The organism is Paraburkholderia sp. Cpub6, assembly GCF_014201065.1.
Lineage (GTDB): Bacteria > Pseudomonadota > Gammaproteobacteria > Burkholderiales > Burkholderiaceae > Paraburkholderia > Paraburkholderia tuberum.
This window is the reverse complement of record NZ_JACHDM010000019.1, coordinates 1-54,325: the sequence shown is the minus strand read 5'-3', so window position 1 is coordinate 54,325 and position 54,325 is coordinate 1. Positions and strand designations below refer to the sequence as shown.

General features: G+C 62.9%; 62 protein-coding genes and 1 pseudogene (1 of these 63 cut by a window edge). 12 read left to right on the top strand and 51 right to left on the bottom strand.

Annotation, left to right across the window (positions count from 1 at the left end):
* Positions 1-247, bottom strand: partial view of a hypothetical protein gene (locus HDG33_RS26220; protein WP_184035703.1) — the 5' portion only. The gene continues 467 nt to the left of window position 1, outside the view; only the first 247 of its 714 coding nucleotides appear in the window; the start codon lies at positions 245-247; its stop codon lies beyond the left edge, outside the window.
* Between the two features lie 3 nt (positions 248-250).
* Positions 251-409 (bottom strand): DUF6726 family protein, encoded by a 159-nt coding sequence (locus HDG33_RS26215; RefSeq protein WP_221311550.1) that lies wholly within the window; start codon positions 407-409, stop codon positions 251-253.
* 82 nt (positions 410-491) lie between these two features.
* Here HDG33_RS26215 and HDG33_RS26210 point away from each other — a divergent pair, with 82 nt between their 5' ends.
* From HDG33_RS26210 to HDG33_RS26200, 3 genes are all read left to right on the top strand, one after another.
* Positions 492-929, top strand: coding sequence for a hypothetical protein (locus HDG33_RS26210; RefSeq protein ID WP_184035687.1), 438 nt, complete (start codon positions 492-494; stop codon positions 927-929).
* Between the two features lie 118 nt (positions 930-1,047).
* Positions 1,048-1,788: a response regulator gene (locus tag HDG33_RS26205; RefSeq protein ID WP_184035675.1), complete on the top strand. Its 741-nt coding sequence runs from the start codon at positions 1,048-1,050 to the stop codon at positions 1,786-1,788.
* Positions 1,785-3,092, top strand: a complete 1,308-nt coding sequence (locus HDG33_RS26200; RefSeq protein WP_184035673.1) for an ATP-binding protein — start codon at positions 1,785-1,787, stop codon at positions 3,090-3,092. Before HDG33_RS26205 ends, HDG33_RS26200 begins: the two co-directional genes overlap by 4 nt.
* A 190-nt stretch (positions 3,093-3,282) precedes the next feature.
* Here HDG33_RS26200 and HDG33_RS26195 read toward each other — a convergent pair whose 3' ends face one another.
* Positions 3,283-4,158, bottom strand: coding sequence for a tyrosine-protein phosphatase (locus tag HDG33_RS26195; protein ID WP_184035671.1), 876 nt, complete (start codon positions 4,156-4,158; stop codon positions 3,283-3,285).
* Between the two features lie 353 nt (positions 4,159-4,511).
* On the opposite strand from HDG33_RS26195, the gene HDG33_RS26190 reads away from it, so the two are divergent.
* Together HDG33_RS26190 and HDG33_RS26185 are read left to right on the top strand one after the other, a co-directional pair.
* Positions 4,512-5,771 (top strand): MFS transporter, encoded by a 1,260-nt coding sequence (locus HDG33_RS26190; RefSeq protein WP_184035669.1) that lies wholly within the window; start codon positions 4,512-4,514, stop codon positions 5,769-5,771.
* A 27-nt stretch (positions 5,772-5,798) separates the two neighbouring features.
* Positions 5,799-7,064, top strand: a complete 1,266-nt coding sequence (locus HDG33_RS26185) for a D-amino acid dehydrogenase (protein WP_184035667.1) — start codon at positions 5,799-5,801, stop codon at positions 7,062-7,064.
* A gap of 197 nt (positions 7,065-7,261) precedes the next feature.
* Here the strand turns inward: HDG33_RS26185 and HDG33_RS26180 are convergent, their stop codons facing one another.
* From HDG33_RS26180 to HDG33_RS26170, 3 genes are all read right to left on the bottom strand, one after another.
* Positions 7,262-8,731: a glutamate synthase subunit beta gene (locus tag HDG33_RS26180; RefSeq protein ID WP_184035664.1), complete on the bottom strand. Its 1,470-nt coding sequence runs from the start codon at positions 8,729-8,731 to the stop codon at positions 7,262-7,264.
* A gap of 104 nt (positions 8,732-8,835) precedes the next feature.
* Positions 8,836-13,539 carry a glutamate synthase-related protein gene (locus tag HDG33_RS26175; RefSeq protein WP_184035662.1) on the bottom strand — a complete coding sequence of 1,568 codons (4,704 nt, stop codon included), beginning with the start codon at positions 13,537-13,539 and terminating at the stop codon, positions 8,836-8,838.
* A 352-nt stretch (positions 13,540-13,891) separates the two neighbouring features.
* Entirely contained in the window at positions 13,892-14,599 is a 708-nt protein-coding gene (locus HDG33_RS26170) for a transposase (RefSeq protein ID WP_013090727.1), read from the bottom strand.
* A gap of 187 nt (positions 14,600-14,786) precedes the next feature.
* Between HDG33_RS26170 and HDG33_RS26165 the strand changes: the two genes are divergently transcribed.
* Positions 14,787-15,512, top strand: coding sequence for an OmpW family protein (locus HDG33_RS26165; RefSeq protein WP_184035660.1), 726 nt, complete (start codon positions 14,787-14,789; stop codon positions 15,510-15,512).
* A gap of 367 nt (positions 15,513-15,879) precedes the next feature.
* Positions 15,880-16,260 carry a YqjD family protein gene (locus HDG33_RS26160; RefSeq protein ID WP_013090729.1) on the top strand — a complete coding sequence of 127 codons (381 nt, stop codon included), beginning with the start codon at positions 15,880-15,882 and terminating at the stop codon, positions 16,258-16,260.
* Between the two features lie 99 nt (positions 16,261-16,359).
* Here HDG33_RS26160 and HDG33_RS26155 read toward each other — a convergent pair whose 3' ends face one another.
* The 7 genes from HDG33_RS26155 to pilM all read right to left on the bottom strand — a co-directional run bounded on the left by HDG33_RS26155 (position 16,360) and on the right by pilM (position 23,774).
* Complete coding sequence (locus HDG33_RS26155) at positions 16,360-17,562, bottom strand: deoxyguanosinetriphosphate triphosphohydrolase (protein WP_311541596.1); 1,203 nt, start codon at positions 17,560-17,562, stop codon at positions 16,360-16,362.
* Between the two features lie 144 nt (positions 17,563-17,706).
* Complete coding sequence (gene aroB, locus HDG33_RS26150; RefSeq protein WP_184035656.1) at positions 17,707-18,792, bottom strand: 3-dehydroquinate synthase; 1,086 nt, start codon at positions 18,790-18,792, stop codon at positions 17,707-17,709.
* Positions 18,792-19,343: a shikimate kinase gene (locus HDG33_RS26145; RefSeq protein ID WP_090802131.1), complete on the bottom strand. Its 552-nt coding sequence runs from the start codon at positions 19,341-19,343 to the stop codon at positions 18,792-18,794. The genes aroB and HDG33_RS26145 overlap by 1 nt, the downstream gene beginning before the upstream one ends.
* 114 nt (positions 19,344-19,457) lie before the next feature.
* On the bottom strand, positions 19,458-21,176 hold the full coding sequence (gene pilQ / locus HDG33_RS26140) for a type IV pilus secretin PilQ (protein ID WP_184035654.1): 1,719 nt from the start codon (positions 21,174-21,176) through the stop codon (positions 19,458-19,460).
* Complete coding sequence (locus HDG33_RS26135; protein ID WP_184035652.1) at positions 21,173-22,105, bottom strand: hypothetical protein; 933 nt, start codon at positions 22,103-22,105, stop codon at positions 21,173-21,175. The genes pilQ and HDG33_RS26135 overlap by 4 nt, the downstream gene beginning before the upstream one ends.
* On the bottom strand, positions 22,102-22,788 hold the full coding sequence (locus HDG33_RS26130; RefSeq protein WP_184035650.1) for a fimbrial assembly protein: 687 nt from the start codon (positions 22,786-22,788) through the stop codon (positions 22,102-22,104). The genes HDG33_RS26135 and HDG33_RS26130 overlap by 4 nt, the downstream gene beginning before the upstream one ends.
* Entirely contained in the window at positions 22,785-23,774 is a 990-nt protein-coding gene (pilM, locus tag HDG33_RS26125) for a pilus assembly protein PilM (RefSeq protein ID WP_184035648.1), read from the bottom strand. The genes HDG33_RS26130 and pilM overlap by 4 nt, the downstream gene beginning before the upstream one ends.
* 270 nt (positions 23,775-24,044) lie before the next feature.
* Between pilM and HDG33_RS26120 the strand changes: the two genes are divergently transcribed.
* Positions 24,045-26,441 carry a penicillin-binding protein 1A gene (locus HDG33_RS26120; RefSeq protein WP_184035645.1) on the top strand — a complete coding sequence of 799 codons (2,397 nt, stop codon included), beginning with the start codon at positions 24,045-24,047 and terminating at the stop codon, positions 26,439-26,441.
* Positions 26,442-26,535: 94 nt separating this feature from the next.
* Here the strand turns inward: HDG33_RS26120 and cyaY are convergent, their stop codons facing one another.
* Positions 26,536-26,856: an iron donor protein CyaY gene (cyaY, locus tag HDG33_RS26115; RefSeq protein WP_090802140.1), complete on the bottom strand. Its 321-nt coding sequence runs from the start codon at positions 26,854-26,856 to the stop codon at positions 26,536-26,538.
* A 35-nt stretch (positions 26,857-26,891) separates the two neighbouring features.
* On the opposite strand from cyaY, the gene lptM reads away from it, so the two are divergent.
* Complete coding sequence (gene lptM, locus HDG33_RS26110) at positions 26,892-27,236, top strand: LPS translocon maturation chaperone LptM (protein ID WP_184035642.1); 345 nt, start codon at positions 26,892-26,894, stop codon at positions 27,234-27,236.
* A gap of 9 nt (positions 27,237-27,245) precedes the next feature.
* Positions 27,246-28,508: a diaminopimelate decarboxylase gene (gene lysA / locus HDG33_RS26105; RefSeq protein WP_184035632.1), complete on the top strand. Its 1,263-nt coding sequence runs from the start codon at positions 27,246-27,248 to the stop codon at positions 28,506-28,508.
* A gap of 111 nt (positions 28,509-28,619) precedes the next feature.
* On the opposite strand, the gene msrQ is transcribed toward lysA, so the two are convergent.
* The 5 genes from msrQ to HDG33_RS26080 all read right to left on the bottom strand — a co-directional run bounded on the left by msrQ (position 28,620) and on the right by HDG33_RS26080 (position 34,733).
* A complete protein-coding gene (gene msrQ, locus HDG33_RS26100; RefSeq protein ID WP_184035606.1) occupies positions 28,620-29,321 on the bottom strand; it encodes a protein-methionine-sulfoxide reductase heme-binding subunit MsrQ in 702 nt (233 codons plus the stop codon).
* A 10-nt stretch (positions 29,322-29,331) separates the two neighbouring features.
* Positions 29,332-30,327, bottom strand: coding sequence for a protein-methionine-sulfoxide reductase catalytic subunit MsrP (gene msrP / locus HDG33_RS26095; RefSeq protein ID WP_184035603.1), 996 nt, complete (start codon positions 30,325-30,327; stop codon positions 29,332-29,334).
* 207 nt (positions 30,328-30,534) lie between these two features.
* Positions 30,535-31,746 (bottom strand): c-type cytochrome biogenesis protein CcsB, encoded by a 1,212-nt coding sequence (gene ccsB / locus HDG33_RS26090; RefSeq protein WP_090802147.1) that lies wholly within the window; start codon positions 31,744-31,746, stop codon positions 30,535-30,537.
* Positions 31,747-31,750: 4 nt separating this feature from the next.
* Positions 31,751-33,961, bottom strand: coding sequence for a cytochrome c biogenesis protein ResB (locus HDG33_RS26085; protein ID WP_184035586.1), 2,211 nt, complete (start codon positions 33,959-33,961; stop codon positions 31,751-31,753).
* Positions 33,962-34,079: 118 nt separating this feature from the next.
* Entirely contained in the window at positions 34,080-34,733 is a 654-nt protein-coding gene (locus HDG33_RS26080) for a cytochrome c (protein WP_184036008.1), read from the bottom strand.
* Between the two features lie 220 nt (positions 34,734-34,953).
* Between HDG33_RS26080 and yihA the strand changes: the two genes are divergently transcribed.
* Positions 34,954-35,616, top strand: a complete 663-nt coding sequence (yihA, locus tag HDG33_RS26075; RefSeq protein ID WP_018420165.1) for a ribosome biogenesis GTP-binding protein YihA/YsxC — start codon at positions 34,954-34,956, stop codon at positions 35,614-35,616.
* Between the two features lie 278 nt (positions 35,617-35,894).
* On the top strand, positions 35,895-36,893 hold the full coding sequence (hemB, locus tag HDG33_RS26070) for a porphobilinogen synthase (protein WP_184035574.1): 999 nt from the start codon (positions 35,895-35,897) through the stop codon (positions 36,891-36,893).
* Between the two features lie 123 nt (positions 36,894-37,016).
* Here the strand turns inward: hemB and dsbD are convergent, their stop codons facing one another.
* From dsbD to HDG33_RS25910, 32 genes and pseudogenes are all read right to left on the bottom strand, one after another.
* Positions 37,017-38,897, bottom strand: coding sequence for a protein-disulfide reductase DsbD (dsbD, locus tag HDG33_RS26065; protein WP_184035558.1), 1,881 nt, complete (start codon positions 38,895-38,897; stop codon positions 37,017-37,019).
* Complete coding sequence (cutA, locus tag HDG33_RS26060) at positions 38,890-39,222, bottom strand: divalent-cation tolerance protein CutA (RefSeq protein WP_090802155.1); 333 nt, start codon at positions 39,220-39,222, stop codon at positions 38,890-38,892. Before cutA ends, dsbD begins: the two co-directional genes overlap by 8 nt.
* Before the next feature lie 189 nt (positions 39,223-39,411).
* The gene (gene rplQ / locus HDG33_RS26055; protein WP_018420158.1) at positions 39,412-39,804 is read right to left on the bottom strand and encodes a 50S ribosomal protein L17; all 393 of its coding nucleotides are present in this window, start codon (positions 39,802-39,804) and stop codon (positions 39,412-39,414) included.
* Between the two features lie 191 nt (positions 39,805-39,995).
* A complete protein-coding gene (locus tag HDG33_RS26050; protein WP_007730697.1) occupies positions 39,996-40,973 on the bottom strand; it encodes a DNA-directed RNA polymerase subunit alpha in 978 nt (325 codons plus the stop codon).
* 124 nt (positions 40,974-41,097) lie between these two features.
* Positions 41,098-41,721 (bottom strand): 30S ribosomal protein S4, encoded by a 624-nt coding sequence (rpsD, locus tag HDG33_RS26045; protein ID WP_013090752.1) that lies wholly within the window; start codon positions 41,719-41,721, stop codon positions 41,098-41,100.
* Between the two features lie 147 nt (positions 41,722-41,868).
* On the bottom strand, positions 41,869-42,273 hold the full coding sequence (rpsK, locus tag HDG33_RS26040; protein ID WP_006052224.1) for a 30S ribosomal protein S11: 405 nt from the start codon (positions 42,271-42,273) through the stop codon (positions 41,869-41,871).
* Between the two features lie 28 nt (positions 42,274-42,301).
* The gene (gene rpsM / locus HDG33_RS26035) at positions 42,302-42,667 is read right to left on the bottom strand and encodes a 30S ribosomal protein S13 (RefSeq protein WP_008923332.1); all 366 of its coding nucleotides are present in this window, start codon (positions 42,665-42,667) and stop codon (positions 42,302-42,304) included.
* Between the two features lie 41 nt (positions 42,668-42,708).
* Positions 42,709-42,825, bottom strand: a complete 117-nt coding sequence (gene rpmJ / locus HDG33_RS26030; protein WP_004199844.1) for a 50S ribosomal protein L36 — start codon at positions 42,823-42,825, stop codon at positions 42,709-42,711.
* 20 nt (positions 42,826-42,845) lie between these two features.
* Positions 42,846-43,064, bottom strand: a complete 219-nt coding sequence (gene infA / locus HDG33_RS26025; protein ID WP_004521905.1) for a translation initiation factor IF-1 — start codon at positions 43,062-43,064, stop codon at positions 42,846-42,848.
* Positions 43,065-43,072: 8 nt separating this feature from the next.
* Positions 43,073-44,419 (bottom strand): preprotein translocase subunit SecY, encoded by a 1,347-nt coding sequence (secY, locus tag HDG33_RS26020; protein ID WP_013090753.1) that lies wholly within the window; start codon positions 44,417-44,419, stop codon positions 43,073-43,075.
* Between the two features lie 46 nt (positions 44,420-44,465).
* On the bottom strand, positions 44,466-44,900 hold the full coding sequence (gene rplO / locus HDG33_RS26015) for a 50S ribosomal protein L15 (RefSeq protein ID WP_018420156.1): 435 nt from the start codon (positions 44,898-44,900) through the stop codon (positions 44,466-44,468).
* A gap of 29 nt (positions 44,901-44,929) precedes the next feature.
* Complete coding sequence (gene rpmD, locus HDG33_RS26010) at positions 44,930-45,112, bottom strand: 50S ribosomal protein L30 (protein ID WP_008923335.1); 183 nt, start codon at positions 45,110-45,112, stop codon at positions 44,930-44,932.
* Between the two features lie 11 nt (positions 45,113-45,123).
* Entirely contained in the window at positions 45,124-45,642 is a 519-nt protein-coding gene (rpsE, locus tag HDG33_RS26005) for a 30S ribosomal protein S5 (protein ID WP_075303262.1), read from the bottom strand.
* A 14-nt stretch (positions 45,643-45,656) separates the two neighbouring features.
* Entirely contained in the window at positions 45,657-46,022 is a 366-nt protein-coding gene (rplR, locus tag HDG33_RS26000) for a 50S ribosomal protein L18 (protein ID WP_008923336.1), read from the bottom strand.
* Positions 46,023-46,034: 12 nt separating this feature from the next.
* Positions 46,035-46,565 carry a 50S ribosomal protein L6 gene (gene rplF, locus HDG33_RS25995; RefSeq protein ID WP_018420154.1) on the bottom strand — a complete coding sequence of 177 codons (531 nt, stop codon included), beginning with the start codon at positions 46,563-46,565 and terminating at the stop codon, positions 46,035-46,037.
* Positions 46,566-46,583: 18 nt separating this feature from the next.
* Positions 46,584-46,979, bottom strand: a complete 396-nt coding sequence (gene rpsH / locus HDG33_RS25990) for a 30S ribosomal protein S8 (protein ID WP_006052216.1) — start codon at positions 46,977-46,979, stop codon at positions 46,584-46,586.
* Between the two features lie 14 nt (positions 46,980-46,993).
* Positions 46,994-47,299, bottom strand: coding sequence for a 30S ribosomal protein S14 (rpsN, locus tag HDG33_RS25985; protein WP_090802162.1), 306 nt, complete (start codon positions 47,297-47,299; stop codon positions 46,994-46,996).
* Between the two features lie 7 nt (positions 47,300-47,306).
* Positions 47,307-47,846, bottom strand: a complete 540-nt coding sequence (gene rplE / locus HDG33_RS25980; protein ID WP_090802163.1) for a 50S ribosomal protein L5 — start codon at positions 47,844-47,846, stop codon at positions 47,307-47,309.
* 16 nt (positions 47,847-47,862) lie between these two features.
* Positions 47,863-48,171 carry a 50S ribosomal protein L24 gene (gene rplX, locus HDG33_RS25975; protein WP_184035555.1) on the bottom strand — a complete coding sequence of 103 codons (309 nt, stop codon included), beginning with the start codon at positions 48,169-48,171 and terminating at the stop codon, positions 47,863-47,865.
* 9 nt (positions 48,172-48,180) lie between these two features.
* Positions 48,181-48,549, bottom strand: a complete 369-nt coding sequence (gene rplN / locus HDG33_RS25970; RefSeq protein ID WP_006998478.1) for a 50S ribosomal protein L14 — start codon at positions 48,547-48,549, stop codon at positions 48,181-48,183.
* A gap of 290 nt (positions 48,550-48,839) precedes the next feature.
* Positions 48,840-49,112 (bottom strand): 30S ribosomal protein S17, encoded by a 273-nt coding sequence (gene rpsQ / locus HDG33_RS25965; protein ID WP_007180129.1) that lies wholly within the window; start codon positions 49,110-49,112, stop codon positions 48,840-48,842.
* Complete coding sequence (gene rpmC / locus HDG33_RS25960; protein WP_007180130.1) at positions 49,109-49,303, bottom strand: 50S ribosomal protein L29; 195 nt, start codon at positions 49,301-49,303, stop codon at positions 49,109-49,111. Before rpmC ends, rpsQ begins: the two co-directional genes overlap by 4 nt.
* A 10-nt stretch (positions 49,304-49,313) precedes the next feature.
* A complete protein-coding gene (gene rplP / locus HDG33_RS25955; RefSeq protein WP_008923342.1) occupies positions 49,314-49,730 on the bottom strand; it encodes a 50S ribosomal protein L16 in 417 nt (138 codons plus the stop codon).
* Positions 49,731-49,732: 2 nt separating this feature from the next.
* Entirely contained in the window at positions 49,733-50,530 is a 798-nt protein-coding gene (rpsC, locus tag HDG33_RS25950) for a 30S ribosomal protein S3 (protein ID WP_074766158.1), read from the bottom strand.
* Between the two features lie 11 nt (positions 50,531-50,541).
* A complete protein-coding gene (rplV, locus tag HDG33_RS25945) occupies positions 50,542-50,871 on the bottom strand; it encodes a 50S ribosomal protein L22 (RefSeq protein WP_004199272.1) in 330 nt (109 codons plus the stop codon).
* A gap of 12 nt (positions 50,872-50,883) precedes the next feature.
* Positions 50,884-51,159 (bottom strand): 30S ribosomal protein S19, encoded by a 276-nt coding sequence (gene rpsS / locus HDG33_RS25940; RefSeq protein ID WP_006998484.1) that lies wholly within the window; start codon positions 51,157-51,159, stop codon positions 50,884-50,886.
* A 10-nt stretch (positions 51,160-51,169) separates the two neighbouring features.
* Complete coding sequence (gene rplB / locus HDG33_RS25935; protein ID WP_018420149.1) at positions 51,170-51,997, bottom strand: 50S ribosomal protein L2; 828 nt, start codon at positions 51,995-51,997, stop codon at positions 51,170-51,172.
* Between the two features lie 2 nt (positions 51,998-51,999).
* Positions 52,000-52,314 carry a 50S ribosomal protein L23 gene (rplW, locus tag HDG33_RS25930; RefSeq protein WP_008923345.1) on the bottom strand — a complete coding sequence of 105 codons (315 nt, stop codon included), beginning with the start codon at positions 52,312-52,314 and terminating at the stop codon, positions 52,000-52,002.
* Entirely contained in the window at positions 52,311-52,931 is a 621-nt protein-coding gene (gene rplD / locus HDG33_RS25925; RefSeq protein ID WP_090802165.1) for a 50S ribosomal protein L4, read from the bottom strand. The genes rplW and rplD overlap by 4 nt, the downstream gene beginning before the upstream one ends.
* Complete coding sequence (gene rplC, locus HDG33_RS25920; RefSeq protein ID WP_090805499.1) at positions 52,931-53,590, bottom strand: 50S ribosomal protein L3; 660 nt, start codon at positions 53,588-53,590, stop codon at positions 52,931-52,933. The genes rplD and rplC overlap by 1 nt, the downstream gene beginning before the upstream one ends.
* 201 nt (positions 53,591-53,791) lie before the next feature.
* Entirely contained in the window at positions 53,792-54,103 is a 312-nt protein-coding gene (gene rpsJ / locus HDG33_RS25915; protein WP_006998489.1) for a 30S ribosomal protein S10, read from the bottom strand.
* A 127-nt stretch (positions 54,104-54,230) separates the two neighbouring features.
* Positions 54,231-54,325 (bottom strand): annotated as a pseudogene (locus HDG33_RS25910) (elongation factor Tu); the annotation flags it as partial.

Here is a 54,325-nt window from a genome sequence, read left to right as displayed (position 1 = left end):
TCGGCACGCTGCCGACCGGCGTCGCGCGCACGGTCGAGCCCGCGCGGAATTCGTCGATCGTGATGCCGAGCGCGACGCCGCGAAACGAAAACGGCGCGTTTGGCGAGCGCCGCCGCGTGTCGGTGACGACGCTATTCGATGCCGCGCTGGCCGCCTTCGCACTGCGCGCGACGAGCTGTGCATGCGCGGCGCACGACAGCACGCCGCCGAGCAATATCAGTGCACCAACCATCCGGGTGAGCGTCATGATTCAATCGATCGCGGAAGCGCACATGTCGAAAGGCGTCGCCGCCGCATGGCCGACGACCGGCAGCACTTTCAGGGTCGCCGCCGTGACCCGGCACGGCAGCGCAGCGGCGCCGCAGCCGCCGAGCGGCAACAGCAGCGAGCCGGCAACGAGCCACGCCACGGCGCGCCGCCGCTGCTCAGTAGTTCTGGATAACGGCACGCGGACCTCGCCGATTCACGCAGTCGTGTTGACCAGATGGCCGATGAGCCCCGTCCCCGGCGCCGGCAGTGCAGGCTGCCCGAGCCCGGCGCTCTGCTGCGATTTCGCCGCTGCGCCCGTGGAGCTTGAACTGGCGGACTTCTCCGTGGCCGGCTTATTCGCCAGCGAGGAGAAAGGCGTGGAACTGAGCGTATTGTGGATCGTCATGATGGACCTCGCGAAGGCGCGCATCGCGCACCGGTGTCGGTTGAACGCCGCGCGCCGTCGTCCGAGGCAACGGGCCTCGTTCGGCGTGCGGCGCGACTTGCTGCGGAACGAATCATCGCGCCGCGCGGGTGCCGACGATGGGCGAAGCAAAGCACGCTTTCGCGCGGTTGTTACGATCCGTTCCGTGGGCTTGCGAGAGCTTTCGAGTGCTTGCCAACTGTTGTCATCGCGTGCCTGTCGTCGCGCAGAGCCGGATCAGGCAGTGCTAAAGTAAGCGCTGCACTTTCGCTGATCCGCCCCGGCGCGAGCCCGCCAGCACCGAGCGGCGCACAGTAAGCGTTGGTAAGGAAATGCCCGGTCGCGCGTCGGGCGGGCCAGTCTAGAATTTCGCCATGAATCCACAGGTCCTTATCGTCGACGACGATCCGGTCGTACGCGATCTGCTTTGCAAGTTTCTGCAGTCGAACGGCTTCGATGCGTCCGTGCTGCATGACGGCACCCATTTGCAGCGTCGTCTCGAGCGTGAGCGGCCGTCGGTCGTCGTGCTCGACATCATGATGCCGAACACCGACGGCCTGCGCGCGCTCACTGCGTTGCGCGCCGCCGGCGACGACATCCCGGTGATCTTCGTGACCGCGCGCGGCACGGTGGCCGACCGCATCGTCGGCCTGTCGCTCGGCGCGGACGACTATCTGACCAAGCCGTTCGATCCGCGCGAACTCCTCGTACGGATCCAGACCGTGTTGCGCCGGCGCGGGCCGTCCACCACGAGCGCGCCCGAAGCACGCAAGCGCTATCGCTTCGGTCCATTCGAACTGGACTTCGCCACGCGCTCGCTGACCCGCGACGACGCCAAGCTGCCGCTGCGCGACAGCGAATTCGCGCTGCTGAAGATCTTCGTCAACAATCCGTACAAGGTGCTGTCGCGCGTGCTGATTCACGATCTCGTGCATCGCGACAACCTCGCGTTCCGCGACCGTAGCCTCGACGTACCAATCTGGCGCCTGCGCCGCGTGATCGAAGACGACCCGTCGAACCCGTGCTACGTGCAAACGGTGCGCGGCAGGGGCTACGTGTTCGTGCCCGACGCCAACGGCACACCCTTCGAGGACGGGGCCGCCCCGAGCGCATGAGAAATCCGCTGAACACGCTGTTCGGCAGAATGGCATTGCTGTCGGCGGCGGTGCTGTTCGCGATTCAGGCGAGCTGGTTCGTGCTGGTGACGATGCAGCCGCCGCGCCACGAAATCGACGGCTTCGCGCGCGGCATTCTGCTCGTGCTGCAGGCGATCAACGGCGAGCCGATCAAGGGCGCCGCGCTCGCGCCGGCGATGCGCGTGCATCTGGTGCCCACCTGGAACATGCCGACCAGCGTGCATCTGCGCGAGCCGCACGAGCATATGGTGGTCGAACTGAGCCGGCACCTGCGTGAGAACCTGCCGGCCGGCACGCAGATCGCCGTCGACGATCTGCGTCCGCCGCAACTGTGGGTGCTGGTCCCGGGCAAGTCGAACTGGGTCGTCGTGCCGGTCGACCTGCCGCCGCCGCCGCGCTTTCTGATCGAATCGGTGTCGATGCTGGTCGCCGGGCTGATCCTGTCGTTGTTCGCGGTGTGGCAGATGCAACGGCCGTTGTCGCGCGTGGCCGATGCGTCGCGGGCGTTCGGCTCGGGCGGCCGGCCCCAACCCGTGCCGGTGCAGGGCCCGCGCGAGCTGCGTGACCTGATCGGCTCATTCAACGACATGATGCGGCGCCTGAACGAAGCCGGCGACGACCAGGCGGTGATGCTCGCCGGCGTCGCGCACGATCTGAAGGCGCCGCTCACGCGCCTGAAGCTGCGCGCAAGCGTGCTGGTCGACGAAAACGAGCGCGCGGGCCTGATTCGCGACGTCGATTCCCTGACCAACATCGTCCAGCAGTTCCTCGAATTCGCGGGCCAATCGGCGGACGCCGGACCGCCCGTCGAAGTCGACGAGTTCTTGCGCGAGCAGTTTTCCTCGGGCGATTACGCGGAGGCCGCTGAAACCGCCGAAGCGGCGGACCCCGCCGAAACACCGCTGTTCGCGCTCGATCTGCGCGCCGGCCCCTCGTTCACGCTGCCGTGCACGCTGCTCGACCGGCTCGTGACGAACCTCGTCGACAACGCGCTCGAACACGGCATGCCGCCGGTGGAAATCTCGACCGCGTGCAACGACCGTCATTGGACGATCAGCGTGCGCGACCACGGCGCCGGCATTCCCGACGACCGCATTGCCGCGGCGATGAAGCCGTTCGTGCGGCTCGACGCCGCGCGCGGCGGCGAAGGCCATTGCGGGCTCGGTCTCGCGATCGTCGCGCGGCTCGCGCACGATCGCGGTGGACGCTGCCTCGTGCGCAATCACGCGCAGGGGGGGCTCGAAGTGCGGATCGAATTGCCGGTGGACCCGGCGCTGTCGTAAGGATGCTCGCAGGCAAACGCGGCGCGGACCAGACACTTACCTGCCCTTACCACATCGACTGTCGCGCGGGGTGCGGCCTTATAGTCACCCCCGGCAACCTCGATGCAGCCCTTCCCGGTCCGCCCGCACCTCTGCGGCGGACTTTTTTTTGCGCTGTAGGAAGGCCACCAAAGCGCGCCAGCGAAGCGCGTCAATGCACGAGCCGATTGCGCAGCGCGTCGACCGTCGGCGTGGAAAGACCGAGGCCTTGCGTCAGGTAGCTCGCCATCGTGCCGTAGCTCGCCTGCACCTGGTCGAAGCCCGCCTGCAGATAGTTCTCGTCGACGTCGAGCAACGGCGCTCTCGCCGTCGCGATGGCCGCGCCTTCCTGCGCGCGCAGCGTGGTGGTTTGCGCGGCGATCGATGGCGCGAGATAGACGTTGCTGAGCAGGTAGTCCTGCATGATCACGTCGAGCGGAACGTTGGCGATGCTGAGCAGCAGCGCCGCGACCCAGCCCGCGCGATCCTTGCCCGCGTTCGAGTGGAATAGCTGCGCGCCCGTGCCGTCGGCGAGCGCGCCGAGCAGCGCGCCATAGGCGGCTCGCTGCGGGCCGCCCGTCACATACGCGCGCGCCTGTGCCTGCATGAACGCGACGGCGTCGACGGGAGAATCGACCGGGGGCGCGACGAAGTCGTTCGTGCCGAGCACGTTCAGCGTCGAGGATGTCGCGCCGCTCGGCAGCACGTCGGCGGTGCGTGCGATTTCGGCGGGCGTGCGCAGGTCGCAGACCGACGCGATACCGAGCTTGTCGAGCGTCGCCGTGTCGGTGCCGCTCAGCGTCAGCGCGTTCGCGCGATAGAACACGCCGCGCCGCATCTGTTTGCCGTCGACGGTCAGATAGCCGGCACCCGCGCCGCCGACATCGCGGAAGTTGCTGACCGACACGAGCCGCGGCGTAGCCGGCTGATCGGCTTCGAGACTACCGCCGCAGGCGGACAGCAGCGTGCTGCCGAAACCCGCGGCCAGCATCGCACCGGCCGAGCCCCTCAGAAAGCGCCGCCGCGCCGCCGACGCTTCGCCGGGCATGCCGCGCTCCACGAGCACGGTCGTGCTCGCAAGGGCGCGGAAAGGCGAACGGTTTTTCGCGGTAACGGACATCGGGGCGACAGGTGTATAGGAGGATTGCGCGGGGCAGCCGGGGCTGCAGACGCAGTTTAACGTTGACCAGGAAGTTTTGCGTTACATCGTAGGGGTTAGTAAGAAAAAAGAGGGACGGTTGGCCCACTGATTTCCGTTCCCTTGCGGTGCCTTATCGGCCGTCACCTCGCGCACGCCCTTTTTGACTCCAACTGGCCTCACGACGCCGCATCCCCGTAGAATACGGACACCCTCCCATCCGGCCCCCGCAGGCACAAGAAACCTGGAGACCACAACAAAACATGTCTTCTCTCCAATGGTTCACCGAGCTGACCCCGCGCGAGCGTCGCACGCTATTCGCCGGTTTCGGCGGATACGCGATCGACGCATTCGACTTCATGATCTACTCGTTCCTCATTCCGACGCTGATCGCGACGTGGGGCATGAGCAAAAGCGAAGCAGGCATGATCGCCACCGGCTCGCTGATTTCGTCGGCGATCGGCGGCTGGCTCGCCGGCATTCTTGCCGATCGCCACGGCCGCATCCGTGTATTGCAATGGACGATCGTCACCTTCGCGATCTTCACGTTCCTGTCTGGCTTCACGCAGTCGTTCTGGCAGTTGCTCGCCACGCGTACGCTGCAGGGCATCGGCTTCGGCGGTGAGTGGTCGGTCGTGACGATCATGATGGCCGAGACGATCCGCTCGCCACAGCATCGCGCCAAGGCGGTCGGCACCGTGCAGAGCAGCTGGTCGTTCGGCTGGGCGGCCGCGGCGATCGTCTACTGGGCGGCTTTCGCGCTGCTGCCGGAACAGTACGCGTGGCGCGCGTGCTTCTGGGTTGGCCTGCTGCCCGCCGCATGGATCATCTATATCCGCCGCAACGTCAGCGACCCCGACATCTTTGTCGCGACGCGTCGCGCGCGCGAAAGCGGCATCAACACGTCGCACTTCATGCAGATCTTCTCAGCCGCGCATCTGAAGACGACTGTGCTCGGCAGCGCGCTGTGCACCGGCATGCTCGGCGGCTACTACGCGATCACGACGTGGCTGCCCACCTATCTGAAGACGGAGCGCCATCTGTCGGTGTTCAATACGAGCGGCTATCTGATCGTGCTGATCGTCGGTTCGTTCGCCGGCTATATCGTCGGCGCGATTCTGTGCGACAGGATCGGCCGGCGCGCGTCGTTCGTGCTGTTCGCGGTCGGCTCGTTCGTGCTCGGCATGGTCTACACGATGCTGCCGATCACCGACGCGATGATGCTCGCGCTCGGCTTCCCGCTCGGCATCGTCGTGCAGGGGATTTTCGCGGGCATCGGCGCGTATCTGTCGGAGCTGTATCCGAACGAAATCCGCGGCTCGGGGCAAGGCTTCTGCTACAACCTCGGGCGCGGGCTCGGCTCGTTCTTTCCGATACTCGTCGGCACCTTCGCGCAGACGATGACGCTCGTGAAGGCGATGGGCATCGTCGCGGGCTCGGGGTATCTGCTCGTGATCGTCGCCGCGTTGTGCCTGCCGGAAACGAAGGGCAAGGTGCTAGGGGCGGCCGGCTCCGCCGCTTGAGATCGTCTGACACCGCAGTTCCCAATCATGAAAACGATCGTACTCGGCGGCGGCGTCATCGGCGTCGCCACTGCTTTTTATCTGTGCCAGCAAGGCTGCGACGTGACGGTGATCGAGCGCGAACCCGACGTCGCCCTGTCCACGAGTTTCGGCAACGCCGGCGTGATCGCGCCGGGCTACGTGACGCCATGGGCCGCGCCCGGCATGCCGGCGAAAATCCTCAAGTACCTGTTCAAGCCGGCCTCGCCGCTGATCTTCCGGCCGACGCTCGATCCGGCCCAATGGCGCTGGATCGCGCGCTGGCTGCGCGAGTGCGACCTCGACCGCTTTCGCGTGAACAAGCAGCGTATGCAGCGCATCGCGTACTACAGCCGCGCTTGCCTGCACGAATTTCGCGGCCGTCATCCGTTCGATTACGGCCGCAGCCAGGGCTATCTGCAACTGTTTCGCAGCGAGTACGACGTCGAACTCGCGCAGCCGGCGCTCGCGGTGCTGCGCGATGCGGGCATCGTGCATCGGGAAGTCAGCGCCGCGCAGTGCGCGGAGATCGAGCCGGGTCTGCACTGGGCGCGTCAGGCGCCGTTCTCGGGCCTCTATCTACCCGACGACGAAGCCGGCGACTGCGCGCGCTTCACCCGCGAACTGCGCGCGATCTGTGAACGCAATGGCGTGAGCTTTCGCTTCGACACGCGCGTCACGTCGCTCGATGTCGAGGGAGCGACGGTGCGCGGCGTGCATATTCAAAGCGAGCGGGGCGCGCAGACGCTGCCGGCCGACGCAGTGGTCGTCGCGCTCGGCGTCGATAGCGCGGCGTTGCTCGCGCCGCTCGGCGTGAAGGTGCCGCTCTATCCGGTGAAGGGCTATTCGGCCACGCTGCCTGTGACCGACGAGGAAAAAGCGCCACGGGCGGCACTGATGGACGAATCGCTGAAGACGGCGATCACGCGCTTCGGCAACAACCTGCGCATCGCGGGTACGGCGGAGCTCGGCAATCGCCAGACGACGTTGCGCGAGCAGGCGCTGCAAACGCTGCTCACGGTGCTGCGCGACTGGTTTCCGCACGCGGCCAATCCGACTTCCGCGCACTTCTGGGTCGGCCGCCGGCCGATGACGCCCGATGGCGCGCCGCTGCTCGGCCCGTGCAACATCGACAACTTATGGCTGAACCTCGGGCACGGCTCGACGGGCTGGGCGATGTCGATGGGCTCGGCGCGCGTGGTCGCGGATCTGATCGCGCAGCGCAAACCGGAGATCGATCTCGACGGTCTGACGCTCGCGCGCTATCGCCAATGAGGCGGACATAACGCACCGCGACGAGGCAAAAGAAAACCGGGCTCCCCCTTTCAGGCGAGCCCGGTTTCTTTTTTACTGCATTGCTTTCCCGCTACAGGTGCCCTTCATGGGGCGTCTTGTCGTCTCCACGTCTTCCTGCAAATCGTGGCCGGCGCGCGCGGCATGGAACTCCAGGCACGCACACCGGCTGAAGACGCTTAACGCGGCAGTTCCGAATGCCCCATCAGGAACGCATCGACCGAACGTGCGCACTGACGGCCTTCGCGAATCGCCCACACCACGAGCGACTGGCCACGGCGCATGTCGCCTGCCGTGAACACCTTGTTCACCGACGTGTAGTACGCCTTGTCGCCCTCGGTCGTGGCGCGCACGTTGCCGCGCGCATCCTTGTCGACGCCGAACGCTTCGAGCACCGGCGACACCGGCTGCGTGAAGCCCATCGCGAGCAGCACGAGGTCGGCCTTCATTTCGAATTCGGAGTTCGGCACTTCGACCATCTTGCCGTCCTTCCATTCGACGCGCGCGGCGATCAGCTTCTCGACCTTGCCGTTCTTGCCTTCGAGACGCTTGGTCGCGACCGCCCAGTCGCGCTCGCAGCCTTCCTCATGCGACGACGACGTGCGCAGCTTGATCGGCCAGTACGGCCATACGAGCGGCTTGTTCTCTTCTTCCGGCGGCTGCGGCAGCAGTTCGAACTGCGTGACGCTCTTCGCGCCATGACGGTTCGACGTGCCCACACAGTCGGAACCGGTATCGCCGCCGCCGATCACGACGACGTGCTTGCCCTTCGCGACGAGCTGGTTCGGCACTTTGTCGCCCGCGTTGACCTTGTTCTGCTGCGGCAGGAATTCCATCGCGTAGTACACGCCTTCGAGCTCGCGGCCCGGCACCGGCAGATCGCGCGGCGTTTCGGAACCACCGGCGATCACGACCGCGTCGAACTGTTCGTTCAGTTCGGCCGGCGTGATGGTTTCCTTCGCCGTGTTGCCGATGTGCGCCGGCAGCGAGTCCGGCTTGCCGATGAACACGTTGGTGCGGAACGTCACGCCTTCGCCTTCCATCTGGCGCATGCGGCGGTCGATCTGCCACTTCTCCAGTTTGAAGTCGGGGATGCCATAACGCAGCAGACCGCCGATCCGGTCGTTCTTCTCGAACACGGTCACGTCATGACCGGCGCGCGCGAGCTGCTGCGCGGCCGCGAGACCCGCGGGGCCCGAGCCGACCACGGCGACCTTCTTGCCGGTCTTGTGCTTCGGCGTTTGCGGCGCGACCCAGCCTTCGGTCCAGGCTTTGTCGATGATCGCGTGCTCGATCGACTTGATGCCGACCGGGTCGTCGTTGATGCCGAGCGTGCACGCAGCTTCGCACGGTGCCGGGCAGATGCGGCCCGTGAACTCGGGGAAGTTGTTGGTCGAATGCAGCACTTCGATCGCGTTCTTCCAGTCCTGACGGAACACCAGGTCGTTGAAGTCCGGGATGATGTTGTTGACCGGGCAGCCGCTGTTGCAGAACGGAATGCCGCAGTCCATGCAACGCGCGCCTTGAATCTTCGCTTCGTCGTCGGTCAGTGCCGCGACGAATTCCTTGTAGTGCTTCACACGCGTGAGCGGAGCCTCGTACGTCTCGTGGCGACGTTCGAACTCGAGAAAACCGGTTGCCTTGCCCATGTGGTTCTCTTCTCTATCTGTATCTAGGGGTAATCTGGACCCGCCACGCGTCGATTGGTCGGAACGCGGCGGGTACGTCTAAAGTTGACTTCCGTGAAGGCAGCTCAGGCGGCGAGCACTTCGCTGTTCGCCTTCTTCGCGGCGAGTTCGCCGAGCGCGCGCTTGTATTCGGTCGGGAACACCTTCACGAACTGACGGCGTGCCGCGTCCCAGTTTTCGAGCAGCGCCTTCGCGCGCGGAGAGCCCGTGAACTGGAAGTGACGCTCGATGAGCCCCTTGAGCAGCGCTTCGTCGGTCGTGCCACGATGCCACACGCCCTGATCGACCGTGCGCTCCTGTTCGGCCTGTTGCAGCACCGGTTCGAGCGCGACCATCGACTTGTTGCACTTGCTCGCGAACATGCCGTCCGGATCGAACACGTACGCGATACCGCCCGACATGCCGGCCGCGAAGTTACGGCCCGTCTCGCCGAGCACGACCACCGTGCCGCCCGTCATGTATTCGCAACCGTGGTCGCCCGTGCCTTCGACGACCGCCGTCGCGCCCGAGTTACGCACGCAGAATCGCTCGCCGGCCACACCGCGGAAGAAGGCTTCGCCTTCGATCGCGCCGTACATCACCGTGTTGCCGCAGATGATGTTCTCTTCCGACTTGCCGCGGAAATCGTTGGTCGGACGGATGATGATGCGGCCGCCCGACAGGCCCTTGCCCACGTAGTCGTTGCCGTCGCCGACCAGATCCAGCGTGATGCCCTTCGCGAGGAACGCGCCGAAGCTCTGACCCGCGGTGCCCTTCAACTGGATGTGGATCGCGTCGTCCGCGAGTCCTTCGTGGCCGTACTTCTTCGCGATCGTGCCCGACAGCATCGCGCCGACCGTGCGGTTCACGTTGCGCACCGGCTGGATGAACGACACGTGCTCGCCTTTCTCGATCGCTGCCTTCGCCTTCTCGATCAGCGTGTGGTCGAGCGCGCGGTCGAGGCCGTGATCCTGCACGTCGACGTGCTTGCGCGCGACTTCAGCCGGCACTTGCGGCTGGTAGAACACACGCGAGAAGTCGAGGCCCTTCGCCTTCCAGTGCTCGATACCCTTCTTCGTGTCGAGCAGTTCCGCGCGACCGATCAGGTCGTCGAACTTGCGGATACCGAGTTGCGCCATGATTTCGCGCGCCTCTTCCGCAATGAAGAAGAAGAAGTTCACGACGTGTTCCGGCTGGCCCTGGAACTTCGCGCGCAGCACCGGATCTTGCGTCGCGACGCCGACCGGGCACGTGTTCAGATGGCACTTGCGCATCATGATGCAGCCTTCGACGACGAGCGGCGCCGTCGCGAAGCCGAACTCGTCAGCGCCGAGCAGCGCGCCGATCACGACGTCGCGGCCGGTCTTCATCTGACCATCGGCCTGCACGCGGATACGGCCGCGCAGCTGGTTCAGCACCAGCGTCTGCTGCGTTTCGGCGAGACCCAGTTCCCACGGCGTGCCCGCATGCTTGATCGACGACAGCGGCGATGCACCCGTGCCGCCGTCATGACCGGCGATCACGACGTGGTCGGCCTTCGCCTTCGCGACACCCGCGGCAACCGTACCGACGCCCGACTCCGACACGAGCTTCACCGAGATGCTCGACGACGCGTTCACGTTCTTCAGATCGTGAATCAGCTGCGCCAGATCTTCGATCGAGTAGATGTCGTGGTGCGGCGGCGGCGAAATCAGGCCGACGCCCGGCACCGAGTACCGCAGCTTGCCGATGTATTCCGACACCTTGTGACCCGGCAGCTGACCGCCTTCGCCCGGCTTCGCGCCCTGCGCCATCTTGATCTGGATCTGGTCGGCCGACGCGAGGTACTCCGCCGTCACGCCGAAGCGGCCCGACGCGACCTGCTTGATGCGCGAGCGCAGCGAATCGCCTTCCTTCAACGGAATGTCGACGACCACTTCGTCGCCGATCACGGACTTCATCGTGTCGCCGTTCCTGATCGGAATGCCGCGCAGTTCGTTGCGATAACGGTTCGCGTCTTCACCGCCTTCACCGGTGTTCGACTTGCCGCCGATGCGGTTCATCGCGACGGCGAGCGTGGCGTGCGCTTCGGTGCTGATCGAGCCCATCGACATTGCGCCGGTCGCGAAACGCTTGACGATTTCCTTCGCCGGCTCGACTTCGTCGAGCGGGATCGCCTTGGTCGGATCGAACTTGAACTCGAACAGGCCGCGGAAGGTCATGTGGCGCTTGGTCTGATCGTTGATCAGATGCGCGTATTCCTTGTACGTCTGGTACGAGTTGCTGCGCGCCGAGTGCTGCAGCTTGGCGATCGCATCCGGCGTCCACATGTGTTCTTCGCCGCGCACGCGGTACGCGTACTCGCCGCCCGCGTCGAGCATGTTCGCGAGGACCGGGTTGTCGCCGAATGCTTCGCGATGCAAACGGATCGCTTCTTCCGCGACGTCGAACAGACCAATGCCGCCGACTTTCGACGACGTGCCGTGGAAGTACTTCGACACCAGATCCGCGGCAAGACCGACCGCTTCGAAAATCTGCGCGCCGGTGTACGACATGTAGGTCGAAATACCCATCTTCGACATGACCTTCTGCAGGCCCTTGCCGACTGCCTTCGTGAAGTTGTAGACCGCCTTCTCCGCCGACAGGTCGCCCTTCAGGCCGGCCGCGAGCTGGCTCAGCGTTTCCATCGCGAGGTACGGGTGCACGGCTTCCGCGCCATAGCCCGCGAGCAGCGCGAAGTGGTGCGTTTCACGCGCCGAACCGGTTTCGACGACGAGACCCGTGCTCGTGCGCAGACCCTGCTGCACGAGGTGCGTGTGGATCGCGGCCGTAGCGAGCAGCGCCGGAATCGCGACGTTGTCGCGGTCGGTCTTGCGGTCCGACACGATCAGCATGTTGTAGCCGGACTTGACCGCATCGACGGCTTCCGCGCACAGCGACGCAAGGCGTGCCTCGATGCCTTCCTTGCCCCAGGCGACCGGATAGCAGATGTTCAGTTCGTACGAGCTGAACTTGCCGCCGGTGTACTGATCGATCGCGCGGATCTTCGCGATGTCCTTGAAGTCGAGCACCGGCTGCGACACTTCGAGACGCATCGGCGGGTTGATGTTGTTAGTGTCGAGCAGGTTCGGCTTCGGGCCGATGAACGACACGAGCGACATCACCATGTTTTCACGGATCGGGTCGATCGGCGGGTTCGTGACCTGCGCGAACAGCTGCTTGAAGTAGTGATAGAGCGTCTTGTTCTTGTTGGACATGACCGCGAGCGGCGAATCGTTGCCCATCGAGCCGACGGCTTCCTCGCCCGCTTGCGCCATCGGCGCCATCAGGAACTTCAGGTCTTCCTGGGTGTAGCCGAACGCCTGCTGGCGATCCAGCAGCGCAGCAGCTTCGCGGCGTTCCGTCACGACGTCTTCGGCCTTCGCCTCGATCTCGTCGAGCTTGATGCGCACGGCGTCGATCCAGCTCTTGTACGGCTTGGCGTTCGCGAGGTTGTCCTTCAGTTCCTTGTCGTCGATGATGCGGCCGTGCTCCATGTCGATCAGGAACATCTTGCCCGGCTGCAGACGCCACTTCTTGACGATTTTCGACTCGGAAATAGGCAACGTGCCGGCTTCCGACGCCATGATGACGAGGTCGTCGTCGGTGACGATGTAGCGCGCCGGGCGCAGACCGTTACGGTCGAGCGTCGCGCCGATCTGGCGGCCGTCGGTGAACGCGATGGCGGCGGGGCCGTCCCACGGCTCCATCATGGCGGCGTGGTATTCGTAGAACGCGCGGCGATTTTCGTCCATCAGCGTGTGCTGTTCCCAGGCTTCCGGAATCATCATCATCATCGCGTGGACGAGCGGGTAGCCGGCCATCACCAGCAGTTCGAGACAGTTGTCGAACGATGCCGTATCCGATTGGCCCGGATAGATCAGCGGCCACAGCTTCGGCAGATCGTCGCCGAGTACGTGCGAGGCGATCGCGCCGGTACGCGCGTTCAGCCAGTTGACGTTGCCCTTCACCGTGTTGATTTCGCCGTTGTGGGCGATCATGCGGTACGGGTGAGCCAGTTCCCACGCCGGGAACGTATTGGTCGAGAAGCGCTGGTGCACGAGTGCGAGCGCCGAGATGGTGCGGTCGTCCTGCAGGTCGCGGTAGTACACACCGACCTGGCCCGCCAGCAGCAGACCCTTGTAGACGACCGTGCGCGCCGACATCGACGGCACGAAGTATTCCTTGCCGTGCTTGAGCTTCAGCGCCTGGATGCGATGGCTCGCGGTCTTGCGGATGATGTACAGCTTCCGCTCGAGCGCGTCGGTCACCATGATGTCCTTGCCGCGGCCGATAAAGATCTGGCGGATCAGCGGCTCGCTCGCCTTCACGGTCGGCGAGATCGGCATGGCGTGGTCGACCGGCACGTCGCGCCAGCCGAGCACGACCTGACCCTCGGCCTTCACCGTGCGCTCGAGCTCCTGTTCGCAGGCGATGCGCGACGCGTGCTCCTTCGGCAGGAAAATCATGCCGACGCCGTATTCGCCAGCCGGCGGCAGCGTCACGCCCTGCCGGGCCATCTCTTCGCGATAGAAGCCGTCCGGAATCTGGATCAGGATGCCCGCGCCGTCGCCCATCAGCGGGTCGGCGCCGACGGCGCCCCGGTGATCGAGGTTCTCGAGAATCTTCAGGCCCTGCTGGATGATTTCGTGACTCTTGTGGCCCTTGATATGGGCGACGAAGCCGACGCCGCAGGCATCATGCTCGTTTTGCGGGTCGTACAGACCTTGGGCGGCGGGAACCGGGTGAATCGGTTGCTGGTGATCGTTCATGGGGACACCGTCTGTGAGGAGGCCGGACAGGCCGTTAAACCATTGTGCTTTTGCCGCAGTGCGCTTCGTGACCACGACGGCGCTCTTCTCGCAGCAAGACTGCGCGGGACGAAAAGCGTCGGAAATCGGAATATACGCGACGAATCAAGGAAATAGCAAATAAAACCTATTGATCGGTCCCCGATTATCAAATTGGTGCAGTGCGGTTATTTTTTATTGGTGCCATATCAATTTGGGGCAAAAGAAAACGGCATCCGACGTGCCGTCTTCATGCAGTCCCTTGATGCAAAACACTTTAATCGGATTTAAAGCGGCTCTATCGGCGCCGCCGGGGCATCGCCCTGCCGCCGCCTCACTGCGTATGCGGCGTCTCGCGCACCTTGCGTGGCCGGCCACGCGGTAGGGGTGACACACGTCGGTTGGCGGCGCGCGCCGCCCATTCGCGGTACGTGTCGCTGCCGAGCACCCAGCCCTTCAACGTGGCTTGCTGGAGCTGGCTTGCCTCGCGCTCATCGAGCGGCTGCTCGCACAGTTCGCGATAAGCACGCTGTCGCTCGAACGGCGTATTGCCGAGCGACCAGTAGAGGGGGTGATCCGTGATCAGACTGTCGAGGGTGAGGCCGATGTGATGACGGTAGCTCGACCAGCGATAATCCTCGGCCGCGTTGACCAGCTGCAAGCGCACCGGACACATTTCCACGACCCGGCTCGCAAGCAGGAAGTAGCGCTCACCCTCGATCACGGTGGCCCGGTAACGGCCTTCCCACAAGGTGCCGCGACGCGCATAGCGCCGGTTGAAGTGCGCGACGTAGCGCCGCCCGACGGCCTGCATCGCCTTGGGCAGGCTCGACTCCTCGGTGGGCGTGACGAGCAGTTGCACGGCGCCCGGCATCAAGGCGTAAGCGTGGATGGAAAGGTGATGGTCCCGGGAGGCCGCCTTCAGACAGTCGATGAAAAGCTCGTAGTCCTGGTCGTCGACGAAGGCGGGCTGCTGGTCGAGCCCGCGGAGGATGACGTGCTGCGGCTGGTCGGGGACATAAAGACGTGCAAGCCGTGCCATGCTGGAGTATCCAATAGTCGCGTTGGTATATACCCGAAGGTCCGAAGAGCCGCATGGGCGCAAGGTTCGGCGCCATGCGGCCAAGCCAGAAACCACGCGGTGCTTAGGGAGAAAACTCTAACCGCCGCGTATGGTTTGTTTCAAACGTTGTAGTCATAATGAGCGGGCCTTTTTTGGAGGAGCACATATGAAATTAAAACAGGCCGTAACGGGGATGGCAGTGCTAGCCTGCATGAGCACGGCAGCGCACGCACAATCGGCCGGCACCATTTTCTTCTCGACGGGCTGGTTCCATCTGGCGCCCCAATCGAGCAGTGACCCACTGACCGTGACCAGCATTGGCGGTAGCCCAACCAACATCACCGAAGCCAACACCGGCGCCTCGCTGAGTTCGGCCGATACCATCGGTTTCACCGCCGGCTACTTCGTCACCGACCATATCGCAACCGAATTCGTCATTGGCATCCCCCCTACTTTCGACCTGTACGGCACGGGCAGCTTCGCGCAGTTCGGCAAGCTCGGGCAGGCCAAACAGTGGAGCCCGACGCTGCTGTTCAAGTACTACTTCAACGCGCCGACTGCTTCGTTCCGCCCGTATCTCGGTCTCGGTGTGAGCCGCATCTGGTTCACCGACGCACACATTTCCAACAGCGCATTCGAAGCCAACGTTCTGCATGGTCCGACCAGTGTGTCGACGGATAGTTCGTGGGTACCTGTGTTTAATGCGGGCTTCACGTACGCCTTCAATCAGCATTGGTTCGCCGGCGTGTCGATCTCGTACCTGCCGCTCAGCACGACCGCAAAGCTCACTTCGGCATCGGCCACGCCGGTCGGCACGCTGACCGTGCAATCGCAAACCAAGATCAAGCTGAACCCGATCGTCACTTACGTCAACGTCGGTTACCGTTTCTAACGCTTCGCTAGAGCGGGTAGCTTGAATTAGGGTAGTCGAATTTTCGCGACCTGGGGAACGCCGTCATCGAACCGATCACGGCGTTTGCATTTGGCGTCTCCGTTGCATCGGGATGGCAGCGTCATCCGGCATCAGCGTTTGTAAATTTGACGCGAATTCGGCGCGTCCATGTGCAAAATCCGGCGACGATACGGGCACGCCCCATCCTGTCGCGAGCCGCACGCGTGCAGCGGTGCCGGCGATGCAGCGCTTGGCATCGAAGTTGCGTTTAGATGGCGTTTCCTACGCGACGACGTGATACTGCGTCTGCGCATAGCGTGTCCGCGCGACGATGCGCGGGGCCTTTCAACTCATCGACGGAGCGACCATGACAGCACTTCCAAATACGCGAGACGCCCTCGGCGAATCCTGGACCAGCGCGAGTCGCCGCGCGCGGCGCATCGCTCGCCACAGCCGCCACGCGGCCGAAGACATCGCGGTCGAGTTGCGCACCCTGCTGTCGGAACTCGAATCGACCTTGGCCGACGGCACGCAGGCCGACGCCGTGGCCCTGCGCGGCAGGCTGCGCAAACAGTTGGACGCCGCGCGCGAGCGGCTGAACGACACGCGCGACGCGATGCGCGATCGGGCGGGCGTCGCGATCTCGGACGCCGATCACTACGTGCATGAAAATCCGTGGCAGACGATTGCGATCGTCGGCGGGCTTGCGCTGGTGGCGGGGGCGCTGTTCGCGTCCCGTTCGCGATGAAGCCTTGCGCGGTTTGACGGTGCTGGCAAGGGGGCGCGACGGCCGCTTCGATGCGGCAACGCTGAACGTTACCCCCTTGCCGCGCCGAGCCGCCAGCGGCTAGTTATCGTCGATCACGAACAGCCGCCGATACTCCTTCAGCGCGTAACGATCGGTCATCCCCGCGATGTAATGCGCGATCAAACGCGGCTGACGCGTCGCATCGGCCGACTGATAGTCCGGCGGCAGCAGCCGCGGGTCGTCGGTGAACGCGTCGAACAGGCCGACCACGACGCGGCGTGCCTTGTTGGCCATGCGCATCACGCGATAGTGACGGTACATGTTTCTGAACAGGAAGCGCTTGAGCGCCGCGGCCTGCGCGGCGATCGCATCACTGTGCGCGACGAGCGGGGGCGCCGCGCGCACGTCGTCGAGTGACGCCGGCGCGTAGCGCGCGAGATTGGCCCGCGTCGTTTCGATCAGATCGACGATCAGCGTATTGATCACGCGCCGCACCGTCTCGTGAATCAGCCGACGCCCCTCGATCTGCGGATAGTCGCCGCGCGCCGCCTCGCAGTGCGTCTGCCAGAGTTCCACTTCGGCGAGCTGCTCGAGCGACAGCAGACCGGAGCGCAGCCCGTCGTCGACGTCGTGATTGTTGTACGCGATTTCGTCGGCGACGTTGGCGATCTGCGCTTCGAGCGACGGTTGCCGCCCTTCGAGAAAGCGCTCGCCCAATGTCCCGAGCCGGCGCGCGTTGTCGCGCGAGCAATGCTTGAGAATGCCCTCGCGCGTCTCGAAGCACAGGTTCAACCCATTGAACGCTCCGTAGTGCTCTTCAAGTTCGTCGACGACCGTGAGGCTCTGCAGGTTGTGCTCGAAGCCGCCATGCTCGCGCATGCATTCGTTCAACGCATCCTGGCCGGCATGGCCGAACGGCGTATGGCCGAGATCGTGTGCCAGCGAAATCGCTTCGACGAGATCTTCATTGACGCGCAGGTTGCGCGCAACCGAGCGCGCGATCTGCGCAACTTCGAGGCTATGGGTGAGGCGCGTGCGAAACAGGTCGCCCTCGTGGTTGACGAATACCTGAGTCTTGTATTCGAGCCGCCGGAATGCGGTCGAGTGGACGATGCGGTCGCGGTCGCGCTGAAACTCGGTACGCGCGCTCGGCGCGGTTTCCGCATAGCGACGCCCACGCGACTGGCTCGAATGCGCCGCGTACGGCGCGAGATGCGCTTCGAGCGCCTGCTGGGTCGGCGCGGGGACGGCGGGTGTGGCAACCGCGGCAGCGGCATCCGCGGTGCTGACCGTGGCGGCGATGACGCCGTTCCCGGCGCCTGCGCGCGCGCTCGTCGTGTCATGCTGGATATCGTCGCTGCGCCTGTCAGTCACCGGGTCCTCCGAAACATGGGCGGCGCCTCGTGACGCGGGTGCGTGAAGCGTGGCTGAAGGGCCGTGTTGAATCTAGACGGCGGCGGCCAGCGTCGCATGCACGTCGGCGTCGGGCGCGCGGGTGATCAGTGTCTCACCGAAACGCTTCAGCAGAATGAACTTGATCGCGCCGGCTTCCGCCTTCTTGTCGATCTGCATCAGCTCGATGTAACGATCCGCGCCGAGCGCGGGAGCACGAGTGGGCAGATGCGCGGCAAGCACGACGTCGACGAGCCGCTTGCGAGACGCTTCATCGAGATGGCCGAGCCTCACCGACAGATCCGCCGCCATCACCATTCCGCAGCCGACCGCCTCGCCGTGCAGCCACTCGCCATAGCCGAGTCCGGCTTCGATCGCGTGGCCGAACGTGTGACCGAAGTTGAGGATCGCGCGCAGACCACCTTCGCGCTCGTCCTGCGCCACCACCGACGCCTTGATCTCGCACGAGCGTTTGACTGCCTCGGTCAACGCCTCCGGTTCACAGCGGTTCAAAGCCTCGATATTGGCCTCGATCCAGCTGAAGAATCCGGCGTCGGCGATTGCGCCGGTCTTGATGACCTCGGCGATGCCCGCCGCGAGTTCGCGTTCGGGCAACGTACGCAATGCGCCGATGTCGGCGATCACCGCCCGAGGCTGGTAGAACGCGCCGATCATATTCTTGCCCAGCGGATGATTGATGCCGGTCTTGCCGCCGACCGACGAATCCACCTGCGACAGCAACGTGGTCGGCACCTGGATGAACGGCACGCCACGCATGTAGCAGGCGGCGGCAAACCCGGTCATGTCGCCGATCACACCGCCACCGAGCGCGATCAGCGTGGTCTTGCGGTCGGCGCGCGAGCCGAGCAGCGCGTCGAAGATCAGGTTCAGCGTCTGCAGATTCTTGTGTGCTTCGCCGTCCGGCAAAACCACCGTGGACACCTGCTTGTTCAGCGGCGCAAGCGCTGCGCGCAGCTTGTCGCCGTAGAGCGGATCGACGGTGCTATTGGTGACGATCGTGACCGAGTTGCCGGCGATATGCGGCGCGAACAGCGCGGTCTGGCCGATCAGGCCGGCACCGATATGGATGGGGTAGGCGCGCTCGCCCAGTTCGACGTTGACGGTAATCATACGGTCCATTATGACGCAGGATGTTTGGCGACGCCGGCCATCTCGAGCTGCATCAGAACCATGTTGACGAGTCCGTTGACCGAGGGCCGGCCGGTTTCGATCACGAAGTGCGCGCATTCGCGGTACAGCGGGTCGCGCACTTCATAGAGCGCTTCGAGGCGCGCCTTGGGGTCTTCCGTTTGCAGCAGCGGGCGATTCTTGTCGCGCCGCGTGCGCAGCCACAGGTCATGCGGATTGGCGCGCAGATAGATCACGAGGCCACGGCTTTTCAACGCTTCGCGGTTTTCCGGCCGCAGGACTGCACCGCCGCCGGTCGCGAGCACGATATTGTCGCGCCCGGTCAGCTCGGAGATCACGCTCGCTTCGCGATCGCGAAAGCCCGCTTCGCCCTCGAGCTCGAAGATCACGGGAATGCGCGCGCCCGTGCGCGCCTCGATTTCATGGTCGGAATCGAAGAACGGGCGCTCGAGACGGCGCGCAACCGCCCGACCCACAGTGGTTTTTCCTGCCCCCATGAGCCCTACGAAAAAAACATTGGCGTGTGCGTCCCGCGCTTGCAACGGTGTCCTCTGGCTAATCCGGTGTAGTTCGTGCCGCAGCTTACTGGCAAAGCGGCTGCCTTGTCGAGCCTGCGCGCCGCCGGCGGACGGCGGTGCATGCGTGCCCTATATGCCCTAATTTTCCCGCACCACGCGCGGCGTGATGAAAACCGCCAGTTCGCTACGCGTGTCGCGATGAGTCCGATGGCGGAACAATGCGCCCAGAACCGGTATTTTGCCGAGGAGGGGCACCCGCTCGACGTCGTCACGGTCGTCGGTCTCGTAAATTCCGCCGATCGACACCGTACCACCATCCTCGACCTCGACGCGCGTTTGCACGTGCTTGGTGTTGATCGCGGGCCCGGCGTCGGTCTGCTCGCCGACGCTGTCCTTCGCGACGTCGAGATCGAGCACCACGCGGCCATCCGGCATGATCTGCGGCTCGACCTCCAGTTTGAGCGTCGCCCGGCGAAACTGCACGCCCGATACGCCCTGCCCGACCTTCGCCTGATACGGCAGCTCGGTGCCCTGCTCGACGATCGCCTTCATCCGGTCCGCGGTGACGACCCGTGGGCTCGACACGATTTTCCCATGCCCTTCGGACTCGAGCGCCGAGAGTTCGATATTCAGCAGCCGGGTCGCGTGAGCCGCGAACAGCGTGAGGCCGGCGGTCGCGGCATCGAATCCGGAGATCGGTCGGGCCGACAGATCGTACACGGAGCCGTCCGATCCACCCGTCAGCCCTCTCGACGTACCGTCCGCGCTGGTGCCGGCGAGCGACAGCCGCACCCCGAGATTGCGCGAAAAGCCCTGGTCGCCTTCGACGATCTGAGCCTCGATCAGCACCTGGCGAGTCGGCCGGTCGACGGAAGCGATCAGCGCCGCGATCTGCTCGAGCCGCCCCGCGAGATCGGTGACGAACAGCAGGTTGGTGCGCGGATCCGCGGTGACGGCGCCACGTTTGGACAGCACGCGCTGGGTGCCGGAACCGGTCAGCAGGCGACGCACGTCCTCGGCGTGCGCGTAGTGCAGCTCGAAGGTGCGGCTCGCGAGCGGCTCGAGGTCCGCGGCGCGCGCGTGGGCTTCGAAGCGCTGACGTTCGCGCGCGGCGAGTTCGGCGGCAGGCGCGACCCAGATTACGTTGCCGTGGCGCTCCATCGCCAGATTGTTGACGTCGAGCAAGGTGTCGAACGCGGTGCGCCACGGCACCTTGTCGAGACGTATCGACACGGCGCCGCGCACTTTGTCGCTGGCGACGATGTTCAGGCCGGAGAACTCGGCGAACGCTTTCAGGACCGCGCCAAGTTGCGCACGCTGAAAGTTCAGCGAGATCGGCTCGTTGCCCGCGGGAAGGCCCGAGTCCGCACTCGCCGATGCGTCGGCGAGGCGCGGCCGCGGCGGCAGCGGGACCGGCGGGCCTTCGAGACCAGGCGTGCCGGCACTGTCGGCGCGACCCGGGGTGGCGGGTTGTCCTGGCGAAGGCGGCGGCATCGGGCCGTTGGCGACGTCGTCCGGGGAGGCGTCGGGCGCTATCGCGGAACGGGCGGCCGGCTGGAGCGTGTCCGGCTCCTGGGCCGCGCCTGGCGTGGAAACGTCGCCGAACGGATTCGCCGCCTGGCCGATGCCGCCGCTCGGCAGCGGCGCCGTCTCGTAGGTGGTGTTGGCCGATACGGCCGGGTCGTCGAGCGCCGCGTAAGTCGGCAACGGCGGCAGCAGCAGTGGCGTCGCTGCCTGTGCGACGCCGGCACCCAGCGTCGCGGCGACGTAGAGCCCGAAACACCGTCCGCAGACGACGCGGACCTCGCGTCCGACACCCAGCGTCGCGACGCTCCATCGCTTGAGCGTGCGCATCATGACGCCTCCGTCAGCGTCAGCGTGCGCGTCGCGCCGCCGTTCGCGAGCGTAATGCCGAGCGCGTCGAGCTGTGTGACCCGCTCGACGCCCAGTCGTTGCCCGGCCGCGACCGTCGTCGTGCCGTCTGGCGTGTCGAGCAGCGCGAGCCCGCGGGTACGATCGCGCAGCAAACCGACAAGGCGCAACTCAGAAGCATCACCCAGCTCGCCGCTCGCGGAGATCTGCGACTTCGCAAACGGATCGAAGAACACGAGGCCTTCGTCGTCATCGTCGGCAGCCTCGTCGGCGTCAGGGCTCGCCTCGGCGCTCGCAGCCGGGGTGTCGGGCACCGGTCGCAGCGCGGCGTACACCTGCAGCGTCGCGGCCACCGCGAGCCCTTTGCTGTCCTGCTTGACGGTCACGTCGACGGGAACGATCAGCACCGGCAGTTGCGCGAGCCCGTGGAAAAACGCCATCAGGTGAACGAAGTCGGTGCGCGCGGTGAGCTGCAGCACGCGCATCCGCTCGACGCCCTCGCCGCTCGCCGCGCCCGGTTCCACCGCAAGCAGCGCGACGCCGCTTTGCGTGGCCAGCTCGGAGACGATGCGCACGTCGTCGGCGGAGTTCCACGACACGGCGCTCGACGCCGTGGCCGGCATCGCCGCGGCTGCACGGCGCAGCGACGGCAGCTGTGCGAGCGTGTGCCGCGCGTCCGCGAGACGCTGCGTGCTGAGCGCGAGCGCCGCGCGGCTCGCTTCCAGTCCGGCGAGATCAGCCGCGCTCCAGCCGTACGCGCCGACACCGAACACGAGCGCGGCAAGCGTCGCCGCGACAAGCCAGCGACGGCGCCGGTTCCACGCCTCGAGCGGCATACGCGCCCGCTTGAGCCAGCGCGAAAAACCCGCGGATCCATGCGCCGCACCACCCGCCTCGAAAAAGGTCGTGCTCATCGCGCACCTCCCGTTGGTGCGGCCTTCAGGGCGCGCGTCGCTTTGTGCGGCGGATCGCCCCAGCGCAGGCGCGCATCGAACTCCACGGGTCCGCCTATCGCCTGTTCCGTCGACGCGCCGCCCTTCCCCGTCGGCCGATGCAGATCGCGCATCTCCGCGCCCTGCACGCCGTGGATCGCGCCGAGCCGCTTGAGCCACTCAGCCGACGCGATATGGCCACTCGAAGTCGCCAGCAATTCAGTCTCGTACTCGCGCTGGCGCAACTGCCGCAACACGACGTGATCGCCAGGTTCGAAGCTCAGCGCGTCGAGCAGATCGCGCAGTTGTGCGAGCGGCCTCGCGAGACTCGCGGCGCGCGCTGCGGCTTCGCGCTCATCCTGTTCGGCCCGCGACAGCTTCGCATGCTCCGCGAGCGGCACGGCGAGCGGAGTCAGCGCCTGCCCGGCCGCCGCGCGCCGCGCATCGAGCCGCGCTGCGGCGAAGCTCTGCCAACCGGCGACGAGCAACACACCCGCGGCACCGACACAAGCGGCCACAGCCCAGTCGCGCATACAGCGGCGCCGCGCGAGTCGCGCGTTGCGTTGGCGATACGGCAGCAGATTGAAGCCGCCCAGCCACGGTACAGCGGCGCGCTGATCGGCACTCGCGGCGACGCCAGACGAAAACGACAGAACGGCCTTCATTCCAGCACCCCGCGCAACGCGAGCCCAAACGCGACCGCGCCAGCCGGCTCGTGCAGCAAGGCGTCGTCGAGCGGCCGCGCGTGGCTGCCGAGCAGCGCGCATTCGAACGGCAGCGCCGAGCAGCCGAGCACGTCGCCAATATCGGCGAGTGAAAAGCCGACGCCGTCGAGCAGATCGATTTCGCCGCCAATCAGCGCGCAGTCGAACTCCGGCCCGTGCGTGAGATCGCGCAAGGCGTCGGCGAGATCGGCATGCTCGGGCGCCGGGTAGCGCATCTCGCCGATGCTCGCGCCATCGACGACGCTCCAGCCGTACACGCCGTCCGTACCGACCCACACCGCCGCGTACGGCTCGTTCGGGTCGAGCTCGCGACTGGCCGCGTGGCGCAGCGCGCGCAATGCCGCGTGCGGTTCGCCATCGATCGCGGACAGCGAAATCCCTGCGGTCGCGGCGCATTCGATCCGCGCTTCGAGATGCTGACGCGCGGTCGCGGCGATCTTCACCGAGCGCACCGGCGACGGCGTCTCGTCGACGTACCAGTCGACCGCGAGCGCATGACGCTCGAGGCCGGCGATGCGCTCCGCCTCTCCCATCACCGCGGGCGCAAGTCCGGCGAGCGCAACGCCGCCGTCCTCCGCCTCGCAGTCGCTCTGAGCGGCGAGCCGCGCGAGCGGCACTGTCGTCGTCAGCGTGGCCGACGAAGGCACGGCCATCGCGCAGCGCAGCGCGTGCGTCGCGCATACGCGCGGCAAACCGGCGAACGCATCGCGCAACGCCCGCGCGACGGCCTGCCGATCGACGATCTCGGCGCCCGCCATGGTGCCGGCCGCGAACGGCACCGTGCTCATATGTTCGAGATGCAGCGCGCCCCGGGCGCGTTGACTCACCACGACGAGACGCACGTTTTGCGAACCGACATCGATGCCGGCGGCGAAACGCTGCCGGCCCTCCCGCACCGCCTGAAGCCACGAATTTTTATAGGCCATACCGCCCTCCCTCTGACTCACGCGACGAACCATTCGAACGCGAGTAACGAGGGATCATTGTCGGCAGACGCACGTCCTAACGACATTCAGCCGAATGGCTAACGCGGATGCGAAGCCGCCCCGAGCGACATCAAAGCGACTACAGTTGGGACTACGGCGAAGTCATTCCCGCGCCGCCTGGCGTGTGCCGATTGCGCGTTATTCGTAAGCTTGTCGAAAGCAGAAAAACCCTGGCGGCTATAATCGCGGGACTGTTTTTCCGGTACTCCTATGCAAGCCACGTCTCCTGCGTCCCCACCGCCCGCGCCGAAACAGCGCAAACGTCCGTTATGGCTGAAGCTGATCCTTGGCTTTGTCGGGTTGATCGTGGCGGGCATCGTATGCGTGGCGCTGGTGCTCGGCTATGCGCTCGTCGTCGCGACGCCAAACCTGCCGTCACTCGATGCATTGACTGACTATCAGCCCAAAGTGCCGCTGCGAATCTATACGGCCGATCACGTGCTGATCGGCGAATTCGGCGCGGAGCGGCGCGACATCGTGCACATCCAGGACGTGCCCGACAGCCTGAAGAAAGCGATCCTCGCGATCGAGGACGCGCGCTTCTATGAGCACGGTGGCGTCGACCTCACCGGCATCGCGCGAGCCGGCTTCGTCGCGCTGACCAACGGTCATGCGACGCAAGGCGCGAGCACGATCACGATGCAGGTCGCGCGCAACTTCTTTCTGTCCAGCGAGAAGACGTACACGCGCAAGATCTACGAGATGCTGCTCGCGTACAAGATCGAGTCGAAGCTGAGCAAGGATCAGATTCTCGAGGTGTACATGAATCAGATCTATCTCGGTCAGCGCGCGTACGGTTTCGCGAGTGCCGCGCGCGTGTACTTCGGCAAGGATCTGAAGGACCTGACGCTCGCCGAATCGGCGATGCTCGCCGGTCTGCCGAAGGCGCCCTCCGCGTATAACCCGGTCGTCAATCCGAAGCGTGCGAAGGTGCGCCAGGAGTACATCCTGCAGCGCATGTACGAATTGCACTACATCACTCAGGAACAGTACGACGAGGCGAGCCGGCAGCGGCTCGTCGTGAAGGGCATGGGCAAGGAGTACAGCGTACACGCGGAATACGTCGCGGAAATGGTGCGGCAGATGATGTACGCGCAGTATCGCGAGGAAGCCTACACGCGCGGCCTGAACGTCGTGACCACGATCGACTCGGCCGATCAGGACGTCGCCTACCACGCGGTGCGCAAAGGCTTGATGGACTACGAGCGCCGTCACGGCTATCGCGGCCCGGAGGCGTTCATCGATCTGCCGGCCGACGCCGACGAGCGCGAGCAGGCCATCGACGACGCGCTGCTCGAACATCCCGACAATGGCGAAATCATCGCGGCCGTCGTCACAGAGGCGAGCCCGAAGCAGGTGCAGGCGGCGTTCATCGACGGCAATGTCGCGACCATTCAGGGCGACGGCCTGCGCTATGCGCAGTTCGCGCTCGGCCCGCGCGCGCAGCCGAATCAGCGCATCCGGCCCGGCGCGATCGTGCGGCTCGTGAAGAACGACGAGGGCGACTGGTCGATCACGCAATTGCCCCAGGTGGAAGGCGCGTTCATCTCGCTGGTGCCGCAGGACGGTGCGATCCGCTCGCTGGTCGGCGGCTTCGACTTCAACAAGAACAAGTTCAATCACGTGACGCAGGCGTGGCGTCAGCCGGGCTCCAGCTTCAAGCCGTTCATCTATTCGGCGTCGCTCGAAAAGGGCCTCGGGCCCGCCACGATCATCAACGACGCGCCGCTCTTCTTCAGCGCCGCCGAAACCGGCGGCCAGGCGTGGGAGCCGAAAAACTACGGCGGCGGCTTCGACGGTCCGATGACGATGCGCACCGCGCTGCAGAAATCGAAGAACCTCGTGTCGATCCGCATCCTGAACCAGATCGGCCCGAAGTACGCGCAGCAATACATCACGCGGTTTGGCTTCGACGCGGACCGCCATCCCGCCTATCTGCCGATGGCGCTCGGCGCGGGTCTCGTGACGCCGCTGCAAATGGCCGGCGCATTCTCGGTGTTCGCCAACGGCGGCTACCGGATCAATCCGTATCTGATCGCGGAGGTCACCGATCAGCGCGGCGTCGTCGTCGCGCATGCGCAGCCGCTCGTGGCCGGGCAAAGCGCGCCGTTCGCGATCCAACCGCGCAACGCCTACGTGATGAACAGCCTGCTGCAAAGCGTCGCGCAGCACGGCACCGGGGCGAAGAGCAACGTGCTCAAGCGCACCGATCTCGCCGGCAAGACCGGCACGACCAACGATTCCCGCGACGCGTGGTTCGCCGGCTATCAGCACACCCTCACCGCGATCGCGTGGATCGGCTACGACAATCCGCGCAGCCTCGGCGACAAGGAAACCGGCGGCGGGCTCGCGCTGCCGGTGTGGATCGAGTACATGGGACGCGCGCTGAAGGGGGTGCCCGAGTACAAGATGCCACGCCCCGACGACGTCAGCGAAATCGGCTCGGAGCTTTATTTCGACGAGTTCACGCCGGGCCACGGTTTCATCGCGACGGTCGGCGTCAGTCAGGCGACGCTCGATGCGGAGGCGAGCGCGGCAGCCGCCGCGCCGGAACAGGTCGGCGAACAGGAAAAGCAGGACATCATGAATCTGTTCCGCGGGCACTGAGGCTGCGTCGATGTCCCGCTAGAAAAGAAAAAACCGCCGCGTTCGTTACGCGGCGGTTTTGTTTTGAGAGCGTCTCGCGCTTATTACACCGCGCTCATAGCGCGGCGATCCGCACCGGCTCGCCAGCCTGCTGCGTCGCATACTGCGACAGCGCCGCGAAAAACTCCGCGCCGCTGCGCGTGTCGCGCCATTCACCGTCGACGAAACGGAAGTGGAAACCGCCGGCCTTCGCCGCGATCCAGATCTCGCTCATCGGCGGCTGAAGGTTGACGATGATCTTCGTGCGGTTCTCGAATTCGAGCGTCAAAACGTTGCCGCTGCGCTCGAGCTCGATGTCGGCGTCGATGTCGTCGAGCGCGCTCTCGATGGCGGCCAGCACGGCTTCCGCACGGGTCAGGTAATCACTATCGGACATGCTAAACTCCATCGATTATTCATTCAGGGACAGTCATGCGAGTCGTAACTCGGATGCGCGCGGCAGCGCCCGGCCGCGCGATTGTAGCGGTTTTAGTCATTCTCGCAGGTTGTGCGCTTACCGGCTGCGGCCAACGCGGTGCACTCTATCTGCCGACCGTACCGCCGATGCCTGCCCCGCCGGCTCACCGCACGCAAACGCCATCGACCGATCGAAGCCAACCGGCTAGCGGCAGCGCGGCCGACACGGGTTCGATCCCGGACACCTCGGGCACGCCGCTCACGCTCGCCCCCGAAGACCAGCTCGCGGCGCCGCCCGCTTCGGCGGCATCGGCTCCCGCAGTGCCGCTGCCCGCCTCTGCCGTCCCTTCCGTTCAATAAGACTTTCGCATGACTCGATCCGCATTTGACCACGTCGACGGCGTATTGCACGCCGAAGGCGTGTCCGCCGTTTCCCTCGCCGAGCAGTTCGGCACGCCGCTCTACGTCTATTCACGCGCCGCGCTCACCGCTGCCTGGAACGCCTATGCGGGCGCCTGCGCGGGGCGTCGCGCGAGCGTGCACGTGGCCGTCAAGGCCAACAGCAATCTCGCGGTGCTGAACGTGTTCGCGCGCCTCGGCGCGGGCTTCGACATCGTGTCGGGCGGCGAGCTCGCGCGCGTGCTCGCGGCTGGCGGCAAAGCGGAAAACACCGTGTTTTCGGGCGTTGGCAAGCAGGCAAGCGAAATGCGCGACGCGCTCGCGGCGGGCGTCAAATGCTTCAACGTCGAATCGATTCCCGAACTCGACCGCCTCAACGCGGTGGCGGGCGAGATGGGCAAGAAAGCGCCGGTGTCGCTGCGCGTGAATCCCGATGTCGATGCGAAAACGCATCCGTACATTTCCACCGGACTCAAGACCAACAAGTTCGGCGTCGCGTTCGAAGATGCGCGTGCCACCTACCAGGCGGCCGCGGCGATGTCGAATCTCGAGGTGATCGGCATCGACTGCCATATTGGCTCGCAGATCACCGAAGTCGCGCCCTATCTCGACGCGATCGACAAGGTGCTGGAACTTGTCGAGCAGATCGAGCAGGACGGCGTGTCGATTCGCCATATCGACGTCGGCGGCGGTCTGGGCATCACCTACGACGACGAAACGCCGCCGGAAATCGGTGAGTTCGTGCGCACGGTGCTCGATCGCATCGAAGCGCGCGGCCACGGTCACCGCGAAGTCTATTTCGAGCCGGGCCGCTCGCTGGTCGGCAATGCGGGCGTGCTCCTCACACGTCTGGAGTTTCTGAAGCCGGGCGAGGACAAGAACTTCGCGATCGTCGACGCGGCGATGACCGATCTCGCGCGCCCCGCGATGTACGACGCCTATCATGCCATCGAGCCGGTCGTGAAGCGCGACGTCCCCGCGCATGTGTACGACGTGGTCGGCCCGGTCTGCGAAAGCGGCGACTGGCTCGGCCGCGAGCGGCTGCTTGCGGTCGAACCCGGCGATCTGCTCGCGATCCGCTCGGCCGGCGCGTACGGCTTCGTGATGAGCTCGAACTACAACACCCGTGCGCGCGCCGCCGAGGTGATGGTGGATGGTACACAGGCGCATGTGGTTCGCGCGCGCGAAGAGGTCAAGCAGCTGTTTGCGGATGAAACGATACTGCCGGCGTAAACGTCAGTACCTGCGGCAGAGCGCGAAGGTCGAGCGCAGCAACGAAAATGGCGATGCCTCGGTGGCATCGCCATTTTCATTTGAAACAGCGTGACGCCAATAAACTCGCCATCATCGTCGGCGCGTTCCCATCCTCCGCTCACGTATCCACACCACCAGCCGCCATCCCAGCAACGCGATCATCACCGCGCCGTAGATCTTCGGCAGCAGCAGGTCGTGCTTGCCCGCCTTCATCCACCAGAAATGCAGGATCGCGAGCACGCCGATCGCATAGATCGCGCGATGCAGCGTCTGCCAGCGACGTCCGAGCTTGCGCACCATCGCGCGCGGCGACGTGACCGCAAGCGCGATCAGCAGCACGAATGCGGTGAAGCCCACCGTGATGAACGGCCGCTTGCCGATGTCCTTCACAATCTCCGCAACATCGAACCACTTGTCGAACCACAGGTACGTGGTGAAATGCAGCGTCGCGTAGAAGAACGTGTAGAGCCCGAGCATGCGGCGGAAACGCACGAACGCGGCGACGCCGGTCAGACGGCGTAGCGGCGTCACCGCAAGCGTGATGCACAGGAACACGAGCGTCCACAGGCCGGTCGAGCGTGTGATGAATTCAATCGGATTCGCGCCGAGCCGGTCGGTCAGGCCGAACAGCACGAGGCGCGCGAGAGGATAGAGCGCCGCGATGAAGACTGCGACTTTGGTGGGCACGACCCAGCGCGCGCCGCCGGTGGAACGCGGCTTCACCGCCGACGCCGACGACGTCCGCCGCGTCGCAGGCTCGGTGCGGGTGACAGTTTGCGTATCGGAAACCATCGCGCTCGCCCTAGAAGTTCTTCTTCAGGTCCATGCCCTGATAGAGCGACGCGACCTGATCGCCGTAACCGTTGAACATCGGCGTCTTGCGTTTCGGCGTGAAAAAGCCGTCTTCGCCGATGCGCCGTTCAGTGGCTTGACTCCAGCGCGGATGATCGACATTCGGGTTCACGTTCGAATAAAACCCATATTCGTTCGACGCGTACGTGTTCCAGCTCGTCGGCGGCTGCTTCTCGACGAAGCGGATTTTCACGAGCGACTTCGCGCTCTTGAAGCCGTACTTCCACGGCACCACGACGCGTACCGGCGCGCCGTTCTGATTCGGCAGCACCTGGCCGTAGAGGCCCATCGTCAGTAGCGTCAGCGGATGCATCGCCTCGTCCATCCGCAGGCCTTCGGAGTACGGCCAATCGAGTATGGGTGTCGACAACCCTGGCATCTGCGACGGATCGGCGAGCGTGATGAACTGCACGTACTTTGCATTGCCGGTCGGTTCGACGCGTTTGATCAGCTCCGACAGCGAGACGCCGATCCACGGCACCACGATCGACCAACCTTCGACGCAGCGATGCCGGTACACACGCTCCTCGAGCGGCGCGAGCTTCAGCAGATCGTCGATGTCGTACACCTTCGGATTCTTGATCTCGCCCTCGACGCTCACCTTCCACGGATGCGGCCGCAACGTGCCCGCGCGCTGCGAGGGGTCGGATTTATCGGTGCCGAACTCGTAGAAATTGTTGTAGGTGGTGATGTCCTTGTACGGCGTGATCTTGTCGAGCGCGACGAACCTGGTGTTGGTTTTCGCCGCGAGCTTCTGCGCCTTCGGATCGGGCGACGAGTAGGTCGCGAGCGCCTCGCCGCTCACACCGATCAGGCTGCCAAGCGCCATCGCGCCCGCCGCCTGCAGGATGCGTCGCCGGTTTTCGAACACATGCCGCGGCGCGATTTCGCTGCGCGCGATGTCATCGCCGGTCAGTTGAATTCTGTCACTTCGCTTGATCCACATCGTGCTACTCCTTGCCGGCCCGCCGCGTCGCGCGCGTTGCGGAGCCTTATTGATGATCGCCCCTTTGGGGGCGTCTGTCATCCACGGGTAGTTACTCCAGGTGCTCGACTGGCGAACACCGGGGCGCAACGAATATTCCATCGGCCATAAAAAAACCGCCGGTGCTAAAGCACGCGGCGGTTCTTAGTCGGTTCAGCGCGGCGGATCTTACAGCTTGCCGTAGCTATGCAAGCCCGACAGGAACATGTTCACGCCGAGGAACGCGAAGCTCGTGACCAGCAGCCCGGTCAGCGCCCACCACGCGGCGAGCGCGCCGCGCAGGCCCTTCATCATACGCATGTGCAGCCAGGCCGCGTAGTTCAGCCACACGATCAGCGCCCACGTCTCCTTCGGGTCCCAGCTCCAGTAGCCGCCCCAGGCTTGGGCGGCCCACAGCGCGCCGAGAATCGTCGCGATCGTGAAGAACGCGAAGCCGACCGCGATCGACTTGTACATCACGTCGTCGAGCACGTCGAGCGCCGGCAGACGATCCGCGAGCACGCCGCGCTCCTTCGCCAGATATGCGACACCGACCATCGCCGACAGCGCGAAGCTGCCATAGCCGATGAAGTTCGCCGGCACGTGAATCTTCATCCACCAGCTTTGCAGCGCTGGCACGAGCGGCTGGATCTGCTGCGCGTCGCGCGCGACCGAGTACCACATCAGGAAGCCGACGGCTGCGCTGATCACGAGCAACACGAACGCGCCGAGCGCGCGCGTGTTGTAGTGCTGCTCGTAGTACAGATAGAACAGCGCGGTGATCAGGCTGAACAGCACGAACACTTCATAGAGGTTCGAAATCGGAATATGGCCGACGTCCGCGCCGATCAGATACGACTCGTACCAGCGCACCATCATGCCGACGAAGCCCATCAGCACCGCCGCCCACGTCATCTTCGAGCCGATCGCGGCGCCGGTCGGCGAGCGCGACAGCAGCGCGATCCAGTAGAACCCGGTCGCGAATACGAAGAGCGCGCTCATCCACAGGATCGCGGACTGGCTCGACAGGAAATACTTGAGGAAGAAAGCGTTGTCGGCGCGGCTCAGATCGCCGTGGTAGATCTGGATTGCGAGCAGCGACAGCGCGGCGATTCCCACCATCAGCGGACGCACCGGCTTCCAGCGCCAGCCGAGCACGACGAAAACCGGCACCGAGCACATCAGCACCAGTTTGTCGTAGTAGTTCATGAACGGGTAATAGCGCGACAGCGCGAACCCGGCGCCCCCGACAAGCGCGAGCGCGAACAGCCAGTCGACGATACCCAGGCGTTTCAGGAACGGCCGTTCGTCGAAGTTCGGGAGTTCGGGCGTGCTGCTCGCAAACGCCTTGTCGGCGCGTGAAGCAGAAGAAGAGGAGGAGGAAACCTGAGTCAAGTCCATGATCTTACCGGGTCGAATCCTGTGAGCTTGCCGACGCAGCGGCGGCCTGACCGGCCGGGCTGGCATCGGCTGCTTCGATGAGTTTCGCGCCCAATGCGGCGCTCACGGCGGCCCGCGTCTGGACGAACTCTTTCTCGAAGTCTAGCGTCTTACGCGCGCTCGACATCGCCATTACGACGCTCGTGCCGTGGTCCGTGTCCTTGAGCCAGAACCACAGACGCCGTTCGCGAACGTAGAACATCGAGAAGATGCCCAATACGAGAAGCAGGCTGCCAAGATACACGACTTTTTTGCCCGGCGCGCGCGTCAACTGAAATACCGAAGCTTGCACCTGCTTGAATGAGTCAAGCTGCAAATAGACCGGCGATCCATACAGAAAGCTGTCGGAAATCGCATTAAGCGAACTCTGGATGAAGCGGCTCGTGTCCGTATCGGCCGGCGCGGCGGGCTCGCCGAGCCGCTGGCGCGACAGTTGCCACAAGTCCCACGTCACGCCTTCGAGCATGCGAAGCAGCAGGCCCGCGGCCTTTTCCTGCTCGCCCTTCGGTACCGAGCGGTCGATAAACCCAGCGACCGCCTGGAAGCCGCCGCGCGTTTCGCCATTCGGCATTTTCATGCTGCTGTCGGCGCCCGCAAAAAGGGTCAGTACCCGCAAGGCGCTTTCCTCCAGATGTTGCTGCAACTCTGCATTTGAAACCGGCACCGAACGCTGCGCGAATTGATGAGCGGCGATGGCCCGTTGGTTCGGGTCTTCCAGCGTGGCGCGCAGATTCATCCATTCCTTGAGCGTGCCGCCGCTATCGGCGGGAATGCGCAGGTAGCGGAACGGGTCGTCGGGATTCAAGCGCATGCCGGCGAGGAACATTTTCTCGCCGTTCACGTCGACGGGCAGCATGTAGTTGTTGTATTCACGCGCCTGGCCATCCTTGCCGCGAATCTTGTACTGCACCGACGGGCCGACGTTGTGCAGATCGAGCGGCTTCGACGTCTTCGCGCCGGAGCCGAGGCGCTCGTCGAACGCTTCCTTCAGCGAGTGCTGCGCGACAACCCCGCGCGCATCGTTCTGCCCGTTGCCGTTCGAGATGTTTTCGACGTTGATCGCGCGGAAGTCAGTGAATTCGACGGTCTGGCCATCGGCCAGCGGCGTGGCCGAGCTCAACGGCGCGCTGCCGCCGATCGTGCCGCCAAACGGCGCGGGCTTTGCACTCGGGCCGGACATCGGGAAAGCAGTCATCTGCATCTGCGAGCCGCCGTCCTGGAAGCTCGATTGATAAATCGACACGCCGTCGTATTCGAACGGCTTGTTGACCTCGACGCGCGCCGGCACGCGCGCGCCGGTCTTGTGATCGATCACGACGATGTCGCTCGCGAACAGCTTCGGCATGCCGGTCGAGTAGTAATCGACGATGAACTTGTTGAGCTCGATCGAAAACGGCAGGTCCTGGATCAGCGAACCATTGGGCTGATTCAGGATCGCGGTCGACACGTGCTGCCCTTCGGGTACCCACGCGTAGCCGCGGAACGTCGGGTTCGATTGCGACAGCCGATGCTCGGGCGAAATCTCGTTGATCACCGTGTTCGAGTTGATCGGCGACTTGTCGAACAGCCACATTTGCAGCTTGATCGGCAGATTGCTGTCGAGCAGGCCGCCCAGGCAGATCACGACGATCGCGAGGTGCGCGAAGATGTAGCCGAACTTCGTCAGCGCGCCACGCTTCGCGGCGATCAACGTCGCGCCGTCCGACTCGCGCGTGACGAACTTGTAGCCGAGCTTCGCCGACAACCTTGCGAGCACCGCTGCCGACTGCGCGCGCGTGCCGTGCACCGCGAACTCACCCTTGTGATGGAACGCGCGCAGGCTGCCTTCTCGAACCTTGTCCTTCCAGCTCTTCGCGTCGGCGACTATCTTCGGCGCATTTCGGATCACGCAGAGCGACACAGACACCATCAGGAAGCCGAGAATCAGCATGAACCACCACGAGCTGTACACCGTGTAGAGGCTCAGCGCGCGGAAGATGTCCGCCCAGAACGGACCGAACTGGTTGACGTAGTTGGGATACGGATCGTCCTGCGTGAGGACGGTACCGATGATGCTGGCGATCGACAGAATGACGAGCAGCGCAATGGCGAAACGCATCGAGCTCAGGAGCTCGATGGCGCTGCGGATGACGCGATTGCCCGACTTCGATTGCAGACCCGACGTGGTGACGCTCATTCAAACTCCGACTGAACAGCAAAAAAGGGTGAAGGGCTGTCGTAGCGACGACACCCTCACCCTTTTCTTGTTTTTCACCGACCTCGCCGGGCCGGTTGGATTTGCGCGGACGAAGCGCTTAATGCAGGCCCGCGATGTAGTCGGCGACCGCTTTGATTTCGTTGTCCGACAGACGCGATGCTATCGCATGCATCGCGTCGTTGTTATTACGAGCGCCCGGACCTTGCGTGAACGCGGTCAATTGCGTCACCGAGTACTCGGCCCACTGCCCCGACAGGCGTGGATACTGGATCGGAATACCCTGCCCCGTGGGCCCGTGACAGGCCGCGCAGGCCGGCACCCCGCGGTCGGCAATCCCACCGCGATAGATCTGCTGCCCCACCGCGACGGTCTTCTTGTTGTGCGCATAGCCTGGCTTGGGCGTCTGCGTCGAGAAGTAAGCCGCGACGTTGATCATGTCCTGATCGGAAAGCGCGGCGGCCATGCCCGCCATGATCGCATTGTTGCGCGCGGCCTGTTTGGCGCCCGGCTGCGCCTTGAAATCTCTGAGCTGCTTGACGAGGTACTCAGGATGCTGGCCCGCCAGTTTCGGGTATGCGCCGCCGGCACTGTTGCCGTCTGCGCCGTGACATGACGCGCATACCTGTACCGCGATTGCCTGCCCCCGATTGATGTCCGGCTTTGCCGGATCTGCTGCTCGTGCCTGAATTGCCAAACCTGAAAGACCTGCCGTTACATGAAGCACCATCAGAGTCTTGCACAGTCGATTCATTCGCACACCCTGTCTCGTCTTGTGGGATTTTAGATGTTCTGCAAAGTACGACGACGGCGACCGAGTGACCGCCAGGAGCCGCCAAGGCACGTGGGGCGGCCTCCTAAGGTTTTCAGTAAACCATCGTATTGTACAATAACTCGCTAATCGCTTAGACGCCAGTCGGGCTTGACCCCGTTCCCGCTGCGGGCTCCGCAGCTTCTCCAATCTGGCTTCCACCATGCCCTTCCTGCTCCACGAATCCCGCTTCTATACCACCGTCAATCATCTGCGCGACCTGCCGGCCACCGCGCAGCCCGAGATCGCTTTCGCGGGACGCTCGAACGCGGGCAAATCGACCGCGATCAACGTGCTCTGCAATCAGAAGCGACTTGCATTCGCAAGTAAGACGCCTGGCCGCACGCAGCACATCAATTATTTTTCGGTTGGCAAGGCGGATGAGCCGACCGCCTATCTGGTCGACCTGCCGGGCTACGGTTATGCGGAAGTGCCGGGTGCGGCGAAGGCGCACTGGGAAGCGCTGCTGTCCACGTATCTGCAATCACGCTCGCAACTGCGCGGCATGATCCTCATGATGGATTCGCGCCGCCCTCTGACGGATCTCGATCGGCGCATGATCGAGTGGTTCGCGCCGACCGGCAAGCCGATCCACACGCTGCTCACCAAATGCGACAAATTGACGCGTCAGGAAAGCACGAACGCGTTGCGCACCGCGCAGAAGGGACTGGCCGAATATCGGGCTGCGGGCTATCGCGGCGAACTCACCGCGCAACTGTTTTCGGCGCTCAAGCGAACGGGGCTCGATGAAGCGCATGAGCTGATCGAGAGCTGGCTGATCCCGGAGGCAGCGGGCGAAACAGGCGAAACGCCGGCCGCGGGCTGAACGCATATCAATGCAGGAATCCCGCAGCACGCGTGATATGCCTGTAAAACCCGCGTCAGAGCGCGTTTACGGCCGCGCATAAAAAAACCCGCCGCTTGAACGGCGGGTCAAACAGCCTAATCGAAAAACGACAGGCACCCGCTCAGGGAGGAGAAGCGGGGAGGTCAGCGCTAGGCGCCTTGCTCGATCGGTATGATATACCATTGTCTCGAAAAGTTTCCGGGAGCGGAGCCAGGTGCTATTTGTCCACTCCACCTATCCACGATCTTCGATTCGATATGAGCTTCTACCCGCACTACCGTCCGCGCCGCATGCGCCGTGACGACTTCTCGCGTCGCATGATGCGCGAAAACATCCTCACGACCAACGATCTGATTTACCCCGTGTTCATCGTCGAGGGAACCAACGTGCGGCAAGCCGTGCCGTCGATGCCGGGCGTCGAGCGTGTGTCGGTCGATCTGCTGATGGGCGTCGCCGGGCAGTGCGTCGAACTGGGCGTGCCGGTGTTGTCTCTGTTTCCCGCGATCGAGCCCTCGCTGAAAACACCCGAAGGCCGTGAAGCGGCCAACCCGGCGGGCCTGATCCCGCGCGCGGTGCGTGAGTTGAAGAAGAATTTTCCGGAGCTCGGCGTGCTCACCGACGTGGCGCTCGATCCGTATACGAGCCATGGTCAGGACGGCGTGCTCGACGAAGCCGGCTACGTGATCAACGACGAAACCGTCGAGATCCTCGTCGAGCAGGCTCGTGCGCAGGCGGAAGCCGGCGTCGACATCGTCGCGCCGTCGGACATGATGGACGGACGCATTGGTGCGATCCGCGAAATGCTCGAGAGCGAGGACCACATCCACACGCGCATCATGGCGTACGCGGCGAAGTACGCTTCGGCGTTCTACGGCCCGTTCCGCGATGCCGTCGGTTCCGCGACGAACCTGGGCAAGAGCAACAAGATGACCTACCAGATGGACCCGGCAAATTCGAACGAGGCGCTGCGCGAAGTGCAGGCCGACATCAACGAAGGCGCGGACATGGTGATGGTCAAGCCGGGCATGCCGTATCTGGACATCGTGCGTCGCGTGAAGGACGAGTTCCAGTTCCCCACCTACGTGTACCAGGTAAGCGGCGAATACGCCATGTTGAAGGCCGCCGCGCAGAATGGCTGGCTCGATCACGACAAGGTGATGACGGAATCGCTGCTAGCGTTCAAGCGTGCAGGCGCGGACGGCGTGCTGACGTATTTCGCGCTGGATGCCGCGAAGATCCTGCGTTCGCAGAAGTAAGCCAGGCGCGGTTTAGCGCGCGGCCGTCGAGAAAAAAACGGAGGCGAACTTTAGGGTTTCGCCTCCGTTTTTTTGTGCTGCCGTTTGCGAAGCGGCGGTCTTGCAACGCCCCGCGGCCTTCGATTACACCCCCGACGCACTCGCCCGATCCAGTGTGCGCAGGAATTTATCCGCCGATTCGTAGCCGACCACCCGCAACACTTCCTTGCCACCCTGATCGAAAAAAATAATCCCCGGCGGCCCGAACAGATTGAAGCGCTTGAGCAGCGCCTGGTCGTCGGTATTGTTCGCAGTGACGTCGGCGCGCAGCAGATTCATCTGCTTCAGCTTCGCCTGAACGCGCGGGTCGCTGAAGGTGAATTTCTCCATCTCCTTGCAGCTCACGCACCAGTCCGCGTAAAAATCGAGCATGGCTGGCTGCGCCGCCGTTTTGACGGCCTGGTCGAGCTGATCCGATGAACGTACCGGCGCGAACGTCAAATCCCTTTGCGGCGCCGGCGCGGCCGCGCTGGAGCCATCCTTCGCGATGCTCGCCTGATTGCCGACGCGAGCCGCGAGCACCGCCAGCGGTCGCAGCGGATCCAACGATCCCGCCGCGAGGCCAACTAGAAGCGCGGCTGCCCAAACCGCCATCACGACGCCGCCCGCCCGCCCAAGCCGGTGCCATATCGAGGCGCCCGCAACCGACTTGGAAAACAGGCCGAGCGCAACCGCGGCGATCAGCAGCCAGAGGGCGCTCAATAGCATCGACGCCGCCCCGCCGAGCACCGGCCAAACAATCCACAGCGCCGCGGCCAGCAGAACGACGCCAAAGAACACTTTTACGCTGTCCATCCACTTGCCCGCGCGCGGCAGCAGTGTACCCGCGCCGAGGCCAATGATCAGTAGCGGCAGCCCGAGCCCGATGCCCATCGAGAACAGTGCCGCGCCACCGAGCACGGCGTTGCCGGTATGCGCGATGAACGCGAGCACCGCAAAAAGCGGCGCGGTCATGCAGGCGCCGACCACCAGCGCCGACAGCGCGCCCATCACGGCGACCGCGGTAAATTTGCCACCCGAGCGTCCCGCTGACGCGCTCGACATGCGATCGCGCCAGCGCGGCGGCAGTTCGAGATCCACACCGGCGATCAGCAGCAGCGCGAAAATCGTCAGAAGGCCGCCGAACGCGCCGAGCACCCACGGGTTCTGCAGCCATGCGCCGAGACTCTGCCCGACGAGTGCCGCCACGACACCCAGCACCGTGTACACGAGCGCCATCCCGACTACATACGCGAGCGACAGCGCGAAGCCACGCCTGCGCGTGACGCGCGCTCCCTCACCGATGATGATCGCCGACAGAATCGGAATCATCGGATACGAGCACGGCAGCAAGCTCAGAATGGCGCCGGCAACGAAATAAAGCCCGACGATCGCAAAAAAACCGCCACGCTGCAGCAGCGACTGCGCGTAATCGGCGCTGGTGGCGCGTTCGTACCAAGGTTCGTCGTCAGTGGCGGCGGATTGTTGCGCGGTTGGGGTCGCCGCCCCGCTGCCAGCCAGCTGCAGCGCCTCGCTGCTCACGTGGTACACGCGCTCCATCGGGGGGTAGCAGATGCCCGCGTCGGCGCAGCCCTGCGACGTCACCGCAAGATCGAACGGTCCGGCAGCCTGCTTGACCGGAATACGAATCGTCAGCTCGTTGCGATACGTCTCGACATTCTTGTTGAATGTCTGATCGAACTTCACATGACCGCCTGGCAGTTCAGGCTCGCCAAGCGTCGCCGTGCCGTTGCGGGTCGCGAACGCGAAGCGCTCGCGGTACATGTAGTAGCCGTCCGCAATCTTGTAGGTGACGACGACTTGGCCGGGAGCCCCGGTCGCGCTGAACCGGAACGCGACGGACGGGTCGAGGAAGTCGTCCGCGGCGCGCGCGAGCGTGGCGACTTGCGCGAGGAACACGCAGCCGAGCAGAAAGAATGCGGTGCGCAGCGCAGCGCGCGCGCGCCGGTCGAGACCGTTAAACATGAACAGGGCGTTGGGTTTCAGCAGTGATCCACTGGCCGTAGGCGGCGGAGGCCGTCGCTTGCCACGAGAGGATTTCCGGCGTGCCGTAGGGATGGTGAGCCTGAATGTATTGCTCCAGTTCGAGCGCGCGAGCGGCGCTGGTCTTGAACAGCAGCTGGATTTCCTGCGCGGTTTCGATCGCGCCCTGCCAGTGATAGCTCGACTGCACGCTGCCTAGCTGGGTGACGCACGCGCAAAGGCGAGCGGCGAGCGCGTCGGCTGCGAGCTTTTGAGCGCCGGCCGCATCCGGCACCGTTGTCAGCACCAAGGTCACATTCACACTCACACCAAGCTCCGGCGGCGCAGGATTTCGATCCCGATATCGTATCACCTGGCCCTGTCGCCCTGCAGGGCGCCACGCGGTGCGGCCGCGACATTTGGTCACTGCGAAGCGGCTTTCGCTATCAATGAAAAATCCGCCGCAGAAAACAAAAAAGCCAGGCGATGCGCCTGGCTTTTTGTCGAAGCAGAAAGCTTACTCAGCTTCTTGCACTTCCGTTTCTTCAACTTCCGGACGGTCGAGCAGTTCGACCAGTGCCATCGGCGCATTGTCACCAATGCGGAAGCCGAACTTCAGCACGCGCAGGTAGCCGCCCGGACGGTTTGCGTAGCGCGGGCCGAGCACGTCGAACAGCTTCGTGACCGAGTCACGATCGCGCAGGCGGTTGAACGCCAGACGACGGTTTGCGAGCGACGGCTTCTTGCCGAGCGTGATCAGCGGCTCGACGACTTTACGAAGTTCCTTGGCCTTCGGCAGCGTGGTCTTGATGACTTCGTGCTCGATCAGCGAGTTGGACATGTTACGGAGCATTGCCAAACGGTGGCTGCTCGTGCGGTTCAGTTTCCGCAGACCATGACGGTGACGCATGTTAATTCCTTCAGTTCAAAGTTTTGGTCCAGCTCTTCTATCGCACTCGTTCTGCAGCATCGACTACAAACAGTGAGCGCACGGGCCGGTAGTGACAAAAGACAAGACGCGGATTTTAAAGGAAAATCCGCGCCTTTGCCAGTACAGTACAGCGGTGCAATTCGCGGGTCACACCCGACCGAGTTGTCCGCTTACTTGTCGAGACCAGCCGGCGGCCAGTTTTCGAGTTTCATGCCGAGCGTTAGCCCACGCGATGCCAGAACTTCCTTGATCTCGTTCAGCGACTTGCGACCCAGATTCGGAGTCTTGAGCAGTTCGTTCTCGGTACGCTGGATCAGGTCGCCGATGTAGTAGATGTTCTCGGCCTTCAGGCAGTTCGCGGAACGAACCGTCAGTTCGAGATCGTCGACCGGACGCAGCAGGATCGGATCGATCTGCGGTGCGCGCGACGGCGCTTCCGCCGCTGCTTCGGTACCTTCCAGCGCCGCGAACACCGACAACTGATCGACCAGAATGCGCGCCGATTGTCGGATCGCTTCTTCCGGCGAAATCACACCGTTGGTCTCGATGTTCATCACGAGCTTGTCGAGGTCGGTGCGCTGTTCGACGCGAGCGCTTTCGACCGCGTAGCTCACGCGACGAACCGGCGAAAACGAGGCGTCCAGCACGATCCGGCCGATGATCTTGGCCGACTCTTCACCGTAACGACGCACATTGCCCGGCACATAGCCGCGGCCCTTTTCGACCTTGATCTGCACGTCGAGCTTGCCGCCCTTCGACAGATGCGCAATCACGTGATCGGGATTGATGACTTCGCAATCGTGTGCGAGTTCGATATCGCCGGCCGTGACCACGCCTTCGCCTTCCTTCCGCAGCGTAACCGTCACTTCGTCACGATTATGCAGCTTGAAGACGACGCCCTTCAGGTTCAATAACAGGTTGACCACATCCTCTTGCACACCGTCGAGGGTCGAATACTCGTGCACGACGCCTGCAATCGTCACCTCGGTCGGGGCATAGCCCACCATCGACGACAACAGCACGCGCCGAAGCGCGTTGCCCAAGGTGTGGCCATAACCGCGTTCAAACGGCTCCATGACCACTTTCGCGTGGCTTTCGCCAAGCGATTCAACTGCAATAATCTTGGGCTTCAACAAACTGGTTTGCATAGGTTTTCCTTTTCAATACCCTCGGCTCGTTACACCGATAAGGCTGACCGGTAACAACCTGAAAATAAACAGCCGAGACGCCCCCTTGCGCAACGCAATCAGGGCGCCCCGGCCGTCAATCCGATTACCGCGAATACAATTCGACGATCAGGCTTTCGTTGATGTCGCCAGCGATGTCGCTGCGTTCCGGCTTCTGCTTGAAGGTACCTTCGAACTTCTTCGCGTCGACCGCGACCCAGCTCGGCATGCCGCCTTGCTCAGCGAGCGACAGCGCCTCAATGATGCGAGCCTGCTTGCGCTTCTGTTCGCGCACGGCGACGACGTCCCCAGCCTTCACTTGCATCGACGGGATGTTCGTCACGACGCCGTTCACCGTGATTGCCTTGTGGCCAACGAGCTGACGTGCTTCAGCGCGCGTCGAGCCAAAGCCCATGCGATACACGACGTTGTCCAGACGCGATTCGAGCAGTTGCAGCAGGTTCTCACCCGTATTGCCCTTCAGGCGGTCTGCTTCAGCGAAGTAGCGACGGAACTGGCGCTCGAGGACACCGTAGATACGCTTTACTTTTTGCTTCTCGCGCAGCTGAGTGCCATAGTCGGACGTACGTGCGCCCGAGGTACGGCCGTGCTGGCCGGGCTTGCTGTCAAGCTTGCACTTGTCAGCAAGCGAACGGCGCGCGCTCTTCAGGAAGAGGTCAGTGCCTTCACGGCGGGACAGCTTGGCCTTGGGGCCGATATAACGTGCCACGTTGATTCCTTCTGTGATTTGTCACGCGAATGCTTCCACTCGCGCTAGTCCGAACCCTTTGAGTCGAACGGTGGGCTTAGTCAATTCAATAACGCGCGCAGCCCGCCACCGCGCAAGGCGGCAACAGGCGCTCGAAATACCAGCGTCTTAGATACGACGACGCTTCGGCGGACGGCAGCCGTTGTGCGGGACCGGCGTCACGTCGGAGATCGCGGTGATCTTGATGCCAAGACCATGCAGCGCGCGCACCGCCGATTCCCGGCCAGGACCGGGGCCCTTGATCCGCACTTCGAGGTTCTTCACGCCGTATTCCATCGCCACGCGGCCAGCTGATTCAGCTGCGACCTGAGCTGCAAACGGAGTCGACTTACGCGAACCCTTGAAGCCCTGACCGCCCGACGTTGCCCAGGCAAGCGCGTTGCCTTGACGGTCGGTGATCGTGATGATGGTGTTGTTGAACGACGCGTGAACGTGAACCACGCCCTCGGCGACGTTCTTCTTGACCTTCTTGCGAACGCGTTGCGCCGCGGAGTTGTTCGAAGCCTTAGCCATTACGTTTTCCTGTAACTGTCAGTTCCGCTTACTTCTTCAGCGATTGCGCTGCACGACGCGGACCCTTGCGCGTACGGGCATTCGTACGCGTACGCTGGCCGCGCAGGGGCAGACCCTTACGATGCCGCACGCCACGATAGCAGCCGAGATCCATCAGGCGCTTGATGTTCATCGTCGTTTCACGGCGCAGATCGCCTTCAACGATGAACTTGCCGACTTCTTCACGCAGCTTTTCGAGGTCTGCGTCAGTCAGGTCTTTGACCTTCTTCGAAAATGCCACACCAGCAGCGACGCAAATGTCGCGCGAGCGCGTGCGACCGATACCGTAAATAGCCGTCAGGCCGATTTCAGTATGCTGGTGATTCGGGATGTTAACCCCTGCGATACGAGCCATTGTTTTTCCTCAAACAAAAAGCGCAAGCAAAAGCGCGGCGTTCAGCCTTGACGCTGTTTGTGGCGCGGATCAGAACTGCAAATCACGCGCACAACGCCTTTGCGCTTGATGATCTTGCAATTGCGGCAAATGCGCTTAACCGATGCCATCACTTTCATGATATTACCCTTTTTTCAAATCACTTCGCCCGGAACACGATCCGCGCACGCGACAGATCGTAAGGCGTCAATTCAACCGTCACCTTGTCGCCCGGCAAGATCCGGATGTAGTGCATCCGCATTTTGCCGGATATGTGTCCCAACACGACATGGCCGTTTTCCAGCTTCACCCTGAAGGTAGCGTTAGGCAGGTTCTCGATTACTTCGCCCTGCATCTGGATAACATCGTCTTTGGCCATAAGTCCTTTCAACGCATCGGGACGCCGCCGCCTTTGAAATTAGCTTTCTTCAGCAGCGATTCATACTGTTGCGACATAACGTACGACTGCACCTGCGCCATGAAATCCATTGTGACGACGACAATGATCAGCAGCGACGTTCCACCAAAATAAAACGGCACGTTCCAGCGCAGCACCAGAAATTCAGGCAGCAGGCAAACGAACACGATGTAGATCGCACCGGCAAGCGTCAAACGCGTGAGGATGCGGTCGATATATCGCGCCGTCTGATCGCCCGGGCGGATACCTGGGACGAAAGCGCCGCTCTTTTTCAGGTTGTCGGCCGTTTCCCTGCTGTTGAACACCAGTGCAGTGTAGAAGAAGCAGAAGAAGACGATCGCCAACGCGTACAGCAACACGTACACCGGTTGACCGGGCTTCAGGGCTTCGGCAACGTTGTGCAACGTGTCTGCGAACCAGCTGGTACGCGAACCCGAACTGAACCAGTTCAGGATAGTTGCCGGGAAGAGAATGATCGACGATGCGAAGATCGGCGGAATCACGCCCGACATATTCAGCTTCAGCGGCAAATGCGAAGACTGGCCGCCGTAAATCTTGTTGCCCACCTGCCGCTTCGCATAATTCACAAGTATCTTGCGCTGGCCGCGTTCGATGAACACCACCAGATAGGTCACAGCAGCAATCAGCGCGACGACGATAATCGCCGAGATGATGCTCATCGAGCCGGTTCGCACCAGTTCAAAGAGACCACCGATTGCGTTCGGGAAACCCGCCGCAATACCGCCGAATATGATGATCGAGATCCCGTTGCCAAGCCCGCGCTCCGTGATCTGCTCACCTAGCCACATCAGGAACATCGTGCCGGTCACCAGCGTCACGACCGTCGTCAAGCGGAAAACCATCCCCGGATCGATCACGAGGCCCGGCTGATTTTCCAGAGCGACGGCAATACCGAACGCCTGGAACGTCGCCAGCACAACCGTGAAGATCCGCGTGTACTGCGTAATCTTTCGCTGACCTGCCTGCCCTTCCTTTTTCAGCGCTTCGAGCTGCGGCGAAACAATCGCCAGCAACTGCATGATGATCGACGCCGAAATGTACGGCATGATCCCCAGCGCGAAAATCGTGAACCGCGAAAGTGCGCCACCCGAGAACATGTTAAACATGCCAAGGATGCCGCCCGACTGGCTTTGGAACAGTTTCGCCAGTTGGTCCGGGTCGATACCCGGCACCGGAATATGCGCGCCGATACGGTAGACGACTAGCGCCAGCAGCAGGAACACTGCTCGCCGGCGCAGATCGCCAAACTTCGCCGCGCTGCGACCGGGTTTTGCGAGACTCGGGCTGTTAGCCAAGTACCTTCTCCGATGCAAGTGCTAGTGACGGCAATTAACTTGCGCGTTACTCGGCAAAAGAGCCACCGGCTGCCTCGATAGCAGCACGTGCGCTCTTCGTCGCACCCAGACCCTTCACAACGACCTTGCGCTTGAGCTCGCCCGTTGCAATGATCTTGGCGCTACGGATCAGCTCGCCGACGAGGCCGGCTTGCTTGAGAGCCAGCAGATCGATTTCGTCGACCGGCAGCTTCTCCAGATCCGAGAGACGTACTTCACCGACGAATTCCTTCGTCAGCGAGGTGAAGCCACGCTTCGGCAGGCGACGTTGCAGCGGCATTTGACCGCCTTCAAAGCCAACCTTGTGAAAGCCGCCCGAACGCGACTTCTGACCCTTGTGACCACGGCCAGCGGTCTTGCCGAGGCCGGAGCCGATGCCGCGACCAACGCGGCGCTTTGCGTGCTTCGCGCCTTCGGCCGGCTTCAGGTTATTCAATTCCATTATCAACTCCTTGAGTCCTGGTCAGCCGCTTAGCTGATGACCTTAACGAGGTACGAAACCTTGTTGATCATGCCGCGCACAGCCGGCGTATCCTGCAACTCGCTAACCGAGTTGAGTCGGCGCAGGCCCAAGCCACGCACTGTTGCACGGTGCGATTCACGGGTGCCGATCAGGCTCTTGACGAGCTGGACCTTGACAGTTTTATCAGACATGGTGTCCACCTTTAGCCCAGAATTTCTTCGACGGACTTGCCACGCTTCGCAGCGATGTCGGCCGGCGTGGACTGCTTGCGCAGACCATCGAGCGTCGCACGAACGAGGTTGTACGGGTTCGTCGAGCCGTGGCTCTTGGCCACAACGTTCTGCACGCCCATCACGTCGAACACGGCGCGCATCGGGCCGCCCGCGATCACGCCGGTACCGTCCTTCGCCGGAGCGAGGAGGACCGTCGATGCGCCGTGCTTACCGTGCACTTCGTGTTGCAAGGTACCGTTCTTCAACGGCACCTTGAACATGTTGCGGCGAGCCTGTTCCATCGCCTTCTGGACAGCGACCGGCACTTCCTTCGCCTTGCCCTTGCCCATACCGACGCGGCCATCACCGTCGCCAACCACCGTCAGCGCAGCGAAGCCGAGAATACGGCCACCCTTCACGACCTTGGTCACGCGGTTAACCGCGATCATTTTTTCACGAAGGCCGTCGTCGCGTTCGTCAGCCTGAACTTTAGCTTGCATCTTTGCCATGACGAATTCTTCCCTTAGAACTTGAGTCCGGCTTCGCGCGCCGCGTCAGCCAGCGCTTTCACGCGGCCGTGGTAACGGAAACCCGAACGGTCGAACGCGACGGATTCGATGCCGGCAGCCTTAGCCTTTTCTGCAATGCGCTTGCCGATCAGGGTGGCAGCAGCAACGTTGCCGCCCTTTCCCGATTGATCGGCCAATTGCGCACGCACTTCGGCTTCGAGCGTCGACGCGCTAGCGAGCACCTTGGTACCGCACGGCGAGAACACTTGCGCATAGATGTGCGTGTTCGTGCGATGCACGGCGAGACGCGCGACCTGCAGCTCAGCGATCTTGATACGCGTCTGACGAGCGCGGCGCAGGCGAGATTGAGTCTTATCCATGATTGCGCACCCTTACTTCTTCTTCGTTTCTTTGAGGATCACAACCTCATCGGCGTAACGCACGCCCTTGCCCTTGTAGGGCTCCGGCGGACGGTAGCCGCGCACTTCTGCAGCGACTTGACCGACTTGTTGCTTGTTGATCCCCTTGATCACGATTTCGGTTTGCGACGGGGTTTCTGCCTTGACGCCGGCCGGCATCTGGTGCACCACCGGGTGCGAGAAACCCAGCGACAGGTTCAGCTTGTCGCCTTGCGCTTGTGCGCGGTAACCGACGCCAACCAGCGTCAGCTTGCGCTCGAAACCCTTAGTCACGCCGTGCACCATGTTCGCAACCAGCGCGCGCATCGTGCCCGACATCGCATTCGCCTCGCGGCTTTCATCGACCGGCTCGAACTTCAGCGTGCCGCTGTCGTTCACTACCTTCACGAGGCTGTTGGCAGCCTGCGAAATCGTACCCAGCGGACCCTTGACAGTAATGCTGTCGGCGCTCAGGGCCACTTCCGCGCCTTGCAGCGCGATTGGGCTCTTACCTACTCGAGACATGTTTCTCTCCTTTCGGCCTTAAGCGACATAGCAGATGACTTCGCCGCCAACGCCCGTTGCACGTGCCTTGCGGTCCGTCATCACGCCCTTCGGCGTCGACACGATTGCCACGCCCAGGCCATTCATGACCACGGGGATGTCGTTACGGCCGCGGTACACACGCAGACCAGGCTTCGAGACGCGTTCAATGCGCTCGATGACCGGACGGCCAGCGTAATACTTCAACACGATGTTCAATTCCGACTTCGCACCTTCGGACTTCACTGCGAAATCGTCGATATAACCTTCGTCCTTCAGGACCTGCGCAATCGCAACCTTGACTTTCGACGAGGGCATAGTCACCGAAACCTTCTCGACCATCTGCGCATTGCGGATGCGAGTCAGCATATCGGCGATAGGATCACTCATGCTCATTTATGTTTCTCCTATTACCAGCTCGCCTTGGTCAGGCCAGGGATCTCGCCGCGGAACGCGATTTCGCGAATCTTGTTACGCGCCAGCCCGAATTTACGGAACGTGCCGCGCGGACGACCGGTAATTGCGCAACGGTTGCGCTTACGGGTCGGGTTAGAGTTTCGCGGCAGTTGCTGCAGTTCCAGGCGTGCTGCGTAATGCTCTTCTTCCGACTTGCTCGTATCGCCAATGATTGCCTTCAATGCTGCACGCTTGGGAGCGTACTTGGCGGCGAGGCGAGCACGCTTCTTTTCACGTTCGATCAGTGCCAGTTTAGCCACGGTAACCTCAGTTTCTGAACGGGAACTTGAAGCTGGCGAGCAGAGCCTTTGCTTCGTCGTCAGTCTTCGCAGTCGTCGTGATGCTGATGTTCAGCCCACGCAGTGCGTCGATCTTGTCGTAGTCGATTTCGGGGAAAATGATCTGCTCTTTCACACCGACGTTGTAGTTGCCGCGACCATCGAACGCCTTGCCCGACACGCCACGGAAGTCGCGCACACGGGGGAGCGCAACCGTCACGAAACGGTCCAGGAATTCGTACATTGCCTGGCCACGCAGCGTGACCATTGCACCGATCGGATAGCCCTGACGGATCTTGAAGCCAGCGATTGCCTTGCGTGCCTTCGTGATCACCGGCTTCTGGCCCGCGATCTTCGTCAGATCGCCAACGGCGTTTTCGATGATCTTCTTGTCAGCGACGGCTTCGCCAAGGCCCATGTTCAGGGTGATCTTGGTGATGCGCGGCACTTCCATCACGGACTTGTAACCGAACTTCTCGATGAGGCCGGGTACAACCTTCTCTTTGTAAAACTCTTGCAAACGAGCCATTTTTTACTCCGCAGCGTCAGGCGCTCAGTACGGCACCGGTCGTCTTCAGGAAACGGACCTTCTTGCCCCCTTCGACCTTGATGCCTACACGCGATGGCTTGCCATTCGCGTCCACCAATGCGACGTTCGAAATTTGCAGCGGCATCGTCTTGGCTTCCACGCCGCCCGTCGTACCCTTCATCGGGTTCGGCTTGACGTGCTTCTTGACGAGGTTGATGCCCTCGACAGTCACGGTCTCGCCGTGAACGGCCAGCACCACGCCACGCTTGCCCTTATCTTTGCCGGTGATGACGATAACTTCGTCACTCTTGCGAATCTTGTTCATCGCGACTCCTTACAGCACTTCGGGCGCCAGCGAAACGATCTTCATGAATCGTTCGCTACGCAACTCGCGCGTGACAGGCCCAAAAATACGGGTCCCGATCGGTTCGAGCTTGGTGTTAAGCAACACAGCCGCGTTGCCGTCGAACTTGATCAGCGAGCCGTCCTGACGGCGCACGCCCTTGGCGGTGCGAACCACCACGGCGTTGTAGATTTCGCCTTTCTTCACGCGCCCGCGCGGCGTTGCCTCTTTGACAGTCACCTTGATGATGTCGCCAATGCTGGCATAACGACGCTTCGAGCCGCCGAGCACCTTGATGCACATGACTTCACGTGCACCCGTGTTGTCGGCCACTTCAAGCCGAGTTTCGGTCTGGATCATGGTTTATCTTTCCCAACTTAATCCGGTCACACCACCATGGCGCTTCCCGGTCAGTCTTGGTCCCGTCAGCCGATCGGCTGCTTGGGTTAGAACAGCAGCGACGGCAAACGAAACCCGCCATCGCAATCCGGTGAATCCTTCGGTCTAGGCTGGCGCCCGAACCGCTTCCCCCACCAACTTCGCCCGCGACGGGGCTCCCATAAAGAGGGAAGACCGAAATTATATCAAATAATCTCGGTCTTGCAAGCGAAACTTACTGCGATTTCAACTACTTCTACAGTTTTGCGACATTAGATGACGCGAGCAGCCTCGACCAGGCGAGCCACAACCCAAGCCTTCGTCTTCGAAATCGGACGAGTTTCCTGGATTTCAACGAGGTCGCCCTCGTTGTACGTGTTCGCGTCGTCATGCGCGTGGTACTTCTTCGACCGCACGACGTACTTGCCGTAGATCGGGTGCTTCACGCGGTGCTCGACCAGCACGGTAACCGTCTTGTCCATCTTGTTGCTGACGACCTTGCCGACCAGCGTCCGCTTGAGCGAGGTTTTTACGCTATCGTTCATTTCTGGTTCGCCTTCTCAGTCAGGACGGTCCGCACACGCGCGATGTCGCGACGGACCTTCTTCAGCTGGCTCGTGTTCGTGAGCTGCTGTGTCGCGAGTTGCATGCGCAGGCCGAATTGCGCCTTCAACAGGTCCGACAGCTCCTTGTTGAGCGCGGCCTGATCTTTCTGGTGAAGTTCGGAAGCCTTCATCATTTGCTCCTTAGGCGCCGAGCTGACGCACGATAAACGTCGTCTTCAGCGGCAGCTTCGCTGCAGCCAGACGGAACGCTTCGCGCGCCAGTTCTTCGGTTACGCCGTCCATTTCGTACAGCATCTTGCCCGGTTGAATCTCAGCGACGTAGTACTCCGGGTTACCCTTACCGTTACCCATACGCACTTCCGCCGGCTTGGTCGAGATCGGCTTGTCCGGGAAGATCCGGATCCAGATGCGGCCACCGCGCTTGATGTGACGCGTCATTGCACGACGCGCCGCCTCAATCTGGCGCGCGGTCAGACGGCCACGACCGACAGCCTTCAGGCCGAACTCACCGAACGACACCGCGTTGCCGCGGGTAGCAACGCCGGTGTTACGACCTTTCTGCTCTTTGCGATACTTTCTGCGTTTCGGTTGCAGCATCGTTATTCTCCAGTCTTCCCGTCGCCGCCAGCACGTCGGGGAGCGCCACGGCGTGCACCTGCCGGGCCACCACCTTCACCATCACGACGCGGACGGCGATCGCCACCCGGACGTGCGTTGCGGCGCGGACGCTTTTCTTCGGCGACTTCTTCGACCACCGGTGCGTCGTTGCGGCCGAGCGTGTCGCCCTTGTAGACCCACACCTTCACGCCGATGATGCCGTACGTCGTCTTTGCTTCCGACGTTGCGTAGTCGATATCCGCACGCAGCGTATGAAGCGGCACGCGACCTTCGCGATACCATTCCGTACGGGCGATTTCGATACCGTTCAGACGGCCAGCGCTCATGATCTTGATGCCTTGAGCACCCAGACGCATTGCGTTCTGCATCGCACGCTTCATCGCGCGGCGGAACATGATCCGGCGCTCGAGCTGTTGCGTGATCGAATCAGCGATCAGTTGCGCGTCCGTTTCCGGCTTGCGGATTTCTTCGATGTTGACGTGAACCGGAACGCCCATGCGCTTTTGCAGCTCGGACTTCAGCAGTTCAATGTCTTCACCCTTCTTGCCGATCACGACACCCGGACGCGAGCTGAAAATCGTGATACGCGCGTTCTTTGCAGGACGCTCGATCACAACGCGGCCGACGGACGCGTTCTTCAGCTTCTTCTTCAGGTATTCCCGAACACCGATGTCTTCCTGCAACATCGCCGCGAAATTGTTGTTGTTCGCGTACCAACGCGAAGCCCAATTGCGGCTGACGGCCAAACGGAAGCCAGTCGGATGAATTTTCTGTCCCATCGTATGGCCCCTTAATTCCCGACCGTCACAGTGATGTGACAGGATTGCTTCTCGATGCGGTTACCGCGGCCTTTAGCGCGCGCGGTGAAACGCTTCAGCGATGCTGCCTTGTCGACGTAGATGCTCTTGATCTTGAGCTCGTCGATATCGGCGCCTTCGTTGTGCTCCGCATTCGCGATCGCCGACAGCACGACCTTTTTCACGATCCCCGCAGCCTTCTTCGGCGAGAACGTCAGAACGTTCAGCGCCTTGTCGACCGGCAAACCGCGGATCTGGTCAGCCACAAGGCGCGTTTTCTGCGCCGAGATGCGGGCACCGCGATGAATTGCTTTCACTTCCATCTTGATTGCCCCTTATTTCTTGGCCTTCTTGTCGGCCGCGTGTCCCTTGAACGTACGGGTCAGTGCGAACTCGCCAAGCTTGTGGCCGACCATGTTTTCCGTGACATACACCGGAACGTGTTGACGGCCGTTGTGAACGGCGATCGTCAGGCCGATGAAGTCCGGCAGGATCGTCGAGCGACGCGACCAGGTCTTGATCGGTTTCTTGTCACGCGATGCTGCAGCCGCCTCAACCTTCTTCAGCAAATGGGCGTCGCAGAACGGACCTTTCTTAATAGAACGTGCCATTGCCTACTCCTTAACGCTTGTGACGGCGCTGGACGATCATGCTCGTCGTGCGCTTGTTGCTGCGGGTGCGATAGCCCTTCGTCGGCGTGCCCCACGGGCTCACCGGATCGCGGCCTGCCGCAGTCTTGCCCTCGCCACCACCGTGCGGGTGGTCGACCGGGTTCATTGCAACGCCACGCACCGTCGGGCGGATACCGCGCCAGCGGTTCGCACCAGCCTTACCGATTTGACGGAGGCTATGCTCTTCGTTGCCTACTTCACCGATCGTTGCGCGGCATTCAACGTGAACGCGGCGGATTTCGCCCGAACGCAGACGAACCTGCGCGTAGATGCCTTCGCGCGCCAGCAGCATCGCCGACGTACCCGCCGAACGTGCCATTTGCGCGCCCTTGCCCGGCAACATTTCGATGCAGTGAATCGTCGTACCGACCGGGATGTTGCGGATCGGCAGCGTGTTACCTGCGCGGATCGGCGCCTCCGAACCCGACATCAGCTGTTGACCGACGGTAATACCCTTCGGAGCGATGATGTAGCGGCGCTCGCCGTCTGCGTACAGAACCAGCGCGATGTTCGCGCTACGGTTCGGGTCGTACTCGAGACGCTCGACCTTTGCGGGAATACCATCCTTCGTGCGACGGAAGTCGACGACACGATAGTGATGCTTGTGACCACCACCCTTGTGACGCGTGGTGATGTGACCGTTGTTGTTACGGCCGGCGGTCGACGACTGCGTGTCGAGCAGCGCTGCGAACGGCTTGCCCTTGTGCAGTTCCTTGTTGACCACCTTGACCATCGCGCGGCGACCCGGCGAAGTCGGCTTAACTTTCACGATTGCCATGATTACTTGGCCTCCGCTTCAAAGTTGATTTCCTGGCCGGGCTTCAGGCAGACGTACGCCTTCTTCACGTCCTTGCGCTTGCCCATGAAGCGACCAAAGCGCTTGGCTTTGCCCTTCGCGACCAGCACGTTGACGGAATCGACTTCCACCTTGAACAGCAGCTCGACTGCAGCTTTCACTTCCTGCTTCGTGGCATCCGGCGCGACTTCGAACACAACCTGTTCGTTCTTGTCGGCCACCAGCGTCGCCTTTTCGGAGACCACCGGCGCGAGCAGGACCTGCATCAAACGATGATCGTTCTTGCGAATCTCGCTCATGACAGCAACTCCTCGATCTGGGCGACCGCAGCCTTCGTGATCAGGATCTTCTTGAAGTAGATCAGCGACAGTGGGTCGGCGTAACGCGGCTCCACAACCGCCACGTGGGCGAGGTTGCGCGACGCGAGGTACAGGTTTTCGTCAACCGTGTCGGTAATCACCAGCACGGAATCGAGACCCATCGCCTTGAATTTTTCGGCCAGCAGCTTCGTCTTCGGCGCTTCGAGCGTCAACTCGTCGACCACCGAGATGCGGCCTTCGCGGGCCAACTGCGAGAAGATCGAGCAGAGACCTGCACGATGCATCTTCTTGTTGACCTTGTGCGAAAAGTTTTCTTCCGGCGAATTCGGGAAAATACGGCCACCGCCGCGCCACAGCGGGCTCGACGACATACCGGCACGGGCGCGGCCCGTACCCTTCTGGCGCCACGGCTTCTTGGTCGTGTGTTTGACCTGCTCACGATCCTTCTGCGCGCGGTTGCCACTACGGGCATTCGCCTGGTACGCAACCACCACCTGGTGAATCAGGGCTTCGTTGTAGTCGCGGCCGAACACGACGTCCGACGCGCTAACGCCTGCACTTTCCTGACCATTGGCATTCAGGAGCTTAAGTTCCATTATTTCGCTCCTTTCACGGCGCGCGTCTTCACGGCCGGCGTAACGAATACCTTGCCACCCTTCGCACCCGGAACGGCGCCCTTGACCAGCAGCAGCTTGCGGTCAGCGTCGATACGAGCGATTTCGAGGTTTTGCACCGTTACCTTCTCATCACCCATGTGACCGGTCATGCGCTTACCCGGGAAAACACGACCCGGATCCTGCGCCATACCGATCGAGCCCGGCACATTGTGCGAGCGCGAGTTACCGTGGGATGCACGGCCAGACGAGAAGTTATAACGCTTGATGGTACCGGCGTAGCCTTTACCGATCGACACGCCTTGCACGTCGACCTTCTGGCCCACTTCGAACAACTCGGGACCAACCACGGCGCCGCTCGACAGTTCGGCAGCCTTAGCGGCATCGATCTGGAATTCTTTGAGGATTTCACCGGCTTGAACACCGGCTTTGGCGAGATGACCTGCCAACGGCTTCGTCACGCGGGATGCACGGCGCGTACCGAAGGCAACCTGCACGGCCGTGTAGCCGTCGGTTTCAACAGTCTTGATCTGCGTCACGCGGTTGTCGGACACGTCCAGCACGGTGACGGGAATTGAATCCCCTTCAGCCGTGAAGATACGGGTCATGCCAACCTTGCGACCTACGAGTCCAAGGCTCATCGTTTTCTCCATTCCCGACTGCGATTGGTCGGGGCTAATTTACAAAATGCCGGCACCGCTTCGGGCATGAAACCATGCTGCAGGACGCCGACTTTTTTACGCAAATGCGCGAAAAGCTCAATAGTATAGCGAGCCTTTTCGTTTTCCGCAAGCAATCAATGACTTAGCGTTGCCCGGGTGGCCGCGCAAGGGCTGGAAGCCTTACTGCAGCTTGATTTCAACGTCCACGCCAGCCGGGAGATCCAGCTTCATGAGCGCGTCGACGGTCTTGTCCGTCGGGTCAACGATGTCCATCAGACGCTGGTGGGTGCGGATTTCGAGCTGGTCACGCGACGTCTTGTTGACGTGCGGCGAACGCAGGATGTCGAAGCGTTGAATGCGGGTCGGCAGGGGTACGGGACCACGAACAATCGCGCCAGTCCGCTTTGCCGTATCGACGATTTCAGCTGCCGATTGGTCGATCAGGCGATAGTCGAAAGCCTTCAGGCGAATGCGGATTTTCTGGTTCTGCATGACAAATTCCTTGAAAAGAGCGAGGCGATATTGCACCGCCGATTAGAAAAAGAACGTAGGCTCGGACGCTCGCGCAGAGCGAGTGCCCGAGCCCGGGCGCTACAGACTGCTACAGCAATCGTCGATTTTACTCGATGATCTTGGCGACGACACCAGCGCCGACCGTACGGCCACCTTCGCGAATTGCGAAGCGCAGACCTTCTTCCATCGCGATCGGGTTGA

Excerpts from the sequence above, each read along its gene's own strand:
- HDG33_RS26210 (WP_184035687.1), top strand. The coding sequence starts at position 492 with ATGAGCCCCGTCCCCGGCGCCGGCAGTGCAGGCTGCCCGAGCCCGGCG.
- HDG33_RS26205 (WP_184035675.1), top strand. The coding sequence starts at position 1,048 with ATGAATCCACAGGTCCTTATCGTCGACGACGATCCGGTCGTACGCGAT.
- HDG33_RS26200 (WP_184035673.1), top strand. The coding sequence starts at position 1,785 with ATGAGAAATCCGCTGAACACGCTGTTCGGCAGAATGGCATTGCTGTCG.
- HDG33_RS26195 (WP_184035671.1), bottom strand. The coding sequence starts at position 4,158 with ATGCCCGGCGAAGCGTCGGCGGCGCGGCGGCGCTTTCTGAGGGGCTCG.
- HDG33_RS26190 (WP_184035669.1), top strand. The coding sequence starts at position 4,512 with ATGTCTTCTCTCCAATGGTTCACCGAGCTGACCCCGCGCGAGCGTCGC.
- HDG33_RS26185 (WP_184035667.1), top strand. The coding sequence starts at position 5,799 with ATGAAAACGATCGTACTCGGCGGCGGCGTCATCGGCGTCGCCACTGCT.
- HDG33_RS26180 (WP_184035664.1), bottom strand. The coding sequence starts at position 8,731 with ATGGGCAAGGCAACCGGTTTTCTCGAGTTCGAACGTCGCCACGAGACG.
- HDG33_RS26175 (WP_184035662.1), bottom strand. The coding sequence starts at position 13,539 with ATGAACGATCACCAGCAACCGATTCACCCGGTTCCCGCCGCCCAAGGT.
- HDG33_RS26170 (WP_013090727.1), bottom strand. The coding sequence starts at position 14,599 with ATGGCACGGCTTGCACGTCTTTATGTCCCCGACCAGCCGCAGCACGTC.
- HDG33_RS26165 (WP_184035660.1), top strand. The coding sequence starts at position 14,787 with ATGAAATTAAAACAGGCCGTAACGGGGATGGCAGTGCTAGCCTGCATG.
- HDG33_RS26160 (WP_013090729.1), top strand. The coding sequence starts at position 15,880 with ATGACAGCACTTCCAAATACGCGAGACGCCCTCGGCGAATCCTGGACC.
- aroB (WP_184035656.1), bottom strand. The coding sequence starts at position 18,792 with ATGGACCGTATGATTACCGTCAACGTCGAACTGGGCGAGCGCGCCTAC.
- pilQ (WP_184035654.1), bottom strand. The coding sequence starts at position 21,176 with ATGATGCGCACGCTCAAGCGATGGAGCGTCGCGACGCTGGGTGTCGGA.
- HDG33_RS26135 (WP_184035652.1), bottom strand. The coding sequence starts at position 22,105 with ATGAGCACGACCTTTTTCGAGGCGGGTGGTGCGGCGCATGGATCCGCG.
- HDG33_RS26130 (WP_184035650.1), bottom strand. The coding sequence starts at position 22,788 with ATGAAGGCCGTTCTGTCGTTTTCGTCTGGCGTCGCCGCGAGTGCCGAT.
- pilM (WP_184035648.1), bottom strand. The coding sequence starts at position 23,774 with ATGGCCTATAAAAATTCGTGGCTTCAGGCGGTGCGGGAGGGCCGGCAG.
- HDG33_RS26120 (WP_184035645.1), top strand. The coding sequence starts at position 24,045 with ATGCAAGCCACGTCTCCTGCGTCCCCACCGCCCGCGCCGAAACAGCGC.
- cyaY (WP_090802140.1), bottom strand. The coding sequence starts at position 26,856 with ATGTCCGATAGTGATTACCTGACCCGTGCGGAAGCCGTGCTGGCCGCC.
- lptM (WP_184035642.1), top strand. The coding sequence starts at position 26,892 with ATGCGAGTCGTAACTCGGATGCGCGCGGCAGCGCCCGGCCGCGCGATT.
- lysA (WP_184035632.1), top strand. The coding sequence starts at position 27,246 with ATGACTCGATCCGCATTTGACCACGTCGACGGCGTATTGCACGCCGAA.
- msrQ (WP_184035606.1), bottom strand. The coding sequence starts at position 29,321 with ATGGTTTCCGATACGCAAACTGTCACCCGCACCGAGCCTGCGACGCGG.
- msrP (WP_184035603.1), bottom strand. The coding sequence starts at position 30,327 with ATGTGGATCAAGCGAAGTGACAGAATTCAACTGACCGGCGATGACATC.
- ccsB (WP_090802147.1), bottom strand. The coding sequence starts at position 31,746 with ATGGACTTGACTCAGGTTTCCTCCTCCTCTTCTTCTGCTTCACGCGCC.
- HDG33_RS26085 (WP_184035586.1), bottom strand. The coding sequence starts at position 33,961 with ATGAGCGTCACCACGTCGGGTCTGCAATCGAAGTCGGGCAATCGCGTC.
- HDG33_RS26080 (WP_184036008.1), bottom strand. The coding sequence starts at position 34,733 with ATGAATCGACTGTGCAAGACTCTGATGGTGCTTCATGTAACGGCAGGT.
- yihA (WP_018420165.1), top strand. The coding sequence starts at position 34,954 with ATGCCCTTCCTGCTCCACGAATCCCGCTTCTATACCACCGTCAATCAT.
- hemB (WP_184035574.1), top strand. The coding sequence starts at position 35,895 with ATGAGCTTCTACCCGCACTACCGTCCGCGCCGCATGCGCCGTGACGAC.
- dsbD (WP_184035558.1), bottom strand. The coding sequence starts at position 38,897 with ATGTTTAACGGTCTCGACCGGCGCGCGCGCGCTGCGCTGCGCACCGCA.
- rplQ (WP_018420158.1), bottom strand. The coding sequence starts at position 39,804 with ATGCGTCACCGTCATGGTCTGCGGAAACTGAACCGCACGAGCAGCCAC.
- HDG33_RS26050 (WP_007730697.1), bottom strand. The coding sequence starts at position 40,973 with ATGCAAACCAGTTTGTTGAAGCCCAAGATTATTGCAGTTGAATCGCTT.
- rpsK (WP_006052224.1), bottom strand. The coding sequence starts at position 42,273 with ATGGCTAAGGCTTCGAACAACTCCGCGGCGCAACGCGTTCGCAAGAAG.
- rpsM (WP_008923332.1), bottom strand. The coding sequence starts at position 42,667 with ATGGCTCGTATCGCAGGGGTTAACATCCCGAATCACCAGCATACTGAA.
- rpmJ (WP_004199844.1), bottom strand. The coding sequence starts at position 42,825 with ATGAAAGTGATGGCATCGGTTAAGCGCATTTGCCGCAATTGCAAGATC.
- infA (WP_004521905.1), bottom strand. The coding sequence starts at position 43,064 with ATGGCCAAAGACGATGTTATCCAGATGCAGGGCGAAGTAATCGAGAAC.
- rplO (WP_018420156.1), bottom strand. The coding sequence starts at position 44,900 with ATGGAATTGAATAACCTGAAGCCGGCCGAAGGCGCGAAGCACGCAAAG.
- rpmD (WP_008923335.1), bottom strand. The coding sequence starts at position 45,112 with ATGTCTGATAAAACTGTCAAGGTCCAGCTCGTCAAGAGCCTGATCGGC.
- rpsE (WP_075303262.1), bottom strand. The coding sequence starts at position 45,642 with ATGGCAAAGATGCAAGCTAAAGTTCAGGCTGACGAACGCGACGACGGC.
- rplR (WP_008923336.1), bottom strand. The coding sequence starts at position 46,022 with ATGGATAAGACTCAATCTCGCCTGCGCCGCGCTCGTCAGACGCGTATC.
- rplF (WP_018420154.1), bottom strand. The coding sequence starts at position 46,565 with ATGTCTCGAGTAGGTAAGAGCCCAATCGCGCTGCAAGGCGCGGAAGTG.
- rpsH (WP_006052216.1), bottom strand. The coding sequence starts at position 46,979 with ATGAGCATGAGTGATCCTATCGCCGATATGCTGACTCGCATCCGCAAT.
- rplE (WP_090802163.1), bottom strand. The coding sequence starts at position 47,846 with ATGGCTCGTTTGCAAGAGTTTTACAAAGAGAAGGTTGTACCCGGCCTC.
- rplX (WP_184035555.1), bottom strand. The coding sequence starts at position 48,171 with ATGAACAAGATTCGCAAGAGTGACGAAGTTATCGTCATCACCGGCAAA.
- rplN (WP_006998478.1), bottom strand. The coding sequence starts at position 48,549 with ATGATCCAGACCGAAACTCGGCTTGAAGTGGCCGACAACACGGGTGCA.
- rpsQ (WP_007180129.1), bottom strand. The coding sequence starts at position 49,112 with ATGAACGATAGCGTAAAAACCTCGCTCAAGCGGACGCTGGTCGGCAAG.
- rpmC (WP_007180130.1), bottom strand. The coding sequence starts at position 49,303 with ATGAAGGCTTCCGAACTTCACCAGAAAGATCAGGCCGCGCTCAACAAG.
- rplP (WP_008923342.1), bottom strand. The coding sequence starts at position 49,730 with ATGCTGCAACCGAAACGCAGAAAGTATCGCAAAGAGCAGAAAGGTCGT.
- rpsC (WP_074766158.1), bottom strand. The coding sequence starts at position 50,530 with ATGGGACAGAAAATTCATCCGACTGGCTTCCGTTTGGCCGTCAGCCGC.
- rplV (WP_004199272.1), bottom strand. The coding sequence starts at position 50,871 with ATGGAAGTGAAAGCAATTCATCGCGGTGCCCGCATCTCGGCGCAGAAA.
- rpsS (WP_006998484.1), bottom strand. The coding sequence starts at position 51,159 with ATGGCACGTTCTATTAAGAAAGGTCCGTTCTGCGACGCCCATTTGCTG.
- rplB (WP_018420149.1), bottom strand. The coding sequence starts at position 51,997 with ATGGCAATCGTGAAAGTTAAGCCGACTTCGCCGGGTCGCCGCGCGATG.
- rplW (WP_008923345.1), bottom strand. The coding sequence starts at position 52,314 with ATGAGCGAGATTCGCAAGAACGATCATCGTTTGATGCAGGTCCTGCTC.
- rplD (WP_090802165.1), bottom strand. The coding sequence starts at position 52,931 with ATGGAACTTAAGCTCCTGAATGCCAATGGTCAGGAAAGTGCAGGCGTT.
- rplC (WP_090805499.1), bottom strand. The coding sequence starts at position 53,590 with ATGAGCCTTGGACTCGTAGGTCGCAAGGTTGGCATGACCCGTATCTTC.
- rpsJ (WP_006998489.1), bottom strand. The coding sequence starts at position 54,103 with ATGCAGAACCAGAAAATCCGCATTCGCCTGAAGGCTTTCGACTATCGC.